50 protein-coding genes and 8 tRNA genes (2 of these 58 cut by a window edge) are annotated in these 56,641 nt (G+C 72.6%); 22 read left to right on the top strand and 36 right to left on the bottom strand.

From position 1 onward, the window contains the following. The 3 genes from ACLHRZ_RS16095 to ACLHRZ_RS16085 form a co-directional block, all read right to left on the bottom strand. Positions 1–1,221, bottom strand: the 5' portion of a protein-coding gene (locus ACLHRZ_RS16095) for a DEAD/DEAH box helicase (protein WP_490419101.1). It extends 921 nt beyond the left edge of the window; the window shows 1,221 of its 2,142 coding nt (coding positions 1–1,221); the start codon lies at positions 1,219–1,221; the stop codon falls past the left edge of the window. Positions 1,222–1,466: 245 nt separating this feature from the next. After that, positions 1,467–1,955: a hypothetical protein gene (locus tag ACLHRZ_RS16090; RefSeq protein ID WP_490419100.1), complete on the bottom strand. Its 489-nt coding sequence runs from the start codon at positions 1,953–1,955 to the stop codon at positions 1,467–1,469. A gap of 129 nt (positions 1,956–2,084) precedes the next feature. Beyond that, positions 2,085–2,435, bottom strand: coding sequence for a metallopeptidase family protein (locus tag ACLHRZ_RS16085; RefSeq protein ID WP_336410129.1), 351 nt, complete (start codon positions 2,433–2,435; stop codon positions 2,085–2,087). A 158-nt stretch (positions 2,436–2,593) separates the two neighbouring features. Here ACLHRZ_RS16085 and ACLHRZ_RS16080 point away from each other — a divergent pair. The 6 genes from ACLHRZ_RS16080 to ACLHRZ_RS16055 all read left to right on the top strand — a co-directional run bounded on the left by ACLHRZ_RS16080 (position 2,594) and on the right by ACLHRZ_RS16055 (position 7,548). Next, a tRNA-Glu gene (locus ACLHRZ_RS16080) sits at positions 2,594–2,666 on the top strand. A gap of 37 nt (positions 2,667–2,703) precedes the next feature. Beyond that, positions 2,704–2,778, top strand: a tRNA-Asp gene (locus tag ACLHRZ_RS16075). 23 nt (positions 2,779–2,801) lie between these two features. Next, positions 2,802–2,875 (top strand) — tRNA-Phe (locus ACLHRZ_RS16070). A gap of 100 nt (positions 2,876–2,975) precedes the next feature. Further along, the gene (hrpA, locus tag ACLHRZ_RS16065) at positions 2,976–6,968 is read left to right on the top strand and encodes an ATP-dependent RNA helicase HrpA (RefSeq protein ID WP_490419099.1); all 3,993 of its coding nucleotides are present in this window, start codon (positions 2,976–2,978) and stop codon (positions 6,966–6,968) included. 93 nt (positions 6,969–7,061) lie between these two features. Next, positions 7,062–7,136, top strand: a tRNA-Asp gene (locus tag ACLHRZ_RS16060). Positions 7,137–7,371: 235 nt separating this feature from the next. Beyond that, entirely contained in the window at positions 7,372–7,548 is a 177-nt protein-coding gene (locus ACLHRZ_RS16055) for a DUF6274 family protein (protein ID WP_490419098.1), read from the top strand. Positions 7,549–7,948: 400 nt separating this feature from the next. Here ACLHRZ_RS16055 and bldC read toward each other — a convergent pair whose 3' ends face one another. After that, positions 7,949–8,155, bottom strand: a complete 207-nt coding sequence (bldC, locus tag ACLHRZ_RS16050; protein ID WP_003949541.1) for a developmental transcriptional regulator BldC — start codon at positions 8,153–8,155, stop codon at positions 7,949–7,951. A gap of 484 nt (positions 8,156–8,639) precedes the next feature. Continuing rightward, on the bottom strand, positions 8,640–9,485 hold the full coding sequence (locus tag ACLHRZ_RS16045) for a DUF8083 family protein (protein WP_490419097.1): 846 nt from the start codon (positions 9,483–9,485) through the stop codon (positions 8,640–8,642). Between the two features lie 203 nt (positions 9,486–9,688). Here ACLHRZ_RS16045 and ACLHRZ_RS16040 point away from each other — a divergent pair, with 203 nt between their 5' ends. Then, positions 9,689–10,810: a Leu/Phe/Val dehydrogenase gene (locus ACLHRZ_RS16040; protein ID WP_490419096.1), complete on the top strand. Its 1,122-nt coding sequence runs from the start codon at positions 9,689–9,691 to the stop codon at positions 10,808–10,810. A 319-nt stretch (positions 10,811–11,129) separates the two neighbouring features. After that, entirely contained in the window at positions 11,130–11,390 is a 261-nt protein-coding gene (locus ACLHRZ_RS16035; protein ID WP_490419095.1) for a DUF3073 domain-containing protein, read from the top strand. A gap of 137 nt (positions 11,391–11,527) precedes the next feature. On the opposite strand, the gene purM is transcribed toward ACLHRZ_RS16035, so the two are convergent. The 6 genes from purM to purS form a co-directional block, all read right to left on the bottom strand. After that, a complete protein-coding gene (purM, locus tag ACLHRZ_RS16030) occupies positions 11,528–12,622 on the bottom strand; it encodes a phosphoribosylformylglycinamidine cyclo-ligase (protein ID WP_490419094.1) in 1,095 nt (364 codons plus the stop codon). A gap of 45 nt (positions 12,623–12,667) precedes the next feature. Further along, a complete protein-coding gene (gene purF / locus ACLHRZ_RS16025; RefSeq protein WP_490419093.1) occupies positions 12,668–14,185 on the bottom strand; it encodes an amidophosphoribosyltransferase in 1,518 nt (505 codons plus the stop codon). A gap of 112 nt (positions 14,186–14,297) precedes the next feature. Continuing rightward, the gene (locus ACLHRZ_RS16020; RefSeq protein WP_490419092.1) at positions 14,298–15,086 is read right to left on the bottom strand and encodes a maleylpyruvate isomerase family mycothiol-dependent enzyme; all 789 of its coding nucleotides are present in this window, start codon (positions 15,084–15,086) and stop codon (positions 14,298–14,300) included. A 120-nt stretch (positions 15,087–15,206) separates the two neighbouring features. Further along, a complete protein-coding gene (gene purL, locus ACLHRZ_RS16015) occupies positions 15,207–17,456 on the bottom strand; it encodes a phosphoribosylformylglycinamidine synthase subunit PurL (protein WP_490419091.1) in 2,250 nt (749 codons plus the stop codon). Beyond that, entirely contained in the window at positions 17,453–18,133 is a 681-nt protein-coding gene (gene purQ, locus ACLHRZ_RS16010; RefSeq protein ID WP_490419090.1) for a phosphoribosylformylglycinamidine synthase subunit PurQ, read from the bottom strand. Before purQ ends, purL begins: the two co-directional genes overlap by 4 nt. Next, positions 18,130–18,375 carry a phosphoribosylformylglycinamidine synthase subunit PurS gene (gene purS / locus ACLHRZ_RS16005; protein ID WP_006604673.1) on the bottom strand — a complete coding sequence of 82 codons (246 nt, stop codon included), beginning with the start codon at positions 18,373–18,375 and terminating at the stop codon, positions 18,130–18,132. The genes purQ and purS overlap by 4 nt, the downstream gene beginning before the upstream one ends. A 328-nt stretch (positions 18,376–18,703) precedes the next feature. Here purS and ACLHRZ_RS16000 point away from each other — a divergent pair, with 328 nt between their 5' ends. The 9 genes from ACLHRZ_RS16000 (at position 18,704) to ACLHRZ_RS15960 (ending at position 23,360) form a co-directional block, all read left to right on the top strand. Beyond that, complete coding sequence (locus tag ACLHRZ_RS16000; RefSeq protein WP_490419089.1) at positions 18,704–19,021, top strand: histone-like nucleoid-structuring protein Lsr2; 318 nt, start codon at positions 18,704–18,706, stop codon at positions 19,019–19,021. Positions 19,022–19,158: 137 nt separating this feature from the next. Beyond that, positions 19,159–19,230, top strand: a tRNA-Gly gene (locus ACLHRZ_RS15995). A 44-nt stretch (positions 19,231–19,274) separates the two neighbouring features. Then, positions 19,275–19,346: transfer RNA gene (locus ACLHRZ_RS15990), tRNA-Gly, on the top strand. A 78-nt stretch (positions 19,347–19,424) separates the two neighbouring features. Next, positions 19,425–19,497, top strand: a tRNA-Gly gene (locus tag ACLHRZ_RS15985). A 133-nt stretch (positions 19,498–19,630) separates the two neighbouring features. Then, on the top strand, positions 19,631–20,584 hold the full coding sequence (locus ACLHRZ_RS15980) for an ABC transporter ATP-binding protein (RefSeq protein ID WP_490419088.1): 954 nt from the start codon (positions 19,631–19,633) through the stop codon (positions 20,582–20,584). Then, a complete protein-coding gene (locus ACLHRZ_RS15975; protein WP_490419087.1) occupies positions 20,584–21,387 on the top strand; it encodes an ABC transporter permease in 804 nt (267 codons plus the stop codon). Before ACLHRZ_RS15980 ends, ACLHRZ_RS15975 begins: the two co-directional genes overlap by 1 nt. A gap of 36 nt (positions 21,388–21,423) precedes the next feature. Next, positions 21,424–22,638, top strand: coding sequence for a sensor histidine kinase (locus ACLHRZ_RS15970; RefSeq protein ID WP_490419086.1), 1,215 nt, complete (start codon positions 21,424–21,426; stop codon positions 22,636–22,638). Continuing rightward, positions 22,635–23,252 carry a response regulator transcription factor gene (locus ACLHRZ_RS15965; protein WP_490419085.1) on the top strand — a complete coding sequence of 206 codons (618 nt, stop codon included), beginning with the start codon at positions 22,635–22,637 and terminating at the stop codon, positions 23,250–23,252. Before ACLHRZ_RS15970 ends, ACLHRZ_RS15965 begins: the two co-directional genes overlap by 4 nt. 35 nt (positions 23,253–23,287) lie before the next feature. Beyond that, a tRNA-Gly gene (locus tag ACLHRZ_RS15960) sits at positions 23,288–23,360 on the top strand. 57 nt (positions 23,361–23,417) lie between these two features. Here the strand turns inward: ACLHRZ_RS15960 and ACLHRZ_RS15955 are convergent. From ACLHRZ_RS15955 to purD, 6 genes are all read right to left on the bottom strand, one after another. Further along, positions 23,418–24,773, bottom strand: a complete 1,356-nt coding sequence (locus ACLHRZ_RS15955; RefSeq protein ID WP_490419084.1) for a sensor histidine kinase — start codon at positions 24,771–24,773, stop codon at positions 23,418–23,420. A 9-nt stretch (positions 24,774–24,782) separates the two neighbouring features. Next, complete coding sequence (locus ACLHRZ_RS15950) at positions 24,783–25,496, bottom strand: response regulator transcription factor (protein WP_490419083.1); 714 nt, start codon at positions 25,494–25,496, stop codon at positions 24,783–24,785. Positions 25,497–25,694: 198 nt separating this feature from the next. Then, a complete protein-coding gene (locus ACLHRZ_RS15945) occupies positions 25,695–26,594 on the bottom strand; it encodes a phosphoribosylaminoimidazolesuccinocarboxamide synthase (RefSeq protein WP_490419082.1) in 900 nt (299 codons plus the stop codon). 71 nt (positions 26,595–26,665) lie between these two features. Next, the gene (locus ACLHRZ_RS15940) at positions 26,666–28,144 is read right to left on the bottom strand and encodes a N,N-dimethylformamidase beta subunit family domain-containing protein (RefSeq protein ID WP_490419081.1); all 1,479 of its coding nucleotides are present in this window, start codon (positions 28,142–28,144) and stop codon (positions 26,666–26,668) included. A gap of 175 nt (positions 28,145–28,319) precedes the next feature. Continuing rightward, complete coding sequence (locus ACLHRZ_RS15935) at positions 28,320–29,966, bottom strand: hypothetical protein (RefSeq protein ID WP_490419080.1); 1,647 nt, start codon at positions 29,964–29,966, stop codon at positions 28,320–28,322. 275 nt (positions 29,967–30,241) lie between these two features. Beyond that, complete coding sequence (gene purD, locus ACLHRZ_RS15930; protein ID WP_490419079.1) at positions 30,242–31,522, bottom strand: phosphoribosylamine--glycine ligase; 1,281 nt, start codon at positions 31,520–31,522, stop codon at positions 30,242–30,244. A 290-nt stretch (positions 31,523–31,812) separates the two neighbouring features. Here purD and ACLHRZ_RS15925 point away from each other — a divergent pair, with 290 nt between their 5' ends. Further along, positions 31,813–32,538: an SLATT domain-containing protein gene (locus ACLHRZ_RS15925; RefSeq protein WP_490419163.1), complete on the top strand. Its 726-nt coding sequence runs from the start codon at positions 31,813–31,815 to the stop codon at positions 32,536–32,538. A gap of 108 nt (positions 32,539–32,646) precedes the next feature. On the opposite strand, the gene ACLHRZ_RS15920 is transcribed toward ACLHRZ_RS15925, so the two are convergent. The 4 genes from ACLHRZ_RS15920 to ACLHRZ_RS15905 form a co-directional block, all read right to left on the bottom strand. After that, complete coding sequence (locus tag ACLHRZ_RS15920; RefSeq protein ID WP_490419078.1) at positions 32,647–33,297, bottom strand: putative DNA-mimic protein; 651 nt, start codon at positions 33,295–33,297, stop codon at positions 32,647–32,649. A gap of 49 nt (positions 33,298–33,346) precedes the next feature. Then, positions 33,347–35,851, bottom strand: coding sequence for a dolichyl-phosphate beta-glucosyltransferase (locus ACLHRZ_RS15915; protein WP_490419077.1), 2,505 nt, complete (start codon positions 35,849–35,851; stop codon positions 33,347–33,349). 57 nt (positions 35,852–35,908) lie between these two features. Beyond that, positions 35,909–36,604 carry a GntR family transcriptional regulator gene (locus ACLHRZ_RS15910; protein ID WP_490419076.1) on the bottom strand — a complete coding sequence of 232 codons (696 nt, stop codon included), beginning with the start codon at positions 36,602–36,604 and terminating at the stop codon, positions 35,909–35,911. 91 nt (positions 36,605–36,695) lie between these two features. Further along, positions 36,696–38,057 (bottom strand): aspartate aminotransferase family protein, encoded by a 1,362-nt coding sequence (locus ACLHRZ_RS15905; protein ID WP_490419075.1) that lies wholly within the window; start codon positions 38,055–38,057, stop codon positions 36,696–36,698. A gap of 303 nt (positions 38,058–38,360) precedes the next feature. On the opposite strand from ACLHRZ_RS15905, the gene ACLHRZ_RS15900 reads away from it, so the two are divergent. Together ACLHRZ_RS15900 and ACLHRZ_RS15895 are read left to right on the top strand one after the other, a co-directional pair. Continuing rightward, on the top strand, positions 38,361–38,564 hold the full coding sequence (locus tag ACLHRZ_RS15900; protein ID WP_490419074.1) for a cold-shock protein: 204 nt from the start codon (positions 38,361–38,363) through the stop codon (positions 38,562–38,564). Between the two features lie 106 nt (positions 38,565–38,670). After that, on the top strand, positions 38,671–40,284 hold the full coding sequence (locus ACLHRZ_RS15895) for a serine/threonine-protein kinase (protein WP_490419073.1): 1,614 nt from the start codon (positions 38,671–38,673) through the stop codon (positions 40,282–40,284). A gap of 58 nt (positions 40,285–40,342) precedes the next feature. Here the strand turns inward: ACLHRZ_RS15895 and ACLHRZ_RS15890 are convergent, their stop codons facing one another. After that, the gene (locus tag ACLHRZ_RS15890; protein ID WP_490419072.1) at positions 40,343–41,629 is read right to left on the bottom strand and encodes an adenylosuccinate synthase; all 1,287 of its coding nucleotides are present in this window, start codon (positions 41,627–41,629) and stop codon (positions 40,343–40,345) included. A gap of 178 nt (positions 41,630–41,807) precedes the next feature. Between ACLHRZ_RS15890 and ACLHRZ_RS15885 the strand changes: the two genes are divergently transcribed. Further along, complete coding sequence (locus tag ACLHRZ_RS15885) at positions 41,808–42,641, top strand: diacylglycerol kinase (RefSeq protein WP_490419071.1); 834 nt, start codon at positions 41,808–41,810, stop codon at positions 42,639–42,641. 117 nt (positions 42,642–42,758) lie between these two features. On the opposite strand, the gene ACLHRZ_RS15880 is transcribed toward ACLHRZ_RS15885, so the two are convergent. From ACLHRZ_RS15880 to ACLHRZ_RS15825, 12 genes are all read right to left on the bottom strand, one after another. Beyond that, positions 42,759–43,421 carry a response regulator gene (locus tag ACLHRZ_RS15880; protein ID WP_490419070.1) on the bottom strand — a complete coding sequence of 221 codons (663 nt, stop codon included), beginning with the start codon at positions 43,419–43,421 and terminating at the stop codon, positions 42,759–42,761. Next, positions 43,418–44,773 (bottom strand): sensor histidine kinase, encoded by a 1,356-nt coding sequence (locus ACLHRZ_RS15875; protein ID WP_490419069.1) that lies wholly within the window; start codon positions 44,771–44,773, stop codon positions 43,418–43,420. Before ACLHRZ_RS15875 ends, ACLHRZ_RS15880 begins: the two co-directional genes overlap by 4 nt. A 164-nt stretch (positions 44,774–44,937) precedes the next feature. Beyond that, positions 44,938–45,591 (bottom strand): alpha/beta hydrolase, encoded by a 654-nt coding sequence (locus ACLHRZ_RS15870; RefSeq protein ID WP_490419068.1) that lies wholly within the window; start codon positions 45,589–45,591, stop codon positions 44,938–44,940. Next, positions 45,588–46,787: a kynureninase gene (kynU, locus tag ACLHRZ_RS15865; protein ID WP_490419067.1), complete on the bottom strand. Its 1,200-nt coding sequence runs from the start codon at positions 46,785–46,787 to the stop codon at positions 45,588–45,590. The genes ACLHRZ_RS15870 and kynU overlap by 4 nt, the downstream gene beginning before the upstream one ends. Beyond that, positions 46,780–47,598, bottom strand: a complete 819-nt coding sequence (locus ACLHRZ_RS15860; protein WP_490419066.1) for a tryptophan 2,3-dioxygenase family protein — start codon at positions 47,596–47,598, stop codon at positions 46,780–46,782. The genes kynU and ACLHRZ_RS15860 overlap by 8 nt, the downstream gene beginning before the upstream one ends. Before the next feature lie 109 nt (positions 47,599–47,707). After that, the gene (locus tag ACLHRZ_RS15855; protein WP_336410165.1) at positions 47,708–48,121 is read right to left on the bottom strand and encodes a DUF3151 domain-containing protein; all 414 of its coding nucleotides are present in this window, start codon (positions 48,119–48,121) and stop codon (positions 47,708–47,710) included. Between the two features lie 132 nt (positions 48,122–48,253). Next, complete coding sequence (locus tag ACLHRZ_RS15850) at positions 48,254–49,738, bottom strand: DHA2 family efflux MFS transporter permease subunit (RefSeq protein ID WP_490419065.1); 1,485 nt, start codon at positions 49,736–49,738, stop codon at positions 48,254–48,256. A gap of 92 nt (positions 49,739–49,830) precedes the next feature. Further along, complete coding sequence (gene fbaA / locus ACLHRZ_RS15845; protein WP_490419064.1) at positions 49,831–50,853, bottom strand: class II fructose-bisphosphate aldolase; 1,023 nt, start codon at positions 50,851–50,853, stop codon at positions 49,831–49,833. A gap of 147 nt (positions 50,854–51,000) precedes the next feature. Continuing rightward, positions 51,001–51,546, bottom strand: a complete 546-nt coding sequence (gene pyrE, locus ACLHRZ_RS15840; protein ID WP_490419063.1) for an orotate phosphoribosyltransferase — start codon at positions 51,544–51,546, stop codon at positions 51,001–51,003. 4 nt (positions 51,547–51,550) lie between these two features. Continuing rightward, complete coding sequence (locus tag ACLHRZ_RS15835) at positions 51,551–52,351, bottom strand: aldose epimerase family protein (RefSeq protein WP_490419062.1); 801 nt, start codon at positions 52,349–52,351, stop codon at positions 51,551–51,553. Between the two features lie 79 nt (positions 52,352–52,430). Then, positions 52,431–53,222, bottom strand: a complete 792-nt coding sequence (locus ACLHRZ_RS15830) for an SRPBCC family protein (protein WP_490419061.1) — start codon at positions 53,220–53,222, stop codon at positions 52,431–52,433. 99 nt (positions 53,223–53,321) lie between these two features. Continuing rightward, positions 53,322–53,972 (bottom strand): NAD(P)-dependent oxidoreductase, encoded by a 651-nt coding sequence (locus ACLHRZ_RS15825; RefSeq protein ID WP_490419060.1) that lies wholly within the window; start codon positions 53,970–53,972, stop codon positions 53,322–53,324. 92 nt (positions 53,973–54,064) lie between these two features. On the opposite strand from ACLHRZ_RS15825, the gene ACLHRZ_RS15820 reads away from it, so the two are divergent. Beyond that, positions 54,065–55,036 carry a helix-turn-helix domain-containing protein gene (locus ACLHRZ_RS15820; protein ID WP_490419059.1) on the top strand — a complete coding sequence of 324 codons (972 nt, stop codon included), beginning with the start codon at positions 54,065–54,067 and terminating at the stop codon, positions 55,034–55,036. Here ACLHRZ_RS15820 and ACLHRZ_RS15815 read toward each other — a convergent pair. Together ACLHRZ_RS15815 and ACLHRZ_RS15810 are read right to left on the bottom strand one after the other, a co-directional pair. Then, positions 54,948–56,468 (bottom strand): polyamine aminopropyltransferase, encoded by a 1,521-nt coding sequence (locus ACLHRZ_RS15815; protein ID WP_490419058.1) that lies wholly within the window; start codon positions 56,466–56,468, stop codon positions 54,948–54,950. The two genes, ACLHRZ_RS15820 and ACLHRZ_RS15815, sit on opposite strands and share 89 nt — an antisense overlap. Positions 56,469–56,623: 155 nt before the next feature. Beyond that, positions 56,624–56,641: the end of a DUF2617 family protein gene (locus tag ACLHRZ_RS15810; RefSeq protein ID WP_490419057.1), read on the bottom strand. 501 nt of this gene lie beyond the right edge of the window; the window shows 18 of its 519 coding nt (coding positions 502–519); its start codon lies beyond the right edge, outside the window; it ends in the stop codon at positions 56,624–56,626.

Here is a 56,641-nt window from a genome sequence, read left to right as displayed (position 1 = left end):
GATGTGGCGCGAGGCGTCGACGCCCGCGTCCTCCATCAGGCGGAAGATCTGGCGGCGCTGGTGCGGCAGGGCCAGCGAGACGACCGTGCCGGACTGGCCGGCGCGGGCCGTGCGGCCGGAGCGGTGCAGGTAGTCCTTGTGGTCGCCGGCGGGGTCGACGTTGAGGACCAGGTCGATGCCGTCGACGTGGATGCCGCGGGCGGCGACGTCGGTGGCGACCAGGACGTTGACGCGGCCGCCCTTGAAGTCCTCCAGGACGCGGGTGCGCGCGCCCTGGGTCATGCCGCCGTGCAGCGCGTCCGCGCGCACACCGGCGTCGAGCAGCTGCTCGGCGACGCGGTCGGCGCCCATCTGGGTGCGGACGAAGATGATGGTGCGGCCCTTGCGGGCGGCGATGGCGGCGGTGACCGGCGCCTTGTCCTTCGGCTTCACGACGAGGACGTGGTGGGTCATGGTCGTGACGGCACCGGCCGACGGGTCGACCTCGTGCGTGATCGGGTCGACCAGGTAGCGCTTGACCAGGGTGTCGATCTCGTTCTCCAGCGTCGCGGAGAACAGCAGGCGCTGGCCGCCGGTCGGCACCTGGTCGAGGATCTCGGTGACCTCGGGCAGGAAGCCCATGTCGGCCATCTGGTCGGCCTCGTCGAGGACGGCGACCTGGACCTTGTCGAGCGAGGCGGCGCCGCGGTCGATGATGTCGCGCAGGCGGCCCGGGGTGGCGACAAGGATGTCGACGCCGCGCTCCAGGGCGTAGATCTGGTTGCCCATGGACGTACCGCCGCAGACGACCTTCATCTTCAGGCCGAGCACGTCGCCGTACGGCTGGAGGGCGTCGGCGACCTGCATCGCCAGCTCACGGGTCGGGGTGAGGATCAGGCCGCGCGGGCGCTTCTTCTCGGTGTGGCCGCCGGCCAGGGTGGACAGCAGCGGCAGGCCGAAGGAGAGGGTCTTGCCGGAGCCGGTGCGGCCACGGCCGAGGATGTCCTTGCCGGCCAGGGCGTCCGGGATGGTCGCGGCCTGGATCGGGAAGGGGGTCGTCACGCCGTTCTGCGCGAGCTTGCGGACGACCGCGTCGTCCAGGCCGAGATCGGCGAAGGTGACGGTCGGCTCGGCGGCCTCGGGGGCCTCGGTGACGTCGGTCGCCTCGGCGGCGGCCTCGAGCTCGTCGAGGACGGTCTCGTCCGTGGCGGGCATGACGGTCTGGTCAGTGGAAATGGACATGCGAAATGCGAAACCTTCCGGAGTTTCGGCACGCGCCCAAGCTCCGTGTCGGCTTTCGCAAACGACCGCCTCTATGCGGTCAGCCACGGCAAGGTAAGGAACGCGCCACACGGCGCGCTTCTGTCAGGCGCCGGGCAAATGGGATCAAACGATCTACCACCATACGCACCTCCGGCCGTCCGGCGCAAGCCGCCTGCTCATGGCCTGCGCCACAGTCCGGCCCGCACCGGCCCACCGGACACGCCCTACGACGCCGGCCCGGCCTGCGGGCCCGGCTGCGGGGACGGCGGGGCCGACGACTGCGGCGGCGGGGACACGGGCGAGGACGGCGGGCCGGCCGGCGGTGTGGGCGGCCGGTCCGGGGGCGGGGTCGGGCGGCCGGGAGCCGTCTGGCCTCCGGGCGACTTCGACGGCGCGGGCTTGCCCGGGCGCGCGGCGGGCGGCGACACGCCGGGGGTGGCGGACACCTCGGCCGACGGCGAGGCGGACCGGCCGCCCTTGGCCGAGGGGCTGCCGCTCGCGCTCCTGAGCGCCTTGGCGTCCGTACGGCCCGGCCGGTCGCCCGGCAGCCGCACCGCGCCGTCCACCTGCGGACCCGACTCGCGCTGCCTGCCCGTGCCCGAGGGCGCGGGGCGGCCCGGGTCGCTCACACTCATGCAGCCGCCGAGCGCCATGGCCGTGACGGCCACGGCCGCGATGCGGGTGAGTGCCGAGTGCGCTGAAGGTACGCGCATGGGGACCGCCTTCGGGTCGCAGGGGGACAGGCGACCTGCCCAACTGGCCCCGCCCCGCACAGGACACGCGCAGCCCGCCGCGGCGCGACCCGAACAAGCCGCCGCCCGGCGCCCCTCACCCGGGCCCCGTCACCCGTAGCCCAGCGCGTGCAGCCGCTCGTCGTCGATCCCGAAGTGGTGGGCGATCTCGTGAACGACCGTCACCTCCGCCTCGTGGACGACCTCTTCCCGCGTGGCGCACATCCGCAGGGTCGGGCCCCGGTAGATCGTGATGCGGTCCGGCAGCACGCCCGCGTACCACTCGCCGCGCTCGGTCAGCGGCGTCCCCTCGTAGAGCCCGAGGAGCTCGGGGTCCGCGGCGGGGGGCTCGTCCTCGACGAACACCGCGACGTTGTCCATGAGCCGCGTCAGCTCCTGCGGGATCCGGTCCAGGGCCTCGGCGACCAGTTCCTCGAAGTCCTCGCGCGTCATCTCCAGCACGCCCGCCATTGTCCGGCACGACGGCCTCCGGCGCCCGGACCCGGCGGCCCGCAGGCCGTCCCGGGAGGCCGAAGGCAAACCGTTTTGGCGTTAGGTCCCTGCATCCCATATGCTTCTCACGTCCCCGAGGCGCTGCGAAGCGACAAGGTGGGCCAACAGCCCTCATCGTCTAGTGGCCCAGGACGCCGCCCTTTCAAGGCGGTAGCACGGGTTCGAATCCCGTTGGGGGCACGCAAGATCCTGTGCGAGACTTGTCTCGCACACGCTTGGTCCTGTGGAGCAGTTTGGAGTGCTCGCCACCCTGTCAAGGTGGAGGCCGCGGGTTCAAATCCCGTCAGGACCGCTGCGATCCCTCGCGGATTGCGTGGCTGGGTAGCTCAGTTGGTACGAGCGTCCGCCTGAAAAGCGGAAGGTCGCCGGTTCGACCCCGGCCCCAGCCACAACGAGCCCCTCGTCTTCGGACGGGGGGCTCAGTGCTTTCCCGGGCACCTCTAAATGCGTTCGCCGCTTCGCGGCGGCTGGTGCGATCCTGGATCCCGTATGTCTACGCAGCCTGCCCTCGCCACCTTCGCCGACCTCTCCGGCCGCCTGCCCGAGCTGACGCTCCGCGATCAGCAGCGGCTGGGGCGCCGGCTCGACGGCGCGCGCCGTATCCGCAAGCCCGAGGCCCGTGCGGCCGTGCTGGCCGAGATCACCGAGGGGATCACGGAGGCCGAACTGCGCGTCGAGGGCCGCCGCGCGGCCGTCCCGGCCATCACGTATCCCGAGCAGCTGCCGGTCAGCCAGAAGAAGGACGAGATCCTGGCGGCCGTCCGCGACCACCAGGTCGTGATCGTCGCGGGCGAGACGGGCTCCGGCAAGACCACCCAGATCCCCAAGATCTGTCTGGAACTGGGCCGCGGCGTCAAGGGCCTCATCGGGCACACCCAGCCGCGCCGGATCGCGGCCCGCACGGTCGCCGAGCGGGTGGCCGAGGAGCTGCGCACGCCGCTGGGCGAGGCGGTCGGCTGGAAGGTCCGCTTCACGGACCAGGTCGGCGACGACACGCTCGTCAAGCTGATGACGGACGGCATCCTGCTCGCCGAGATCCAGACGGACCGCGAGCTGCACCAGTACGACACGATCATCATCGACGAGGCGCACGAGCGCAGCCTCAACATCGACTTCCTGCTGGGCTACCTCGCCCAGCTGCTGCCGCGCCGCCCCGACCTCAAGGTCGTCATCACCTCGGCCACCATCGACCCCGAGCGCTTCTCGCGGCACTTCGGCGACGCGCCGATCGTCGAGGTCAGCGGCCGTACGTATCCGGTGGAGGTGCGCTACCGGCCGCTGCTGGAGCAAGGTTCGGAGGACGCCGACCGCGACCAGATCACCGCGATCTGCGACGCCGTGGACGAGCTGCAGGCCGAGGGCGACGGCGACGTCCTGGTCTTCCTCTCCGGCGAGCGGGAGATCCGGGACACGGCGGACGCCCTGGAGAAGAGGAAGCTCCGCTTCACCGAGATCCTGCCGCTCTACGCCCGGCTCTCCCATGCCGAGCAGCACCGGGTCTTCCAGCGGCACACGGGGCGCAGGATCGTTCTCGCCACGAACGTCGCGGAGACGTCCCTCACCGTCCCCGGCATCCGCTACGTCATCGACCCCGGCTTCGCGCGCATCTCCCGCTACAGCCACCGCACGAAGGTCCAGCGCCTGCCGATCGAGCCGGTCAGCCAGGCCAGCGCCAACCAGCGCAAGGGCCGCTGCGGCCGGACGAGCGACGGCATCTGCATCCGGCTGTACTCCGAGGACGACTTCCTCTCCCGGCCGGAGTTCACCGACGCGGAGATCCTGCGGACGAACCTGGCGTCCGTCATCCTGCAGATGACCGCGGCCGGCCTGGGCGACATCGAGAAGTTCCCCTTCATCGACGCGCCGGACCGCCGCAACATCAAGGACGGCGTGGCCCTGCTGCAGGAGCTGGGCGCGGTCGACGCCGAGCAGAAGGATCCGAAGAAGCGGCTCACCCCGCTCGGGCGCAAGCTCGCGCAGCTTCCGGTGGACCCCCGGCTGGCCCGGATGGTCCTGGAGGCCGACCGCAACGGCTGTGTCCGCGAGGTCATGGTGATCGCGGCCGCGCTGTCCATCCAGGACCCGCGCGAGCGGCCCTCGGACAAGCAGCAGCAGGCCGATCAGCAGCACGCGCGCTTCAAGGACGAGACGAGCGACTTCCTCGCCTTCCTCAACCTCTGGCGCTACGTGCGCGAGCAGCAGAAGGCTCTGTCGTCCTCGGCCTTCCGCCGCATGTGCAAGTCGGAGTATCTGAACTACCTGCGGATACGCGAGTGGCAGGACATCTACTCGCAGCTGCGCACGGTCGCCAAGCAGATGGGGATCCATCTCGCCGAGGAGGACGCGGCGCCGGAGCGGATCCATCAGTCGCTGCTGGCGGGTCTGCTGTCGCATCTGGGCCTGAAGAACGCCGGGGGGGAGGGCGGGAAGGAAACAGCCAAGAACGAGTATCTGGGCGCCCGCAGCGCCAAGTTCGCGGTCTTCCCCGGTTCGGCGCTCTTCCGGAAGCCGCCGCGCTGGATCATGTCGGCGGAGCTGGTGGAGACCTCCCGCCTCTGGGCGCGCGTCAACGCCCGTATCGAGCCGGACTGGATCGAGCCGCTCGCCCAGCACCTCGTCAAGCGCACCTACAGCGAGCCGCACTGGGAGCAGAAGCAGGCCGCCGTGATGGCCTATGAGCGCGTGACGCTCTACGGCGTGCCGATCGTGACCGAGCGGAAGGTCAATTACGGGCGGATCGACGCGGAGACCAGCCGGGACCTGTTCATCCGCAATGCGCTCGTCGAGGGCGACTGGCGGACGCACCATCAGTTCTTCCACGACAACCGGAAACTCCTCGGCGAGGTCGAGGAGTTGGAGCACCGTGCGCGGCGCCGCGACATCCTCGTGGACGACGAGACGCTTTTCGACTTCTACGACCAGCGGCTGCCCGAACACGTCGTCTCCGGCGCCCACTTCGACTCCTGGTGGAAGAACAAGCGGCGCGAGGAGCCGGAGTTGCTCAATTTCGAGCACTCCATGCTCATCAACGAGAACGCCGAGGCGGTCACCAAGGCCGACTATCCGGACTCGTGGCGCCAGGGTGCCCTGAAGTTCCGGGTGACCTATCAGTTCGAGCCCGGCGCGGACGCGGACGGCGTGACCGTCCACATTCCGCTCCAGGTGCTCAACCAGGTCTCGGCCGAGGGCTTCGACTGGCAGATCCCCGGTCTGCGCGAGGGCCTGGTGACGGAGCTGATCCGCTCGCTGCCCAAGCCGATCCGGCGGAACTGCGTCCCGGCGCCGGACTTCGCCGCGCGGTTCCTCGACGGCGCCGTCCCGCTGCAGGGGCCGCTGACGGCCGCCCTGGCGCGCGATCTGCACCGGATGACGGGCGTGCGGATGGAGGCCGAGGACTTCGACCCGGCCAGGGTCCCGGACCACCTGAAGATCACGTTCCGGGTCGTGGACGAGCGGCGCCGGAAGATCGCCGAGGACAAGGACCTGGAGGCGCTGCGGCTCCTGCTCAAGCCGAAGACGCAGGCCGCGATCAACAAGGCCTTCGAGCAGGCGGCGTCCGGGAAGCGCACCGCAGCCGGTCCGGCCGGCGGCACGGCCGCCGCGGGCCCGGAGCAGCGGTCGGGGCTCACCCAGTGGACCGTCGGCACCCTGCCGCGCACCTTCGAGACCCGCCGCTCGGGCCAGCCCGTCAAGGCCTATCCGGCCCTGGTCGACGAGGGCTCTTCGGTGGCGGTGCGGCTCTTCGACACCGAGCCCGAGCAGCGCGAGGCGATGTGGCGCGGCAACCGCCGGCTGATCCTGCTCAACCTGCCGTCGAACCCGGCCAAGTTCACCCAGGACAGGCTCGGCAACCAGCAGAAGCTCGCCCTGTCCCGCAATCCGCACGGCTCCATCCCGGCGCTGTTCGAGGACTGCGTCGCGGCCTCCGCCGACAAGCTGATCGCGGCGCACGGCGGCCCCGCGTGGGACGAGGAGTCCTTCCGCAAGCTCTTCGACGCCGTGCGCGCCGACATCATGGACGCCACGCTGGACACCGTCCGCAAGGTCCAGGAGGTGCTGGCCGCCTGGCAGGCGTGCGAGCGCCGCCTGAAGGCGACGACGAGCCCGGTCCTGCTCACGTCCCTGACGGACGTCAAGGAACAGCTGGCCGCGCTCATCAAGCCCGGTTTCGTGACCGCCCACGGGGTCCGCCGGCTGCCCGACCTCATGCGCTACCTGGTGGCGGTCGACCGGCGGCTGACCCAGCTGCCCACCAACGCCGAGCGGGACCGCACCCGGATGGCCAAGGTCAAGGAGATGCAGGACGAGCACGCCTGGCTCCTGGAGCAGTTCCCCAAGGGCCGTCCGGTGCCGCAGGAGGCGCTCGACATCCGCTGGATGATCGAGGAACTGCGGGTGAGCTACTTCGCGCACGCCCTCGGCACCGCGCACCCCGTGTCCGACAAGCGGATCGTGAAGGCGATCGACGCCCTCGTGCCGTAGATCACCCCCGGGCCGCGTGATCGGGTTCGACCGCACCCCCTGACCTGCTGTAGAGTCATCCACGCAACGCCGCGAGAGCGGAAAGTGCAGCAAGGTCCTGTGGAGCAGTTTGGAGTGCTCGCCACCCTGTCAAGGTGGAGGCCGCGGGTTCAAATCCCGTCAGGACCGCATCGAGTCGGAGCCCGCTTCCCCCGCTGGGAGCGGGCTTCGTGCTGTTTGCCGGGGAGTCCAGGGCGGCCGCGCCCGCGGCGGAGCCGCCGTCGGACACAGCAAATCCCACCAGGACCGCACTGGTTGAAGGCCCGGATCCATCGGATCCGGGCCTTTTCACACGTGGGCTTGCAACTTGACCTTGACTGGGACACGTGCCAGGGGTACCCAGTCAGTGGGAGGTGCTGCCCCCATGCCCACGACCACCCGCACCGACGCCGCTCGGCACGAGACGCGGGCGTTGCTGCGCGCCCACCTCGCGGCCGCGTCGGGCTACCGCCATCTGACCAGACACTGCCCGGTCTGTCACCGCCTCCTACGGCTCGCCCAGGAGGCGGCCGACGCAGTGTCCGAGCAGAACGCTCCCTGACGGCCGGCATCACCGCCGGCACCGCGGCCAACGGCAGCCGCCCCCGCGGCAGTCGGGCCTCATTACCGCAGCAGCGCGACGCATTCAAGAAAACTGCACTGTGACGGGAGTCACGTAAAGAGTTCCCGCGGATGGGGAACTCACGCCCTCCGGGCGGCCGGTCAATTTAATATGTGCAATTGCACCGCCCCGGAGGGCCTGCGCAGCAGCACGGTGAAGACATAAAAAGATCGCGCTGGGCCCGGCGGAGCCCAGCGCGATCGACGACTCGCCCAAGTCGGTGGGCAGGGAACCTGTTGGGGCAGGCGCCCTCGTCGTTTTGCTGCTTGGTGAAGCGTGGTGCCTGAGTGGGCGGCGTCCGGGTTGGGGGCCCCGGTCAACACCCGGTCATTTCAGTTGTTCAGGCCTCACTGCGCTGCTGCGGAATGCCCGCCAGCAGGGCACGGACCTCCGCTTCGCGGTAGCGCCGGTGTCCTCCGAGCGTGCGGATGGACGTGAGCTTGCCTGCCTTGGCCCAGCGGGTGACCGTCTTGGGGTCCACGCGGAACATCGTGGCAACCTCAGCCGGGGTCAGCAGCGGCTCGGCATCAGGGGTGCGAGCGGTCATGAGCGGCCTCCTCGGGAGAACCGAACCATCACGTCGGTTCTTTCCTCTAAATTCTGCACCTTGACCCGCGTTGCCCGAAATGGCGGACGCGGGCCGAGTCGGTTATAGGACGAACGGCTTGTCCTCGGCACTACAACTACACCATCTGTCCAGCCACGTCGGCCAAACCGATGGAATTGCCCTCTCAGGTGTTCAACCTCGACGGAAGCCGACCGACCGTGCCATAGCGGACAGTCACGCCACCGTGACGATCAGTCACAGCGGGATCAGGGGTCACCAGACCCGCCAAGGAGTGCAATACCGATCTATCCGCCCTTAGTTGGACGGAAGGAGCCCTTCCCGGACTCCTTGTCCTATTTTGCCACGGCGATGGGTGATGGGCGCAAGACCTGACGAAAGTGCGTTAGGTCACGGTTGCCGCAATGGCCCGGATCGGGACCTAGGTCCTGGAGACACCCTGCCAGACCCGCCGCCCCGATCCCGTTCAGTTGGCGAACTGGCGGTCCCGTACGACCCGCCAACGCTCAGTCAGCCGCTCGTACGCCTCGCCCGCCCGCGCCCCGTCTCCCGCCCGCAGCGCCGCCAGGCCCTCCTCGGTGTCCGCCGCGGAGCGGTCCTCGGCGAGCCGTGCCTCCGGAACCATATGCACCAGCCCGCCGTAGTCCAGCTCGACCAGCGAACGCGGATGGAATTCCTCCAGCCACCGCCCCACATCTACCAGGCCGTCGATGAGCGGCCCCTCCTCTATGGCGTCCCGGAGGGTGCGCAGCCCCCGGGCGACCCGGCGCCTGGCCTGGACCATGGGGGTGCGGTAGCGGAGCGCGACCTCCTCGCCGCCCGGCTCGCCCTTGCCGTACTCCCGCTCCTCGCCGGAGAAGAGGACGAACCAGCGCAGCGGCACCTGCCACGTCGCGGTGCGGATCCACGGGCGGGCGTCCGGGTTCCGCTCCTGCCAGCGCTCGTAGTCCGCCTGCGCCTGGCGGCGGACCACCGGGGGCAGCGCCGCGTCCAGCACCGGCGCCGGCAGCCGCGCGGCGAGCTCCTCCAGCGCCAGCCAGCCGCGCAGCCGGGTGCGCCAGGGACAGACGCAGACGACGCCGTCCACGACCGCGACGAAGGCGTCCCCGCTCTCGTGCACCGGGACCGGGACGGGCGGGATGGGCAGCAAGTCGGCCAGCGAGCGACGCAGTTCGTCCTGGGCGGAGGGCAGGCCCGTCCGGCGGGCGTAGCGGGCCCAGTGCGAGCGCTCCGGTTCGGGGAACGCCGCCAGCGGCTCGTAGACCCGCAGGTATGCCGCGTACGGGACGGTCACCGACGATGCCAGGCCCACGCTCGCTCCCTCAAGCCGCTGGAGAAGGGGGAGTTGACGGGCGCCCTCCCCATACGGTCCAAATCGTCCCACGGCGCCGGACCACGGGAGGGTGATCCTCGGCACGGGACCCGTCCGCGGGCTTTCCAGGCCCTACCCTCGTCCCAACCGGCCCTCCGCCACCCCAAAGGAGGGCGACCGACGCGACATATGGAGTCACCACCGTGACTGACGTACGTCCTCTCTCCGGCGCCGCCGACGGCGTCCTGCACAGCCTGTTCACGTCCGACCAGGGCGGCCATGAGCAGGTCGTGCTCTGCCAGGACCGCGAGAGCGGCCTCAAGGCCGTCATCGCCCTCCACTCCACCGCCCTGGGCCCCGCTCTCGGGGGCACCCGCTTCTACCCGTACGCCTCCGAGGAGGAGGCCGTGCGGGACGCGCTGAACCTGTCCCGCGGCATGTCGTACAAGAACGCCATGGCAGGGCTCGGGCACGGCGGCGGCAAGGCCGTGATCATCGGCGATCCCGAACAGATCAAGACCGAACAGCTGCTGCTCGCCTACGGCCGCTTCGTGGCCTCGCTCGGGGGCCGTTACGTCACCGCCTGCGATGTCGGCACCTACGTCCGGGACATGGACGTCGTGGCCCGCACGAACCGCTGGACCACCGGCCGTTCCCCCGAGAACGGCGGCTGCGGCGACTCGTCCGTGCTGACCGCCTTCGGCGTCTTCCAGGGCATGCGGGCCGCTGCACAGACGCGGTGGGGCGAACCCACGCTGCAGGGCCGCCGGGTCGGCATCGCCGGCGTCGGCAAGGTCGGCCATCACTTGGTCGAGCACTTGATCACGGACGGCGCGGAGGTCGTGGTCACCGACGTCAGGGCGGACGCCGTCGCCCGCATCACCGCCCGCCACCCGCAGATCACGGCCGTCGCGGACGCCGACGCGCTGGTCCGCACGCCGCTCGACGTCTACGCCCCCTGCGCCCTGGGCGGGGCGCTCGACGACGCCACCGTGGCCGCCCTGACCGCCACCGTGGTCTGCGGCGCGGCCAACAACCAGCTCGCCCATCCGGGCGTCGAGAAGGACCTCGCCGACCGCGGGATCCTCTACGCGCCGGACTACGTGGTGAACGCGGGTGGCGTGATCCAGGTCGCGGACGAGCTGCACGGCTTCGACTTCGACCGTGCCAAGGCCAAGGCGACCGCGATTTTCGACACGACCCTGGCGATATTCGACCGGGCCACGGCCGACGGCATCCCGCCGGCCGCCGCGGCGGACCGTCTCGCCGAGCAGCGCATGGCCGAAGCGCGCGCCTCCGTTCCCCGCCAGGCCGGCGGCCGCTAGCCCGATCGGGTGAACGCTCCCCGCACAGGGGTCCCCACAGAAGGCCGCCGGGAGGCATGAAAGGAGAGATCCCTCTCACCTCTCGGCGGGTCGGCGTCCAGGACACGTTAAAATCGCAGCTGACCAGCGGGGACAGGGCGCCTCGCCGGTTGTGCTGCGTGGCACGTCATGCGGGCGACGTACCGTATGGCCGCGGAAGCAGGTACCGTTGAAGCCCTACAGGCCGGACACCTATCCCAGGGGTCCGCTCTGACTCATGAACGTGAACGCGTGTCAAGACTCTGGGGCCGTCGAGCCCCGTCAATGAGGGGGTCGAGCCATGGGGCGCGGCCGGGCCAAGGCCAAGCAGACAAAGGTCGCCCGCCAGCTGAAGTACAACAGCGGCGGGACCGACCTCTCGCGTCTGGCCAATGAGCTGGGCGCAACGCAGCCGTCGAAGCAGCCGCCGCCGAGCGAGCCGCTCGAGGACGAGCTGGACGACGACCCGTACGCGCAGTACGCGGCGCGCTACAACGACGAAGAGGACGAGGACGAGCACAGCGCGTCGTCCGATCAGTCCGCTTATCGTCGTCGCGCTTGACGCGCTGACATTCTCCACCGACCCGGTCCGGGGCCCTGCCTCGGACCGGGTTCTGTGCTGTCTTGCAGGTGCGGGCCGGATGTGGCTGGTCGCGCAGTTCCCCGCGCCCCTTTCGGGGCACGGGGCACGGAAACGGCTCAGCTCGCGTAGTCACCGGTCAGGGCCACTGCCTCTGCGGTGTCACCGCGCTCGGTGATCTCCCCCGCCACCCACGCGTCCATGTCGCGGTCCGCGAGGGTGGTCAGGGCCACGTCCACCGATTCCTGCGGGACGACGGCGATCATGCCGACGCCCATGTTCAGGGTCTTCTCCAGCTCCAGCCGCTCGACCCCGCCGAGCCTGCCGACCACGTCGAAGACCGCGTCCGGGGTCCAGGTCGACCGGTCGACGGTCGCGTGCAGGCCGTCCGGGATCACCCGGGCGAGGTTGTTGGCGAGCCCGCCGCCGGTGATGTGCGAGAAGGCGTGCACCTCGGCCGTCCGGGTGAGGGCCAGGCAGTCGAGCGAGTAGATCCGGGTCGGCTCCAGCAGTTCCTCGCCGAGGGTGCGGCCGAACTCCGGGACCTCCCGGTCCAGCTCCCAGCCGGCCCGGTCGAAGAGCACATGGCGGACCAGTGAGTACCCGTTCGAGTGAAGTCCGGACGAGGCCATCGCGATGACGGCGTCACCCTTGCGGATCCGGCCGGCACCCAGCAGCCGGTCCGCCTCGACCACGCCCGTGCCCGCGCCGGCCACGTCGAACTCGTCCGGCCCCAGCAGACCCGGGTGCTCGGCGGTCTCGCCGCCGACCAGGGCGCAGCCCGCGAGCACGCAGCCCTCGGCGATGCCCTTGACGATCGAGGCGACCCGGTCGGGGTGGACCTTGCCGACGCAGATGTAGTCGGTCATGAACAGCGGCTCGGCACCGCAGACGACCAGGTCGTCCACGACCATGCCGACCAGGTCGTGGCCGATGGTGTCGTAGACGCCCATGCGCCGGGCGATGTCGACCTTGGTGCCGACGCCGTCGGTGGCGGAGGCGAGCAGCGGGCGCTCGTACCGCTTGAGGACGGAGGCGTCGAAGAGGCCGGCGAAGCCGCCGAGGCCGCCGACGACCTCGGGGCGGGTGGCCTTCTTCACCCACTGCTTCATCAGTTCGACGGCGCGGTCGCCCGCCTCGATGTCGACGCCCGCGCTTGCGTAGCTGGCACCGGTGCCCGGCTGCGGAGCAGCCTCAAAAGGTTCAGCAGACATTGCTGGGAACTTTCGTGTCGTTCGTTACTGCGGGGCTACGGAGTGCTACGGACGGCGCAGCGCATCGGCGGCGTCGTGGCCGCCGGCCAGCTCGGTCTCCAGGAGGTGCTTGCCGAGCCGCTCGGGGTCGGGCAGCTCCATGGGGTACTCGCCGTCGAAGCAGGCGCGGCAGAGGTCGGGCTTGGCGATCTTCGTCGCCTCGACCATGCCGTCCAGGGAGATGTAGGCCAGCGAGTCCGCACCGAGCGACTTGCCGATCTCCTCCACGGTCATGCCGTTGGCGATCAGCTCCGCGCGGGTGGCGAAGTCGATGCCGAAGAAGCACGGCCACTTGATCGGCGGGGACGAGATCCGGATGTGGACCTCGGCCGCACCGGCCTCGCGGAGCATCCGGACCAGGGCGCGCTGGGTGTTGCCGCGGACGATCGAGTCGTCGACGACCACCAGGCGCTTGCCCCGGATGACCTCCTTGAGCGGGTTGAGCTTGAGGCGGATGCCGAGCTGGCGGATGGTCTGCGAGGGCTGGATGAAGGTCCGGCCGACGTAGCTGTTCTTCACCAGGCCCGAGCCGTACGGGATGCCGCTCGCCTCGGCGTAGCCCACGGCGGCCGGGGTGCCGGACTCCGGAGTCGCTATCACCAGGTCGGCGTCGGCCGGGGCCTCGGCGGCGAGCCGGCGGCCCATCTCCACACGGGAGAGGTAGACGTTCCGGCCGGCGATGTCGGTGTCGGGGCGGGCGAGGTAGACGTACTCGAAGACACAGCCCTTGGGGCGGGCCTCCGCGAAGCGGCTGCTGCGCACGCCGTTCTCGTCGACGGCGACGAGCTCGCCGGGCTCGACCTCGCGCACGAAGCTCGCGCCCACGATGTCCAGGGCGGCCGTCTCGGAGGCCACCACCCAGCCGCGCTCCAGGCGGCCGAGCACCAGCGGGCGGATGCCCTGCGGGTCACGCGCGGCGTACAGCGTGTGCTCGTCCATGAAGACGAGGGAGAAGGCGCCCCGGACGTCGGGCAGGACCTTGGAGGCGGCCTGCTCGACGGTCAGCGGCTTGCCGTCGTCGTCGGTCTGGCCCGCGAGCAGGGCCGTGACCAGGTCGGTGTCGTTGGTCGCGGCGACCTGGGTGGCCCGGCCGTTCTCCCGTGGGAGGGCGGCGACCATCTCGGCCAGCTCGGCCGTGTTGACCAGGTTGCCGTTGTGGCCGAGCGCGATCGAGCCGTTCGCCGTGGCCCGGAAGGTGGGCTGGGCGTTCTCCCACACCGAGGCTCCGGTGGTGGAGTAGCGGGCGTGACCGACCGCGATATGGCCCTGGAGGGAGCCGAGGGAGGTTTCGTCGAAGACCTGGGACACCAGTCCCATGTCCTTGAAAACGAGGATCTGGGAGCCGTTGCTCACCGCGATGCCCGCGGACTCCTGTCCACGGTGCTGCAGCGCATACAGCCCGAAATAGGTGAGTTTTGCGACCTCTTCCCCCGGAGCCCAGACACCGAAGACGCCGCATGCGTCCTGGGGGCCCTTTTCGCCGGGGAGCAGGTCGTGGTTGAGTCGTCCGTCACCACGAGGCACACCTTGAGTCTATGGCAGGGACGAGGTTCATCCGAACCGGGGACGGGCGGGATGTCTCACACCACGCTGAGCCACACGATGCGCACAGCGCATCACCGGCGGCGTCATCTCCTCAGCCGAGCAGGGGGAGTTGCTCGGAGATGTCGGCGCGCTCGCCACTCACAGTGACGGACGCGGCGGCCACCGCTTCCGGCCAGGCGACACGCCCTGCGGCGAGTCGGATCCAGGTCAGCGGATCGGTCTCCACGACGTTGGGCGGGGTGCCGCGGGTGTGCCGGGGGCCCTCGATGCACTGGATCACCGCGAAGGGCGGGACACGGACCTCCACGGAGCCGCCGGGGGCCCTGGCGGCCAGGGTGTCGGCGAGCAGGCGGGTGGTGGCGGCCAGGGCCTGGCGGTCGAAGGGGATCTCCGTGCCGAGGGCGGACGCCAGATCGTCGGTGTGGACGACGAGTTCGGCACAGCGGGTGACCAGGAAGTCGTCCAGGCGCATGGCGCCGGAACGGACCGCCAGGAGGCGGTCCGGGGGCGCGACGGCGGTCAGTTCGGCGAACCGGGCCGCGATGCCGTCGAGGAGGTCGAGCGGCTTCGTGTCCGCGGCCGTTCTCCGGGCCACTTCGTCGGCGTGCACCGCCAGGGCGGCCGTTGCCGCGGGCCACTCCACCGGGGTCATCTCCCGGGCCGGCGCGGCGGGGGCCTCCAGCGTGCGGTTGACGACGCCGACGGTGAGGGGGATGTGCGTGACCAGCTCGCGCACCGTCCACCCTTCGAGGCGGGTGGGCAGGCCGAGTTGACCCTCGCCGAGGCCGGCGACGGCGGTCCGCACGTGCTGCAGCTGTGCGGTGATGGCTGCCGCCAGCTTGGCGGCGTCGTACCTGCGGGCACGCGGAGTCGGAGGCATGGCCTCAGCGTAGGGCCGACCTCCGACAATCCCCGGCAACCGTGCCGGAGGGGCGGGTTGCCGGGGGTCGGGGGTGCCGTGCACAGTTCGGCACCCCCAACCCCCTTGCGCCGCAGGCGGCTACGCCAGCAGCGCCGGAATCGTGGCCTCGTGCGCCTCGCGCAGCTCGGCCAGCGGGATGCCGAACTGCCCCTGGACGTCCAGGGAGTCGCCGTCCACCACGCCGATCCGCACGGCCGGAAGGCCCCGCGCCCCGCACATGTCCGTGAAGCGGAGCTCCTCGCTGCGGGGGACCGAGACGACGGCGCGGCCCGCCGACTCGGAGAAGAGGAGGACGAACGGGTCCAGGTCGTCCGGGACGATCAGGCGGGCACCCCGTCCGCCGCGCAGGCAGGACTCCGTCACGGCCTGGATCAGGCCGCCGTCCGAGAGGTCGTGCGCCGCGTCGATCATGCCGTCGCGCGAGGCCGAGATGAGGATCTCGGCGAGCAGCTTCTCGCGTGCCAGGTCCACCTTCGGCGGCAGCCCGCCCAGGTGGCCGTGGACCACCTGCGACCAGGCGGAGCCGCCCAGTTCCTCGCGGGTGTCGCCCAGCAGGTAGAGCAGCTGGCCCTCCTCGCGGAAGGCCATCGGCGTACGGCGGTTGACGTCGTCGATGACGCCGAGCACCGCGACCACGGGGGTCGGGTGGATGGCCGTGTCGCCCGTCTGGTTGTACAGCGAGACGTTGCCGCCGGTCACCGGCGTGCCCAGCTCCAGGCAGCCGTCCGCCAGGCCGCGCGTGGCCTCGGCGAACTGCCACATCACCGCCGGGTCCTCGGGCGAGCCGAAGTTGAGGCAGTTGGAGATGGCCAGCGGCCGGGCGCCGGTCGCGGCGACGTTGCGGTACGACTCCGCGAGCGCGAGCTGCGCACCCGCGTACGGGTCGAGCTTGGCGTAGCGGCCGTTGCCGTCCGTGGCGACGGCGACGCCGAGGTTCGTCTCCTCGTCGATGCGGACCATGCCGGAGTCCTCCGGCTGTGCCAGCACCGTGTTGCCCTGCACGAAGCGGTCGTACTGGTCGGTCACCCAGGACTTGGACGCCTGGTTCGGCGAGGAGACGACCTGGACGACCTGCCGGCGCAGGTCCTCCGGGGTCGCCGGCCGCGGCAGCTTCGCCGCGTCGTCCGCCTGGAGCGCGTCCTGCCAGCCGGGGCGGGCGTACGGGCGCTCGTAGACCGGGCCCTCGTGGGCGACGGTGCGCGGCGGGACGTCGACGATCTGCTCGCCGTGCCAGAAGATCTCCAGCCGCTCGCCGGCGGTGACTTCACCGATGACGGTGGCGATGACGTCCCACTTCTCGCAGATCTCCAGGAAGCGGTCGACCTTGCCGGGCTCGACGATCGCGCACATGCGTTCCTGCGACTCGCTCATGAGGATCTCCTCGGGCGAGAGGGTCGCGTCGCGCAGCGGCACGTGGTCCAGTTCGACGCGCATGCCGCCCGAACCGGCGCTGGCCAGCTCGCTGGTGGCGCAGGACAGGCCCGCGCCGCCGAGGTCCTGGATGCCCTCGACCAGGTGCTCGCGGAAGAGCTCCAGGGTGCACTCGATGAGGAGCTTCTCCTGGAAGGGGTCGCCGACCTGGACCGCCGGACGCTTTGCCGGGCCCGTGGAGTCGAAGGTCTCCGAGGCGAGGACCGAGACGCCGCCGATGCCGTCGCCGCCCGTGCGGGCGCCGTAGAGGATGACCTTGTTGCCCGTGCCGGAGGCCTTCGCGAGGTGGATGTCCTCGTGCTTCATCACGCCCACGCACAGGGCGTTGACCAGGGGGTTGCCCTGGTAGCAGGAGTCGAAGACGACCTCGCCGCCGATGTTGGGCAGGCCCAGGCAGTTGCCGTAGCCGCCGATGCCCGCGACGACGCCGGGCAGCACCCGCTTGGTGTCGGGGTGGTCGGCGGCGCCGAAGCGCAGCGGGTCCATCACGGCGACCGGGCGGGCGCCCATGGCGAGGATGTCGCGGACGATGCCGCCCACGCCGGTGGCCGCGCCCTGGTAGGGCTCGATGTAGGAGGGGTGGTTGTGCGACTCGACCTTGAAGGTGACCGCGTAGCCCTGGCCGACGTCGACGACGCCGGCGTTCTCGCCGATGCCGACGAGGAGGGCATCGTTCTCGGGGGCCTTCTCGCCGAACTGGCGCAGGTGGACCTTGCTCGACTTGTACGAGCAGTGCTCGGACCACATCACGGAGTACATCGCGAGCTCGGCGCCGGTGGGCCGGCGGCCGAGGATGGCGCGGATGCGCTCGTACTCGTCCTGCTTGAGGCCGAGTTCGGCCCAGGGCTGGGCGGTGTCCGGGGTTTCGGCCGCGTGCTTGACCGTGTCCAGGCTCATGCGGTGACCAGCTTCTTGAGGAGCGAGGTGAAGAATCCGAGGCCGTCCGTGCGGCCGGTGCCGATCAGCGGCTCCACGGCGTGCTCGGGGTGCGGCATCAGGCCGACGACGTTGCCGGCGGCGTTGGTGATGCCGGCGATGTCGCGGAGCGAACCGTTCGGGTTGCCGTCGAGGTACCGGAAGGCCACCCGGCCCTCGGCCTCCAGCTCGTCGAGGGTGCGCTCGTCGGCGACGTAGCGGCCGTCGATGTTCTTCAGCGGGACGGAGATCTCCTGGCCCGCTTCGTAGTCGGCGGTCCAGGCCGTCCCCGCGTTCTCCACCCGCAGCTTCTGGTCGCGGCAGATGAAGTGCAGGTGGTTGTTGCGCAGCATCGCGCCGGGCAGCAGATGCGTCTCGGTGAGCACCTGGAAGCCGTTGCAGATGCCGAGGACGGGCATGCCCGCCTTCGCCCGGTCGATGACCGTCTCCATCACGGGCGAGAAGCGCGAGATGGCGCCCGCCCGCAGATAGTCGCCGTAGGAGAAGCCGCCCGGCAGGACCACGGCGTCGACCTGCTTGAGGTCCTTGTCGCGGTGCCACAGCGGCACGGGCTCCAGGCCGGCGATCCGGACCGCGCGCTGGGTGTCGCGGTCGTCGAGGGTGCCGGGGAAGGTGACGACTCCTACGCGTGCCGTCACGAGTCGACCCGCACGGTGAAGTCCTCGATCACGGTGTTCGCGAGAAACGTTTCCGCCATCTCGTGGATGCGGGCGAGGGCGGCGTCGTCGACCGGACCCTCCACCTCGAGTTCAAAGCGCTTGCCCTGACGGACGTCGGCGATCCCCTCGAAGCCCAGGCGTGGCAGTGCGCGCTGCACCGCCTGCCCCTGCGGGTCGAGGATCTCCGGCTTGAGCATGACGTCGACTACGACGCGTGCCACTGGCACTCCCGGTGTGTGGTGCGTGAGCTGAAGCGGTGAGGCCCACAGTACCGCCCCAAAAAATCTACGCGCATAGATATGCTGGAACCGTACGGCGTGTTTTCGCGTCACCACCGACGACGCCGGGAAAAAATTCCGGAAAGAAGCCCGTCGGCCACCCGGTTCCCATTGCACCGCCCGGCCCGGACGGAATTAACTGGGCTTCACCCCGCAATGGCCTTTGCTGTACAAATGAATATGTATTGGCCGAGAACACGTCGGCAAACCATAGAAACCCCAGCATCGCCGCAGGTCAACGCGGCGATACCGGCCGAAAGGACCGATTTCCGTGGCGCAGCGCGTAGTGGTCACCCTCTCCGACGACATCGAAGGCGGGGAAGCCGCGGAGACCGTCGCCTTCGGGCTCGACGGCAAGTCGTACGAGATCGACCTGAACACAGCCAATGCGAAGAAACTGCGAAAGCTGCTGGCGCCTTACGTGGCGGTCGGCCGCAAGAAGTCGCGGTCGGGGCGTGTCTACCGGCGCACGTCCATCGCCCCGGACCCGGCCGCGGTGCGCGCCTGGGCCCGCTCGCACGGCATGGACGTACCGCCCCGCGGGCGCATCCCCAAGAAGGTCTACGAGGCGTTCAACGCGGGGGCCTGACCGCCCCCGACCCCGCGTGCCCGCCCGGCCGGACCCCCGGCCGGGCACCGATTTGCCAAGCACCCCCGGTGATCAGCTAGAGTTTGGATCACGCCGAGGGGCAAGTCCGGGAAACCGGGCGGCACTTCGGAGGTCATGCGGGTGTAGCTCAGTAGTAGAGCGCCCCCTTTCCAAGGGGGAGGCGCAGTGTGCGATTCCTGTCACCCGCTCTGACCGTTCACCGGCCGCATCCGCGGCCGTGTCGGACGGACATGCGGGTGTAGCTCAGTAGTAGAGCGCCCTCTTTCCAAGAGGGAGGCGCAGTGTGCGATTCCTGTCACCCGCTCTCACCGCTTACCGACCACTCCCCGGAGTCCGGTACAGTGGTGTCCGCGCCGCCCGGTGAAAGCCGAGCCGGTTGCATGCGGACGTAGCTCAGTTGGTAGAGCACCACCTTGCCAAGGTGGATGTCGCGAGTTCGAGTCTCGTCGTCCGCTCAGAGAACGAAGGCCCCGGTCATGACGACCGGGGCCTTCGTCGTGTGTGCCGCCGGCGCCGATGACATTCGTCATCCCGATTCGTGACAGCTCGCACTGTCGTCCGCCCGGATCCACCGGGAGGCTTGAGGGCATGAACCACGGGGACAGTGTGATCACGGCCTCAGGGCTGCGGCGGCGCTACGGTCCGGCCGGCGCCAAGGGATACGAGGCGGTACGGGACGTCTCCTTCGACGTCCGGCGCGGGGAGCTCTTCGCGCTGCTGGGGACGAACGGTGCGGGCAAGACCTCCACCGTCGAACTGCTGGAGGGCCTCGCCCGGCCGACGGGCGGCTCGGCGCGGGTGCTCGGCCACGATCCGTACGCCGAGCGCAGGGCCGTACGGCCACGGATCGGGATGATGCTGCAGGACGGCGGCTTCCCGGCCGAGCTGACGGCCGCCGAGACGGTGACGATGTGGGCGGGCTGCACGAGCGGCGCCCGGCCCGTCGACGAGGCGCTCGGCCTCGTCCGGCTCGGCGGGCGGCGCGACGTGCGCGTCAAGCAGCTCTCGGGCGGCGAGCGGCGGCGCCTCGACCTCGCGCTGGCCCTGCTCGGGCGGCCCGAGGTGCTCTTCCTCGACGAGCCCACCACCGGGCTGGACCCGGAGGCCCGGCACACCACCTGGGAGCTGGTCCGGCAGCTGCGCGCGGAGGGCACCACGATCCTGCTCACCACGCACTACCTGGAGGAGGCCGAGGCCCTCGCCGACCAGCTGGCGATCATGCACCGGGGGCACATCGTGGCCTCCGGGACGCCGGGCGAGGTGATCGGCGCGTACCCCGCGCGGATCCGCTTCGCGATGCCGGACGGCTGGTTCGTCGGCGACCTGCCGCCGCTGGCCGAGCTGGGGGTGCTCCGGCACGAGGAGACGGACGGACGGGTGGAGCTGCAGACCAAGGAGCTGCAGCGGACGCTGACCGGGCTGCTGCTGTGGGCCCGGGACAAGGACGTCGAGCTGGAGGGGCTCGACGCGCGGACCGCCTCGCTGGAAGAGGCGTTCCTGGCGATAGCGGGTACGGCGGCGGAATCCGGGAGGGACGCGTGATGGCGGCGGGCACGACGGGTACGGGGGTATCGACGAGCACGACGACCGTCGTGGGACGGGCGCTGGCGCTCGGCCGGGCGGAGCTGAAGCTGCTGGCGCGCAACCGGGTGGGGCTCTACACGGCCCTGATGATGCCGTTCATCATGATCTACGCGCTGCGGTCGGCGACGAAGAACGCGAACCTGAGCGGCACGGGGATGTCCCTGACCGAGGTGACCATGACGGGCGCCTTCGGCTACGTCCTGCTCTTCGTCGTCCACACCAGCCTCATCACCGTCTACACCGCGCGCCGCCAGGAGCTCGTGCTCAAGCGGCTGCGGACGGGCGAGGCGGGGGACGCGGAGATCCTCGCGGGCACGGCGCTGCCCGCCGCTGCCATCGCCCTCGCGCAGTGCGTCCTGTTGGTGGTGATCGGTTCGGTGTGGCTGCACATGCGGGCGCCGGCCCGGCCCGAACTGCTGGTCGCGGGCATGCTGTTGGGGATCGTCCTGCTCGCGGCGCTGGCCGCCCTGTTCACCCGGTTCACCAAGACCTCGGAGAGCTCGCAGCTCACGGCGCTGCCGTTCGTCATGGTCTCGCTGATCTTCTCCGGGATCTTCTGGCCGCTGGAGTCCATGCCGGGCGGGCTGGCGAAGTTCTGCGAGGTGCTGCCCATGACGCCGGTCCTCCAACTGGTGCGCATCGGCTGGCTCGGCGGGGCGAGCACGGGCGAGGCGCTGGGGCACCTCGGGGCCGCGTTGGCCTGGACCGTGGTGGCCGTGTTTGCTGTACGCCGGTGGTTCCGCTGGGAACCGCGGCACTGAGCGAGGCAGCAGGGGGGACGGCTCGTGGTCGGGTGGGTGCGGACGTTTCGCAGCCGGAACAAGGTCGGACAGATCGACCTGTACATGCGCTGGGCGCTGAACGTCCTCCCGTGGTTCTCCTTCGTGGTCCAGGCGGCCGCCATCGTGGCCGGCGCGGACGGCAGCACGGCGGGCCGGATCGCCCTGGCGCTGGCGGCCGGGACCGCGGCACAGTGCTGGATCGGCATGGGCCTGCTGCAACGGGCCCTCGACCGCTACCTCGGCAAACCGGCCGAGCTGCGGCGGCGGATGGCCTGCTCGATGGTGCTGCTGGCGGTGACGACGGGCCTCATCATCGCGCTGCCCTCCCCGGCGGAGCCGGGCGTGCACCCCGGGCTCATGATGACGATGTCCACCGCCACACCGCCCCTCGGCGCCTACTGCCTGCTCGTCCGCAAGCGCGTCTACGCAGCGGTGACCACGGCGGGCTCGGTCCTGACGGCGCTGTTGTTCACCGCGACCGGGGCGAAGGCGCCGGAGACCGTGGGCGACGCGGTCTTCCTGCTGTTCATCTGCGGATGGATCATGCTGGTGGTGCGGATGTCCGGCTGGATGCTCGCCATCGTCTGGGAGGTCGACGCCGCCCGCGAGGTCCAGTCGCGGCTCGCCGTGGCCGAGGAACGGCTGCGGTTCTCACGGGACATGCACGACGTGATGGGCCGCAACCTGGCGGTGATCGCGCTCAAGAGCGAGCTCGCGGTGCAGCTCGCGCGCCGCGGTTCGTCCGCCGCGGTGGACCAGATGGCCGAGGTGCAGCGCATCGCGCAGGAGTCCCAGCGCGAGGTCCGCGAGGTCGTGCGCGGCTACCGGGAGGCCGACCTGCACACGGAACTCGTGGGCGCGCGCGGCGTGCTGAGCGCCGCCGGGATCGAGTGCCGCATCGACGACTCGGGCAGCGACCGGCTGCCGGTCCCCGTGCAGTCGGCCCTGGCGTGGGTGGTGCGCGAGGCGACCACCAACGTGCTGCGGCACGCGGAGGCGACCCGCTGCGCGGTGCGGCTGCGCGTGGTGGACGCGGGGGCGCGGACGGTGCTGGTGATAGAGAACGACGGCGTCCGCGAGGCGGGCCCGGCGCCGGCCGGCCGGGGCGGCTCGGGGCTCGCAGGGCTCCGGGAGCGGCTGGCCGTACTGGGGGGCACGCTGGTGGCCGGGCCCGGGGACCGGGGTACGTTCCGGGTGACGGCGGAGATCGGGGAGGGGGCGGCCGCATGACCGGGGAGCCGCTGCGGGTGCTGCTCGCCGACGACGAGCACCTGATCCGCGGCGCCCTCGCCGCCCTGCTCGGGCTGGAGGACGATCTGCAGGTCGTCGCCGAGGCCGCCTCCGGTCCGGAGGCGCTCGCGATGGCGCGGACGCACCGGCCCGATGTGGCGGTGCTGGATCTTCAGATGCCGGGTGCCGACGGTGTGACGGTGGCCACATCCCTGCGCACCGAACTGCCTTCGTGCCGCACCATGATCGTGACGAGTCACGGCCGCCCCGGGCATCTCAAGCGGGCCCTGGAGGCGGGGGTGCGCGCGTTCGTCCCGAAGACCGTCTCGGCGCAGCGGCTCGCCGAGATCATCCGCACCGTGCACGCCGGAAACCGCTACGTGGACCCCGAATTGGCGGCCGATGCGATCAGCGCGGGCGACTCCCCGCTGACCGCGCGCGAGGCCGAACTGCTCGAACTGGCGGAAGACGGGGCCCCCGTCGCGGAGATCGCGGAGCGGGCCTCGCTGACGCCGGGGACGGTCCGCAACTACCTCTCCTCGGCCGCCGCGAAGCTGGGTGCGGAGAACCGTCACGCAGCAGCGCGCACCGCGCGGGCTCAGGGTTGGCTATAGTGGTCCTCGCACCGCACGCAAGAGCGGAGCGAAATGCGGACGTAGCTCAGTTGGTAGAGCGCAACCTTGCCAAGGTTGAGGTCGCGAGTTCGAGCCTCGTCGTCCGCTCTGGAACGAAGGCCCCGGTCATGACGACCGGGGCCTTCGTCGTTCTCCCGCGCTTCCTCAGACTGCGGGGAAGTGCAGGCGGAAGCGCGCTCCCCCGCCCTCGGCCCGTTCCGCCGTGAGCTCCGCCCCGTGGGCCCGGGCGATCTGCCGGGCCATGGCCAGGCCCAGGCCGGAGCCGGGCAGGGCGCGGGCCTGGCGGGAACGGTAGAAGCGGTCGAAGACGTACGGGAGATCCTCGGCGGAGATGCCGGGGCCGTGGTCGCGCACGGTGAGGTCGACGGCGCCGTCGGTCCGGACCAGGCGCACTTCGACCGGGGCCTCGGCCGGGCTGAATTTGGCGGCGTTGTCGAGCAGGTTGGACAGCAGCCGGGCCAGCCGGGCCGGGACGCCGGGGACGGTGACCTCGGTCACGTCCACGGTGAAGACCGTGTGCGGCCAGTGGCCGCGGGCCTGGGCCACGCAGCGCTCGGCGAGGAGGTCGAGGCGCACCTGCTCCACCAGTTGCTGCGGCTCCTCGTCGCGGGCCAGCTCGATCAGGTCGTTGACCATGCCCGTCACCTCGCGCATCTGCCGTCCCAGGGCCTCGGCGGCGCGGTCGCGCTGGGCGGCGGAGAGACGGTCGGCGCGGGCCAGGAGTTCGGCGTTGGTGCGCAGCGCGGTGAGCGGGGTGCGCAGTTCGTGGGAGGCGTCGGCGACGAGCCGGCGCTGGGCGGCGACCGCCTCCTCCAGTTCGCCGAGCATGGTGTTGAAGCTGGTCGCGAGGCGGGTGATCTCGTCCTGGCGGCGCGCCTCGTACGGGGGCAGCTCGATCCGGTGGGCGGGGTCGCGGGTGACGGCGATGCGCTCGGCGGTGGCCGTGAGCCGGGTGACGGGGCGCAGGGACGTCCGGGACGCGGCGTAGCCGAGGCCGGCCGCGAGCAGGACGCCGGCGCCGCCGACCGCGCCGAGCAGCAGGCCCGCCTGCCGGACGCCCTGGTCGACGGTGTCGGAGCGGACGGCCACCTGGAGGGCGAGGTGCCCCGGGAACTGCAGCGTGTACATGCGCAGGGCACGGCCGTTGTGGCTGATGTTGCTGTAGTACGGGCCCAGGGTGCCGGCCGCGACGCGGCGGGTGGCGCCGGTGACGGGCAGCACCAGGCCGCTCTGGCCGGGGGCCGACGGGTCGGCGGGCACCAGTTGGGCACAGGCGGGGGCGGCCAGCCAGGAGCACTCGCCGTAGAGCGTGCCGGGGCCGTTGTGGTTGCGGTTCTGCTGGGTGATCAGGGATGCCTGCTGCTTGAGCTGGAGGTCCAGCTGGCGGCCGAGTTCGTAGCGGATGACGACGTACGCGGCGGCCAGCACGCCGAGCGCGACCAGGGCGACGGCAGCGGAGGTGACCAGGGCCAGGCGGCCGCGGAGACGGAGGCGCTTCACGGCTTCACCTCACCGGTCGCCCGGCTCGCTGAGGCGGTAGCCGATGCCGTGCACGGTGTGGATCAGGCGGGGCGCACCGCCCGTCTCCAGCTTGCGGCGCAGGTAACCGATGTAGACCGCGAGGGAGTTGGACTCCGGGCCGAAGTCGGTGCCCCAGACCCGCTCCTGGATCACCTCGCGGGGCAGCACCTGTCCCGGGTGCCGCAGGAACACCTCCAGGAGGGCGAACTCGGTGCGGGTGAAGTCCAGTTCGGTGCCGCCGCGCACACCGGTGCGGGTGACGGGGTCGACGCGGAGGTCCGCGAAGGCGAGGTCGGTGCCCTCGGCTTCGGGGGCGGCCTGCCCGGCCGGGGCCGCGCGGCGGAGGAGGGCGCGGAGGCGGGCCAGGAGCTCGTCCAGGGCGAAGGGTTTGACGAGGTAGTCGTCGGCCCCCGCGTCCAGGCCCGCGACGCGGTCGGAGACGGCGTCGCGGGCGGTGAGGACGAGCACGGGGGTGCGGTCGCCGAGGGAGCGGAGGCGGCGGCATACGGCGAGGCCGTCGAGGACGGGCATGGCGAGGTCGAGGACGATGGCCGCCGGGGCCCTTTCGGCGATGGCCGAAAGGGCCTCCAGGCCGTCTGCCGCGGAGCGGACGTCGTAGCCCTCGACGGTGAGGCCGTCGACGACCGCTGCGCGGACGTCCGGGTCGTCGTCGACGACCAGGACGGACGTCGGGGTCGTCATGCGGGCCTCCGTGATCGCGCGGGCACCGCCCACTCTGGCACGCCGTGTCTGAGAGCGCTCTTATCCAGTGCGGGCCGGTGGGGGCTGATCGCGCAGTTCCCCGCGCCCCTTACGGGGCGCGGACACCACAGGGTCAAAGGGGGGCGCCCCCCTTGAATCCGCCGCAACGGTGCTCCGCGGCCCCCGCTCCCAGGGCCGTCAGGCCCACTGGCTGCCCGTGAGGCGTTCGTACGCCTCCGCGTACTTGGCATGCGTGCGCTCCACGACCTCCGCCGGGAGCTCGGGCGGAGGGAGTTCGCCGTGGCGGTCCCAGCCGGACTGCGGGGACGTCAGCCAGTCGCGGACGAACTGCTTGTCGTAGGAGGGCTGCGCCCTCCCCGGCTGCCATTCCTCCGCGGGCCAGAAGCGGGAGGAGTCGGGGGTGAGGACCTCGTCCGCGAGGACCAGGTCCCGTCCCCCGAAGCCGAATTCGAACTTGGTGTCCGCGACGATGATGCCGCGGTCCCGCGCGATGTCCCGGGCGCGCCCGTAGACCGCCAGGGTCAGCTGCCGCAGCTGTGCCGCCGTCTCGGCGCCCACCCGGCGGGCGACCTCCTCGTACGGGACGTTCTCGTCGTGCTCGCCGACCTCCGCCTTGGTTGCGGGCGTGAAGATGGGGGACGGGAGTTCGGAGCCGTCCTCCAGGCCCTCGGGGAGGGCCAGGCCGCAGACGGTGCGGGTCTGTTCGTATTCCGCGAGGCCGGAGCCGGTCAGGTAGCCGCGGGCCACGCACTCGACCGGGAGCATGTCCAGGGAGCGGCAGACGAGAGTGCGGCCGGCCCAGTCCGCGGGGGCGCCGGCCGGGACGTCGGTGGAGATGACGTGGTTCGGGACGAGGTCCGTGAGGCGGTCGAACCACCAGAGGGACAGCTGCGTGAGGATGCGGCCCTTGCCGGGGATCTCGGTGGGCAGCACCCAGTCGTACGCGGACATGCGGTCGCTGGCGACCATCACCAGATTGCCGTGCTCGTCGCGGTAGAGGTCACGGACCTTGCCCGTGTGCAGGTGCACGAGCCCCGGCACCTCGGCCGGTTCGGGCTTCTCGACGAATCCGGACACGCAATCCTCCTGGTGGTTTGTCCAAGCCCCTCGATTCTGCCGCATGGGTCCGGACGGCGGCGGGGCGGGGATCAGCAGCGTTTGCAGATGCGGTCGAGGAGGTTGGCCGTGGCCCGCTGGACGCGGGCGTCCGTGTGGCCGGGCCGGTCCAGGGCGGGGGACCAGGCGAAGGTGCCCGCGGCGAAGACCAGGGCGCCGCTCGGGGCCCGGTACAGCGAGGTCTCCTGGTGGCGGACGGCGCCTTCGCCGTCCCGGTAGGGCGAGTGCGCGAGGAGGATGCGGCGGGTGTGCTCGGGCAGGGCCGTCCGGGGGTAGTAGCGGTCGGCCTCGCCCGCGACGAGGCCGGGCAGTTCGTCGCCCTCGCCCGCGCCCGTGGCCTCCCACAGCCAGTGGTCGGCGTTGCGGACGACCAGGGGGGCGGGCTCCGGGACCCGGCCCGCGTACTGGATGCCGAGCAGCTGCTGTTCGGGAGGAGAAACGTCCCTCCAGAGGGCCGGCCGCCCGGGGCCGCGGCGTTTTCGGCAGCTGAGCAGGTGGTCGGGGCCGGCCGGCGAGGGCGCGAGCTCGACCTGCCAGTACATGGTGTTGGCGGAGAGGAAGACCAGCGACGTGCCGGCGTCCCGCGCGTCCTCCACGGCCTGCCGCATGGGCACCGACCAGTACTCGTCGTGGCCGGGGAAGACCATGCCCCGGTAGCGGGAGGGGTCGATGCGGCCCGCGTGCAGGTCGCGGGTGTCGGCGTAGGCGAGGCCGTAGCCGTAGCGCTCGGCCCAGCGGATGAAGTCGTAGGCGTGGCCCACGTGCAGCGGCAGGCCGGCGCCCGCGAAGGGGCGGTCGAAGGAGACCGTGGTGGCCGCGCCCTCCTCGCCCAGCAGCCGGCCGTCCGCGTCCCACGCGTGGTAGAGGCTGGCGCCCGTGCGGCCGTCCTCCGGGTAGAGGTTGTAGGCCTGCCAGGTGATGTCGGGCAGGACGAGCAGCAGGTCGGCGGGGGTGGCGTCGCGGATGAGGAAGGGGATGTGGCTGCGGTAGCCGTCGGCAGTGGTCAGCACGGCCACATGGGCGCCGGTGCTCCAGTAGCCGGGGATCTGCAGCCGCCAGGAGAGCCACCAGTGGTGGCAGGAGACCGTGCGCTCCACGGTGAGCGGCGACGGCTGGACGATGCCGGAGAGCCGGGGGCTGCTGCTGATCTTCGCGGCGCCGTCGCCCCCGTAGTGGCCGATGCGGTAGACGTCCACGCCGAACTGCTGCGGGGGGTCGACCGTGATGCGGAAGTCCACGGCCTCGCCGGGGGCGACCGTGCTCGCGGTGGCGAAGCCCTTGATCTGGCGGTGGACGTCGTCGGCCGTGCGGGGGCCGGGGCGGCGGGGCGCGGGCACCCCCGCGCCGCCGCGGGCCGGGACCGGGTCCACGTACCAGGGGATGATCTGGCCGGTGTCGGCGAAGTAGTACTCGTCGCCGCGGAGCCAGGGCAGCGGGCCCTGGCCGAAGGGATCCGAGACGGCGTGCGCGAGTGCGCCGGACTCCCAGCGGCGGATCTGGTCCGTACTCATCTGCGCTCCCTCCCCTGTGCCCCCGTGGCGCCGGTTCCGTCCCGCCTCAGCCGTCCCAGCAGAGCACATGGACGGTCCGGCTCGTCACTGGTCGTCGCGAAATTCCCCGAAAGTGATGGTCCGAGCCCATACGCAGCGTCACATCGTCACATCAGCCAGGCCTGTTCGCCAGGGGTCAGACCAGCCGTACCGGCTTCTCCGACCGCACACCGACCTCTCCGAGCCAGGCGCGCAGCGGCTCGCCGTCCCCCTCCTCGACCAGACTCAGGACCGTACGGGCCAGATCCGCGCGGCGGGCGCCGCCCACCAGCAGGGCCGGGCCGTCCAGCCAGTCCAGGCCGGGGACGGCGCCCGCGGTGTCCACCGCGGCGCAGCACACCATGGCCGTCACGTGGTCGGTGAGCAGCTCGCGGCCGCTGCGCGGCGGCTGCAGCGGGAACAGCGGGGCCAGGCCGTCGCACCGGGGGTCGCCCGCGGGGACGGCCGCGCCGGGGTACTCCGGGCGCTCCTCCACGGCGGCCTCGCGGGCCACCTCGGCGCTCAGCCGCACTCCCAGCTCCTCCCCCAGGCCGCTGCCCGCGGGGCCGCTGAGGCGCTCCAGGACGCGGGCCACGGTGGGCGCCGCCGGGGTGGCGTCCGGGCCGGCCAGGGCGCCGGCGGCACCGCAGGCCGCCAGGTCGTCGAGGACGCGGTGCAGCCGGGCGGCCTCCAGCCGCCACTTGCGGTCCACGACCTCCTCCGGGTACTGGCTCCAGGCGACCGGGGACCAGCCGGGGCCGGGCTCCTGCGGGCCGCCGTGGAAGAGCCGGGCGGCCAGCAGCGAGGCGGCCTCGTCGATGACGCCGGGCTCCTCCAGCAGATCGCACGCCGGCCGCTCGCCCAGCCGGGAGGCGAAGCCCTCCGCCAGCCGGTCGCGGCGGGAGAGCTCGGTGAGCGCGGAGACCACGCCCGCGTCCAGCCGGGAGGGCCAGCGGCCCATCCGCCAGGCGGGCAGGGCGACCCGGTTCAGCAGCCGGTCCCAGCCGGCGTAGGCGAGGCCCACCTGCTCCTGGGCGACGATCCGCAGCCCGTAGTCCACGGTCTGGGCGCGCTCGGAGGCGGCTGCGGCCACGCCGCGCTCCATCTCGGCGGCGTGGCCGCGGCAGGACCGCAGCAGCAGCCGGGCGGCCCAGCCCACGAAGGCGAGGACGGGCCGCCCGGCCGCGACCGCCACGGCGGCGTCCAGCCCGCGGACGAAACGGCGCGCGGCCGCTATGTCGGGGTGGGCGGAGGGGCCGGTGCCCGCCACCACGGGCGCGAGCAGGGCGCGCAGCTCGGCGACGCGCATCCACCACAGGAACGGGGAGCCGATCACCAGCACCGGGGCCGCGCAGGCCCGCCCGCGGGCCGGCAGCACACCGCGCGCGGAGGCGTGCGCGGGATGCGTGCGGTCCTCCAGCCAGCTGTCGCAGTCGGGGGTGAGCGCTATCGCGGAGGGCGCCGGGACGTCCAGCCGGTCGGCGAGGTCGCGGACCAGGCGGTAGAGGTCGGGGGCGGTCTCCTCGGGGATCGGGACGGTGGGGCTGAGGGCCGGTCTCGCCCGGGCGACCACGGCGGCCACGGCGGCCGCCAGCAGCAACGCGACGACGGCCAGGGCGGCCACCGCCCCGCGGACGGTCTCCCAGCCGGGGCCGTCCGGGATGTGGCCGGTGAGCCGGCCGGTGAGCAGCACGACCGCCGCCGCCGCGGGCAGCAGGGCGACGGCCAGCGCGGCGCTGCGCACGCGCAGCACGGCGAGGGCTCGGGTGCGCGCGGCGTGCGCGCCGGTTTCGGGAACTGCCACGGGACCTGATCACCCCCAGTTGCCGGTAGTGCTCCGCCGAGGTGTGCGGCGCGGGCCCGGCGGGGCCCGTGCCGCAGTCCTTTGCCTGTCTCCCCCACTGTGGCACCGGCCTCCGACATCGCAATGCCGGTGGGCCAGTTGGGCCGCCCCGTCAGTCGGACGGCAGGCGGCCTCCGCCGACCCTAGATTGCAGGCACGGCATCCGTCAGCCGGTTGGGGGATCGGTCACCCGATCGAATGGCTTTGGCTAGAGCTTGTCCGGCGCCGGGTCCCGTTCAGCCCCGCGCGGCCTGCTCCGCGATGTCCGTGCGGTGGTGCGAGCCCTCCAGCCGGATCCGGGACACCGCCGCGTACGCCCGCTCCCGGGCCGCGGCCAGGCCGGCGCCGGTCGCGGTCACGGACAGCACCCGGCCGCCCGCGCTGACGACGCGTCCCTCGGCGTCCCGGGCGGTGCCCGCGTGGAGCACATAGGCCTCGTCCGCCCCGGCGGACTCCGGCAGCCCCTCGATCACATCGCCCGTGCGCGGGGTGCCCGGGTAGTTGTGCGAGGCGATCACGACGGTGACGGCCGCGCCGTCGCTCCAGCGCAGCGGGGGCACCTCGGCCAGGCCGCCCGTCGCGGCGGCCAGCAGCAGCCCGGCCAGCGGCGTCTTCAGGCGGGCCAGCACGACCTGGGTCTCCGGGTCGCCGAAGCGCGCGTTGAACTCGATCACCCGCACCCCGCGCGAGGTGAGCGCCAGGCCCGCGTAGAGCAGCCCCGAGAAGGGCGTGCCCCGGCGGCGCAGCTCGTCCACGGTGGGCTGCAGCACGCTCTCCAGCACCTCGTCGACGAGCTTCGGCGACGCCCACGGCAGCGGCGAATAGGCGCCCATGCCACCGGTGTTGGGGCCCTCGTCGCCGTCGAGGGCGCGCTTGAAGTCCTGCGCGGGCTGCAGCGGGACGACCGTCTCGCCGTCCGTGAGCGCGAAGAGGGAGACCTCGGGCCCGTCCAGGAACTCCTCGATCACCACGCTCCCCCGTGGCCCGGACGGCACGGGAGGTACCCCCATGCAGGCCAGCGCGTGCTCGCGGGCGGCCTCCAGGTCGGCCGTGACCACGACGCCCTTGCCCGCCGCGAGGCCGTCGTCCTTGACGACGTACGGGGCGCCGAAGGCGTCCAGGGCCTCGTCGGCCTCCTCCGGGGTGGTGCACACGTAGCTGCGGGCCGTGGGGACGTTCGCGGCCGCCATGACGTCCTTGGCGAAGGCCTTCGAGCCCTCCAGCCGCGCCGCCTCTGCCGACGGGCCGAAGACGGGGAAGCCGCGCTCCCGGAGCGCGTCGGCCACGCCCGCCACCAGGGGGGCCTCCGGGCCGACCACCACGAGGTCCGCGCCCAGCGCCGCGGCGAGCTCCGCCACGGCGGCGCCGTCGAGGGCGTCCACCGGGTGCAGCTCGGCGACGTCGGCGATCCCGGCGTTGCCGGGGGCGCAGTGCAGCGCGCTGACGTCGGGATCGAGGGAGAGAGCGCGGCACAGGGCGTGTTCGCGGGCGCCGCCGCCGATGACGAGGACCTTCACAGGAGCCACCCTACGGCCTGCCCTGTCGGTCACTACGACGCGGGCCCCGGGCCGGGCTCGTAGGAACCTCCGTCGGATCCTCCGCCGGGTCCTGCGTCACCTCTCCGGCCCACTCTTTCGAGTGAGGGTGCGAGCGCCCTATACCCGATTCCCCTGCACTTACGGACGGAAAAGGCCGGATCTTGCCTCCAACGCCAACCGTTCGGCGGTAGGAAGGAGGCTGCGCACTGCCATGACGCCATGACGGCAAGACGACAAATCAAGGGAGAGCAGGGGTGAGCCAGCCTGAGATGCAGCCCGAGGGGCCCCCGCGGGAGCAGGGAGGCCAGGGAGGGCAGCACCGGGGCGACCTGCGCGGCCGGACCTTCCCCCAGGGGGACTGGGGCGAGCCCGCCGTGCGGCTCGACGAGCTCTACCGGTGGGTGGAGAGCGGCGCACTGTATCTGGCCGACTGGTATCTCGCCGACCGCGCCTGGAAACGCCGCTGGGCGCGCGCGCTGCGGCTCGCGGCGGCCGTGTGCGCCGTGATCGGGGCCGCGCTGCCGGTGCTGGAGCTGACGAAGGCGCTGCGCGGGGGCACGGCCTGGGCGTTCCTCTTCCTGCTGGGCGCCGTGGCGTGTGTGGCGTGCGACCGCTACTTCGGGCTGACGACGGGCTGGATGCGGGCCGTCGCGACGGCGCAGGCGGTGCAACGGCGCCTGGAGGCGCTGCAGTTCGACTGGGCGTCGGAGTGCGTGCGGGAGGTCCTCGGGCCGACGGAGGGCACGGCCAGCGAGGCCGCCGAGCGGTGCCTGACGGTGCTGCGGCGCTTCTCGGAGGACGTGTCCGAGCTGGTGCGGGCCGAGACGGCGGACTGGATGGTGGAGTTCCGGGCCGGGCCTGCGCCTCTGCTGACGCAGTCGCTCGTCGCGTGGTCGCCTCGCGGCGAGGGCGGGGGGGCCGTCGGGCGGTTCCCGTTGCCGCCGGGGACGCGGCCGAACATGCCGCGGCAGCGGCCGCCGGAGTCGCCGCGGTAGGCGTGTCCCCTGCGGGGCGCCCGGTGGGCGTTCGACTGCGGGTCGGTTGGGGGTTGCTCGCGCAGTTCCCCGCGCCCCTTACGGGGCGCGACTTTACGGGGCGCCCCCTCAGCTGAAGACGATCATTGATCCCTGGCCCAGGCTCCTCGTCGCCGCCGCGTGCAGTCCCAGCCATACGTGCCGTTCCCTCGCGAACGGGCTGTCGTCGTCCGGGGCGGGGGCCGCGCGTTCGTCCAGGCGGGTCGGGCGGCCGGGGCCCGCCGGGGCGGGCGGGGGGTTGTCGGGGTCGATGCCCAGCGCCGGTGCCACCGTGCGGAGTTCGCGCAGCAGGCCGTGGCTGGAGCCCAGCGGGCCGCCGCCTTCGAGGAGTTCGTCGGTGGACAGCGGGTGCGCGAAGTCCACGGGGACATACGCCCCCGCGTGGTCGTAGTGCCAGACCAGGTGCGACTGCTGGGCCGTGGTCTCGAAGATCTCCAGCAACTGTTCGTAGTCGCCGCCCAGTTCATCCACCGGAGTGACCTCCAGACCGCACAGGTTGAGCAGATGGGCGCGGCGCAGGAAGTGCAGGGCGTCGTAGTCGAAGCCCGCGACCGGTGCCACGTCCCCCGACAGGCCCGGCATGTAGCCGAAGACCGGGACGGGCGGCAGGCCCGCCTCGCCAAGGGCCTTGTCGTACGCGGCGATCTCCTCCGCGAAGGGGTTGTCGGGGCTGTGGCAGAGCACGTCGACGAGGGGCACTAGCCAGAGGTCACAGGCCACGCGAGCTCGCTCTCGTAGGTGGTCGGGCGTCGGGCCAGAGTAGTGCCGCTCAGCCGGTTGTCATACCGCCCCGGGGGTCATCCTCGGCCATCGCGTGGACGTCCCACACCCACGTGTCACCCGTCCACTGCGGTTGCCGTCCCGTCAGCCGGGTGACCGTCTCGCGCAGCGGCAGTTCACGGTCCTGGTGCGCGAGGACGAGGACGTCCGCGCGCCAGAAGGCGAGGTCCTTGCGGAAGGCGCTGCGCTCCTGGTCGCCGATGACCGGCGCCCTGCCCGTCTCCTTCACCTTGCTCAGCAGGTCGGCCGTGGGGCGCCGCTCGGGCCCGTAGATGCCGATGTGCTCCGGGCCCCACGGGCCCATGAAGTAGCCGCCGGGGATGGGGAATCCGAGGCCGGCCTGCACCTGCCAGCCCAGTGCGGTGGTGTCGTCCGGGCTCGGCACGGGGACGGGCACCAGGGTGTGGCCGGGGCGTACGTACTGGCGCCAGGTGCCGTCCGCGACGAACGCGGGCGCCGGGTCGTGGCCCGCCGTCGGGTACGGGGTGGGGACGAGCGGGACGAGGGCCGCGGCGAGGCCCGCCCAGCCGAGCATCCGGTGCGAGGTCTCGCGCTCGCTGCGCCGGCGCCGGGCGGCGAGCCGGTCGCAGCCGAGGGCGAGCAGGATGCCGAGGGCGGGCACGCAGACCATGGCGACGCGGGACTCGATGACCGACTCGTAGAACGGCAGCTTCGCCATCAGGCGCCAGGGGCCCGGCAGCGTCTTGTCGGTGCCCAGCAGCGGGATGTTCTGGCCGAGCGAGAGGACGGCGGCGGCGAGGGCGGTGAAGCCCAGGGCGCGGACGCGCGGCTGGTCGCGCAGGCGGACGACGACCGCGACGGCGACGACGATCAGCGGCCAGCCGAAGAAGGCGTTCTCCTCGGTCCGGTTGAGCGACAGGGAGGAGGCGGCCTTCGGGTCGCCGGCCAGCGAGCGGGTGGGGAACTCCAGCAGGGCCATGGGGTTGTTGCCCACCTGCCCGTGCAGCACGCTGTGGTAGCTCTGCGCGCCGTGGAACTGCCAGAGCAGCGGGTAGGCCACGATCGGCACGCAGACCAGGGCGGCGACGCCGAGCCCGCGCAGCAGCGGCAGGGCCACGGCCCGGGCGACGTCCGGGGAGGCCACGGCGTAGCCGAGGGCGAAGAGGGCGCAGCCGGTCATGGCCAGCAGCAGGGCCTCCTCGCCGAGGAAGATCTGGTAGGCGAGGAAGAGGCCGAGGACGGCGCCGTCGCGTCCGGTGCGGCGGCCCTCGCAGAGCCGCAGCATCCGGTCGACGATGAGCGGCATCATGAACAGCACCGCGAAGTTGGGGTGCGCGGTGCCGTGGGAGACCATCGGCGGGGCGAAGGCGCAGAAGGCGCCGCCCAGGGCGGCCGCCCAGCGGGAGCGGACGAACCGCTTGGCCATCAGCCAGTACCAGGACAGCGCGGTGGCGGCCAGGCCGCCGGTGAGCACGACGGCCCAGGTGACCTGGGCCCCGAAGGCGAGCGTGACCGGGGTGAGGGGCACGGAGAGGCCCAGCATGGCGGTGTTCGCCATGAGGTTCACGCCGAGCGGGAAGTTCTGCAGGTCGCTGAAGAGCGGGTCGCGGAAGTGGGCGACGTTGTCGGCCGTGACCGCGAAGAACCACTCCCACTGCCGCTGGTCGGAGCCCGAGTCGGTGAGGTATCCGCCGCCCTCGGCGTCCCCCCACAGGCCGCGGTAGAGGAAGAACGCGAAGCCGAGGTAGAGGAGTCCGACGAGCAGGGTGGACGGGCGGAGGGAGCGGGCCCGCAGGCGTATGAGGTCGGCGAGGACGGCGGGGTAGGCCAGCGGCCGGACCTTGGAGCCGGGTTGGTGGGCCCAGCGCACGGGCACTTCGGCGACCTCCCAGTCCTGCTGGTGGAAGTGGTGCAGTATCTCCACGTCGTAACTCCAGCCGTCCAGGCGGGAGTCGGCGAAGGCGGCGCGCACCTTGTCGCCGTCGAAGAGCTTGAACCCGCACTGGGTGTCCCGTATGCCGGGCACGGCCGCCGCGCGTATCAGCCCGGAGCCGAGCCGGCCGAGGGCGACGCGCAGCGGGTTCTGGCGCACGGAGATCCGGGAGCCGGGCAGGGCGCGGGAGCCCACGGCGGCCGCGGCGCCCTCGTCCAGGCGGCGCTGCAGCAGGGCCAGTTCCTCGATGGGCGTGGCCAGGTCGGCGTCGGTGACCAGGACCCGGCGGCCGCGCGAGGCGAGCACCCCGGTGCGCACGGCGTGGCCCTTGCCGCGGTTGGCGGGGGTGCACAGCAGCCGGATGCGGGGCTCCTCGGCGGCGGCGGCCTCGATGACGGCGGCGGTGCCGTCGGACGAGCCGTCGTCGACGACGATCAGCTCCCAGGCGGCCGCGTCGGGATCAGGGGAGGCGTCGAGGTGGGCGCGGATGGCGTCGAGGCTGGGGGCGAGCCGCTGTTCCTCGTTGTAGGCGGGGACCACCACCGTCAGGCCGACGGTCGCTCCTCCGGGCGTCATGGCCGCCGGCGTCGCGGGCGTCATGGGCACTGTCACTCGGCATCACATTCGGCATCTCGACGACCATGGGCGCATTCGACCCTATTCGATCGGAGTTCGGCCCAAGCTCGTCGCGAGCGATCTGATCAGGTCGAGCGAGTGGTCGTTGTACGCGGCGACGAGCTGCTGCGCCCGGTCCCCGTCCCGGCAGGCCACCGCCTCCACCAGCTCGGCGTGGCCGTGCCACAGGCGCCCGCGCAGGTCGCCGATGCGGCGCAGCAGGGGCACGGTGAAGGCCCAGCTCTGGATGCGCACCCGGTCGAGAAAGTCCGATATGTACGGATTGCCCACAAGGCCGGCCAACTCCCGCCAGAAGCGCAGGTCGTAGCCGATGAGGATGTCCAGATCCCCCGCGACCGCCGCGCGCCCGGCCTCGTCGGCCCGCCGCCGCACCGAGGCCAGCGCCTCCGGGGTGGCCGCCTGCAGGGCCCGCTCCGCGGACCGGCGGAAGACGCCCTCGACGATCAGCGTGCGGGCCTCGATCATGTCGAGGAAGTCGGCGTACGAGAACTCCCGCACCCGGTAGCCCTTGTGCAGCTCCACGTCGAGCAGCCCCTGCGCGCACAGGTCGAGCAGCGCCTCGCGGACCGGGGTCGCCGAGACGCCGTAGCTCTCGGCGATCTCCTTGACGGTGAACTGCCGCCCCGCCGGGAGGCGCCCCGCGATCACCTCGTCGCGCAGGGCGTCGGCGATCTGCGAGCGCAGCGTCGTGCGCTTGACAGCGTCGCTGCCGGGCATGGTCGTGCGTCTCCCCTTCCGTGGCCGCGCGCTGGCCCGCGCGACGGAATGCGACGCTACACGCCGGGGGGCCGGCGGGGGCAGTCCGGGGTCAGACCGTGCGCTCGTCCGCGACGGCCAGCGCCTCGTCCAGGGCGGCCAGGCCCTCCTTCGCCTCGGCCTCGGTGACGGTGCACGGCGGGACCACGTGGGTGCGGTTCATGTTGACGAACGGCCACAGCCCGGCCTTCTTGCAGGCGGCGGCGAACGCGGCCATCGGGGCGTTGGCCTCGCCCGCCGCGTTGTACGGCACCAGCGGCTCGCGGGTGGCGCGGTCGCGGACGAGCTCGACGGCCCAGAACACGCCGAGCCCGCGGACCTCGCCCACCGAGGGGTGCCGCTCCGCGAGCGCGCGCAGCCCCGGGCCGAGCACGGTCCCGCCGATGTGCGCCGCGTTCTCCACGATGCCCTCCTCGGCCATCGCGTTGATCGTCGCGACGGCGGAGGCGCAGGCCAGCGGGTGCCCGGAGTAGGTGAGCCCGCCGGGGTACGGGCGCTTGTCGAAGGTCGCGGCGATCTCCGCGGAGATGGCCACGCCGCCGAGCGGCACATAGCCGGAGTTGACGCCCTTGGCGAAGGTCAGCAGGTCGGGCGTGACGCCGAAGTGGTCGGCGGCGAACCAGCGGCCGGTCCGGCCGAAGCCGGCCATGACCTCGTCCAGGACGAACACGATCCCGTACCGGTCGCACAGCTCCCGGACGCCCGCGAGGTAGCCGGGCGGAGGAACCATGATCCCGGCGGTGCCGGGGACGGTCTCCAGGACGATCGCGGCGATCGTCTGCGGCCCCTCGAAGGCGATCGTGTCGTCGAGGTGCTGCAGCGCGCGCTCGCACTCCTGCTGCTCGTTCTCCGCGTGGAAGGGCGAGCGGTAGAGGAACGGCGCCCAGAAGTGCACCACTCCGGCGGCGCCGCTGTCGGACGGCCAACGGCGCGGGTCCCCGGTCAGGTTGATCGCCGCGGCGGTCGCACCGTGGTACGAGCGGTAGGCGCTGAGCACCTTGGGACGGCCGGTGTGCAGCCGCGCCATGCGCACGGCGTTCTCCACCGCCTCCGCCCCGCCGTTGGTGAAGAAGATCTTGTCGAGGTCGCCGGGCGTCCGTTCGGCGATCAGCCGGGCCGCCTCGGAGCGCACGTCCACCGCGAAGCCCGGCGCGATCGTGCACAGCCGGCCGGCCTGCTCCTGGACCGCGGCCACGACCTTGGGGTGCTGGTGACCGATGTTGGTGTTGACCAGCTGGGAGGAGAAGTCGAGATAGCGGTTGCCGTCGTAGTCCCAGAAGTACGAGCCCTGGGCGCCGGCGACGGCGAGCGGGTCGATGAGGCCCTGCGCGGACCAGGAGTGGAAGACGTGGGCGCGGTCCGCCGCCTTGACGGCTGCGCCGGCCTCGGGGGTGCTGTGCGGGTGCAGGCTCATGGTCCGAGCCTAGGGAGTGCGGGCGGGGACGGGGCACCGGCACTGTGTACGGCTCGGGGCCGGTGCCGGGGACACCCTGCCGGGTCCCTGCGGGAAGCGGGTGCGCTGCGCGGAGTTGCGGTGAATTCGGCCCCGCCGGACAACCTCGGGAAGGCCGGGCGCCGCTCCGGCGGACACAAGGGGGGCGGCCCCCTGGAAATCCCGATTCGCCACCCTTTTGCGTGCTACGGTCCCTCGCGTTTCCCTTCCGGAATCCCCGTGGAACACGGAATTCCGTCTCAACCCTCTCTCGAGGAGATCGTCTTGGCCACCGGCACCGTGAAGTGGTTCAACTCCGAAAAGGGCTTCGGCTTCATCCAGCAGGACGGCGGCGGCCCGGACGTCTTCGCCCACTACTCGAACATCTCCGCCCAGGGATACCGCGAACTCAGCGAGGGCCAGAAGGTCACCTTCGACATCGCGCAGAGCCACAAGGGCCCCCAGGCGGAGAACATCATCCCGGGCTGAACCGCCCCCGGCAGGGCCGGGATCCCGCACTTTCGCCGTGCGGGGTCCCGGCCCTTTGCCGTGCCGCTATTCTCCGCGGAGAAACAGGGGGGAAGGAGTACCCGGCATGGAATCCCTGACGCCGGAGGACCCGCGCACGCTCGGCGCCTACCGACTGCTCGCCCGGCTCGGCTCGGGCGGCATGGGCCGCGTCTATCTGGCCCGCTCCGACCGCGGCCGGACGGTCGCGGTCAAACTGGTCCACCCGGAGCTGGCGACGCAGGAGGAGTTCCGCAGCCGCTTCCGGCAGGAGGTCCGGTCCGCCCTGCGGGTCGGCGGGGAGTGGACCGCGCCCGTCCTCGACGCCGACACCGAGGCCGCCGTCCCCTGGGTCGCGACCGGTTACATCGCGGGCCCCTCGCTGCGCCAGGTGGTCGGCCAGGACTTCGGGCCGCTGCCCGAACGTTCCGTCCGCATCCTCGGCGCAGGCCTGGCCCGCGCACTGCAGGCCGTCCACGCCGCGGGAATCGTCCACCGGGACCTCAAGCCGTCCAACGTGCTGATCACGCTGGACGGTCCGCGCGTCATCGACTTCGGCATCGCCCGCGCCCTGGAGACCGTGACCGACGGCGGCCTCACCCGCACCGGGGCGGCCGTCGGCTCGCCCGGGTTCATGTCCCCGGAGCAGGTGCGCGGCACCCAGGTGACGCCGGCCAGCGACGTCTTCTGCCTCGGCTCGGTGCTGGCCTACGCGGCCACCGGCCGGATGCCCTTCGGCACCGCGGACAGCGGCGTCCACGCGCTGATGTACCGCATCGCGGAGGAGGAGCCGGACCTCGCCGCGGTCCCGGAGGCCCTGCGCCCGCTGGTCGCGGCGTTCCTCGCCAAGGACCCCGCCGCGCGGCCCACGCCCGAGGAGGCCCTGGAGCGCACGGGCGCGGCCGGCCTGCTGGCGAACCTGGGGTCGGGCGAGCCCTGGCTGCCCGGCGGCCTGGTCGCCCGACTCGGGCGGCACGCGGTGCAGCTGCTGGACGTGGAGGAGCCCACGGCGTCCATATCCGCGGAACCGCCCACCCAGGTGGTGCCCCCGGCGGACCCGCCGACCGTCACCGCCCCGCCCGCCCCCGGGTACGGATACGGGTACCCGCCACCGGCTCCCCCGCCCCGCTCGAAGACGCCCTACCTGCTGGCCGCGATCGTGGTCGCCGGGCTGCTCGCGGGCGGCGGCACCGTCTACCTGCTCCGGCACCAGCAGACCGGGAGCGGCACCGGACCGGCGACGTCGTCATCGTCCACCGCTCCCCCGGTCCCGGCACCCGCCACGACGCCCGCCGCCGCACCCACGCCCACACCGTCGCCCTCGGCCCCCGGCCACGGCAACGGGGCGCAGGCGTACGCCGGGACCTGGCAGTCGGGCTTCGACTCCGGCGGCGGCCGCAACACCCGCGTCCTCACCGTCCGGCCGGGAGCCGGCGGCTCCGGCACGGCCGAGATCCGGGGCGGCGGCCACCTCGACGACGGCACCGCCTACACCTGCGCCTGGACCGCCTCCGTCGCCGGCGGCGACGGCGGCGCCCCGCTGCGCCTCGGCCCGTCCACCGTCGTCCAGGCGCAGCCGGCCTCGGCCTGTCAGCCGGGCTCGCCCTCCGACCTGGTGCTGCTCCCGGACGGCCGGATGCGGCGCGACTTCACCGACTCGGGCACCAAGGACGCGTCGCTGGTCTACAGCAGAACGGGGTGACGCAACGCGAAGCGCCCCGACCGCCGGGCGGTCGGGGCGCTTCGTCGTGGAACACGCCTTACGAGAGGAAGGAGTTGATCTCGATCGTCTCGTCACGGCCCGGGCCGACGCCGATCGCGGAGATCGGGGCACCCGACATCTCCTCCAGCGCCTTCACGTACGCCTGGGCGTTCTTCGGCAGTTCGGAGAACGTCTTGGCCTTGGAGATGTCCTCGGTCCAGCCCGGCAGCATCTCGTAGATCGGCTTCGCGTGGTGGAAGTCGCTCTGGCTGTAGGGCAGTTCCTCGACGCGCTTGCCGTCGATCTCGTACGCGACGCAGACCGGGATCTGCTCCCAGCCGGTGAGCACGTCGAGCTTGGTGAGGAAGAAGTCCGTCAGGCCGTTGACGCGGGTCGCGTAGCGGGCGATGACGGCGTCGAACCAGCCGCAGCGGCGGTCGCGGCCGGTGGTCACACCGCGCTCGCCGCCGATGGTGCGCAGCGCCTCGCCGTCCTTGTCGAACAGCTCCGTCGGGAACGGGCCGGCGCCGACGCGGGTGGTGTACGCCTTGAGGATGCCGATCACACGGTTGATCTTCGTGGGGCCCACGCCCGCACCCGTGCAGGCGCCGCCCGCGGTCGGGTTGGAGGAGGTCACGAAGGGGTACGTGCCGTGGTCGACGTCCAGCAGCGTGCCCTGGCCGCCCTCGAAGAGGACGACCTTGCCGTCGTCGATGGCGTTGTTGAGGATCAGCGTGGTGTCGGCCACGAACGGCTTGATCTGCTCCGCGTAGCCCAGCAGCTCGTCGACGATCTTCGCCGTGTCGATCGCGCGGCGGTTGTACAGCTTCGCCAGGATCTGGTTCTTGAAGTCGAGGGCCGCCTCGACCTTCTGGGTCAGGATCGACTCGTCGTAGAGGTCCTGGACCCGGATGCCCACGCGGTTGATCTTGTCCGCGTAGGTGGGGCCGATACCGCGGCCGGTGGTGCCGATCTTCCGCTTGCCGAGGAAGCGCTCCGTCACCTTGTCGACCGTCGTGTGGTACGGCGTGATCAGGTGCGCGTTACCGCTGACCAGCAGCTTCGACGTGTCGACGCCGCGCTCGTTCAGCCCGCTCAGCTCGGAGAGCAGGACCGCCGGGTCGACGACCACACCGTTGCCGATCACCGGGGTGCACCCCGGCGAGAGGATCCCGGAAGGGAGGAGGTGGAGCGCGTATTTCTGGTCACCGACGACGACCGTGTGGCCGGCGTTGTTGCCACCTTGGTAGCGCACCACGTAGTCCACGGAGCCACCGAGCAGGTCGGTGGCCTTTCCCTTGCCCTCGTCACCCCACTGAGCACCGAGCAGCACAAGTGCGGGCACAGGCGTACACCCCTTCCGGGCGGGGCATGTCCAACGTGCACGGGTGGCCTCACGCCCGCCTTGGTCAGGGCGTACGCCACCGCTAGAGCCGTCGAACCGGTGCCCCGGATAGACGAAGCCCCTGGCGCAACAGCGACAGGGGCTCTTGCACCGAGAGGTTACCTGAGGAAGGACGAACGTGTCGGCTGCAGACCCGTCCGGACAGCGGCTGCTCGTCGTCGTCGACCCCGTCGCCCGCCGTGTGGACGGCGAGTCCGTACGGATCGCGAGGGACGTGCTGTGCGCCGGATCGGTGGCGAAAATCTGTCTCCCGGAGGGCCCCGACGAGGTGGCACGGGCCGTCGGGCGGCGCGGCCGGCGGCGGACGGTGGTGATCGGCGACGACCGCGCGCTGCTCCGGGTCGTCGCCCTGCTGCACCGGCAGCGGGAGCTGGCCGCGGCACCGCTGGCATGGGTCCCCGTCGGCTCGCTGCCGTCCGTGTCGGTCGCACGGGCGCTCGGCGTCCCGCTGGGGGCCGTGGCGGCCGCACGGGCCGTCCTGGACGGCGTGGAGCGGCGGCTCGGCCTGCTGGCCGACGACAGCGACGGCGTCGTCCTGGGGGGCCTCTGGGTGCCCGCGGGCGATGCCGGGCGCCGCTACGCGGCGGTGCGGGGGGCGCCGGCCGTGTCGGCGCGCAGCGCCCTCGCCCTGCTGGCCCGCACCGGTCCCCGCCGGGGGCCGCGCCCCGGGGCACGGCTCCGCGTCGAGGCGGACGGGGTCCTGCTGGCCGACATGGACCGCCCGGTCGGGCGTGTTGCGGTGTCCGCTCCCGCGGGGGGCTCCGCCGGGCTGGCGGAGGTCGAGGTGCACGCCCGTGCGGGTCACCACCCGGTGCGGGCGCGGGCCCGGACGATCACGGTGTCCGGGCCGGACTTCCGCTACCGGGCGGACAACCGCGTCCGAGGCCCGGTCCGGGTCCGCACATGGACGGCACTGGCGGAGGGGTGGCGGCTGACGGTGCCGGGCGCTTGACCGGGGGCGCCCCGTAAGGGGTGGTGCGGGCCGGTGGGCACAACCCGCAGGGTTGGACCGGGGGTGCGCCCCGAAGGGGCGCGGGGAACTGCGCGACCAGCCACGACGCACCCGCACTCACCCCCCGGGCGTCACCAGCCCCGTCTCGTACGCAAAAACGGCCGCCTGCGTCCGGTCCCGCAACCCCAGCTTCACCAGGATCCGGCTCACATGCGTCTTCACGGTCGACTCCGCCACGACGAGATGCTCCGCGATCTCGGAGTTCGAGCGCCCCTGGGCGACCAGGACCAGAACCTCCGTCTCGCGCTCCGTGAGATCCCCGATGCGCTCCTGCGTCGGCGCCGTCTTCGGAGCGCCCAGCCGGGAGAACTCCTGGATCAGCCGCTTCGTCACCGTCGGCGCGAGCAGCGCCTCCCCGTCCGCCACCACCCGCACGCCGTCCGCCAGCTGCCGGGCCGACGCGTCCTTGAGCAGGAAGCCGCTCGCCCCGGCGCGCAGCGCCTGGTAGACGTACTCGTCCAGGTCGAAGGTCGTCAGCACCAGCACCTTGGCGTCGCCGTCCGCCGCGACGATCTCGCGGGTGGCGTCCAGCCCGTTCATGCCGGGCATGCGGATGTCCATCAGCACGATGTCCGGCCGCAGCTCGGCCACCTTCTCGACCGCCTGCCGTCCGTCGACGGCCTCCCCGATCACCTCGATGTCGGGCTGTGCGTTCAGCAGCACGGAGAAACCCTCGCGGACCATCATCTGGTCGTCGACGATCAGTACCCGGATGGTCATGCCGCACTCTCCCCCTGCGCCGCGACCGGGATGAAGGCGGCGACCTCGTAGCCGCCGTCCTCCGTCGCCTCCGCCGTCATCTCGCCGCCGAGCATGCCGACCCGCTCGCGCATGCCCAGCACTCCGTGCCCGGCGCCCGGCGAGGGCTTGGCCAGGCGGTCCTCCCCCATTGCCTGAACGGCATGGGAGGTACCCCCATGCCCGTTGACGATGCGCAGGCCGAGCCCGCCGAGGACGTACGAGACCTCCACGCGCGCCTCGGCGCCCGGCGCATGGCGCAGGACGTTGCTGAGCGCCTCCTGCACGATCCTGTACGCCGACAGCTCCACGCCCTGCGGCAGCGGCCGCACCGCGCCCGTGGTGACGAGCTCGGCCTCCAGCCCGGCCGAGCGCACGTTGGCCAGCAGCAGGCCGAGGTCGGCCAGCGTGGGCTGCGGCGCCTCGGGCGCGGCGTCCGGGTCCTCCTCGGACCGAACGACGCCGAGCACCCGGCGCAGCTCGGTGAGGGCCGCCACGGCGTTCTCCCGGATGGTCTGGAACGCGGCCGCCAGCTCGGGCGGGGTGTCCTGGACCCGGTACGGCGCGGCCTCGGCCTGGATGGCGACCACGGACATGTGGTGGGCCACCACGTCGTGCAGCTCCCGGGCGATGGTGGTGCGCTCCTCCAGCAGCGTCCGCCGCGACCGCTCGACCTCCGTGACGGCCGCCTGGGCCTCGACCTGCTGCTTGCCCTCGCGCAGGCCGCGCACGGCGACCACGGCGAAGAGCACGAAGCCGGTGAAGGCCATCATCTGGAACGTCCCCCCGCCCAGGGCCGACCCGTACGGCCGGATCACGCCGAGGAGGACCGTCAGCACCCCGGTCAGCAGCCACATCCCGACCGCGACGCGCGGCCGGGTGCGCAGCGCCACCAGGATCATCACGGCGAGGTGCGGCAGGAAGCCGCCCGGCGACCACGGCGAGATGCCGTAGCCGGCCGGCAGCACCATGCCGGTGAAGAACATCACGCCGAACGACAGCCACCACGCGCCGACCGGCCGGACCAGGGTCGTCATGATCGGCACACCGATGCACAGCGCGAGGAAGAGGCCCACAAGCCCCGAGCCGGTGTAGTCGAGGGTGGCCAGCATGATCATGAGGGCGAAGCCCACGACGACGGTGTGCGGCAGCCACCGCGTGTACCGGGCGGCCCGGCGCGGCAGCGCCCGCACCAGCCGGTGGTCGGCGGGGAGCGGCGGCAGCGGCCGGAAGGCGAAGGCGTCGGTGAAAAGGTCCTCCCGGAGGCGCTGGAGGAGGCTCTTCGCCACGCGCAGCTCCTCGCTACGGGGGCTGGAGTGGAATGTGTCGGTCACACGTTCCACGCTAAGCGGGCGGGCCTGCGGCCGGCGTCCGTACGAGTGGGGATTTCCGGGGGTCCGCCTCAAGTACTACACGCGCCCGTAAGGGGCGCGGGGAGCTCTGCGGGCACGCTGTGGCTGATCGAGCAGAACCCCGCGCCCCTGTCGGGGCGTCGCCCTTACGGGGCGCCCGTCACCGCTGCCAGCACCACCCCGCACGCCTCCGTCCCCGGCGTGACGGGTGCGAAGTGATCGACCCCGTCCAGCTCCCGGAGCACCGCGCCCGGCACGGCGCGCGCGTACCTCCGTGACAGTTCGAGCGGAACGTCCTCGTCGGCCGTGCCGTGCACCAGCGTCACCGCGCACCCCAGCGCCGGCAGCCGCACCGGATCGGCCTCGGGGCGGTAGCGGCCGCCCAGCAGTTCGTCCACGGCCCCGTCGCTCAGCGCGAGCGCCCGGGCCCGGGCCAGGTCCGCCACCGGCGCGACGGCGACCACGTGGTCCACCCCCGGCACCCGTGCCGCCGCCCACAGCGCGAGGTGGCCGCCCGCGGAGTGCCCGACCAGGACGTGACGGGCCCCCGGAGCGGGCCCCGCCACCTGCGCGACGTCGTCGAACGTCGCCGGCCAGCCCCCGCCTCCGCCCACCCGGCGGTACTCCGCGAGCGCCACCCGCGCGCCGAGCCCGGCGAGCGCCCGCGCCAGCGGCAGCAGGTACGTGCGGTCGTAGCGCTCGCGCCAGTAGCCGCCGTGCAGCAGCGTCACCCGGACCGGCGCGTCCGCGGGCCCGTGGAGGTCCACCACCTGGCTGGGGTGCGGCCCGTACGCGATCACGCGCCCACCACCTCGCCCAGCACCCGCGCCGCGCGTTCCGTGTCGGCGAAGCCGACGTAGAGCGGTGCGAAGCCGAAGCGCAGGACGTCGGGCGGGCGGAAGTCGCCCACCACGCCCCGCCGGACGAGCTCCGCCATGAGCACCCGCCCGTCCCCCGAAGCCGTCCGCAGGGACACCTGGCTGCCCCGCTCCCCGTGTGCCGCCGGCGTCACGGGCGTCACCGCGCCCGGCGCGTACGCCGCCACGCAGCGCAGGAAGAAGTCCGTGAGGGCCAGGCTCTTCGCCCGGACCGCGGACAGGTCCACGCCGTCCCAGACGTCCAGCGCCGCGTCGAGCGCCAGCAGCGAGAGGATCTCGGGCGTCCCGACCCGGCCCCGGACCGCGCCGTCCGCGGGGCGGTAGGCGGGGGACATGCCGAAGGGGTCGGCGTGGGAGTTCCAGCCGGGCAGCGGCGAGTCGAAGCGGGGCTGGAGGTCGCGGCGCACGTAGAGGAAGGCGGGCGCCCCGGGGCCGCCGTTGAGGTACTTGTACGTGCAGCCGACCGCGAAGTCCACGCTGTGCACGTCGAGTTCGACGGGCAGTGCGCCCGCGCTGTGGCACAGGTCCCAGACCACGCGGGCCCCGGCCAGCCGGACCGCGGCCGTCGTGCCGGGCAGGTCGTGCAACCGCCCGGTGCGGTAGTCGACATGGTTGACCAGTGCGACGGCCGTGTGCGGCCCGGCGGCGCCCGCCAGTTCCGCGGCGGGCACGGCCCGGATCCGGCAGCCCGTCATCCGGGCCGCGGACTCCGCGATGTACCCGTCCGTCGGGAACGTCGCCGCGTCGACGAGCACCTCGTCACGCCCGCGGCCGCCCCCGGCGACGGACCGCACCGCCGCCACAACCGCCTTGAAGACGTTGACGCTTGTCGAGTCGCCGGCCACCACCTGTCCGGGCGCGGCCCCGACCAGCCGGCCGATCCGGTCGCCGACCCGCTCGGGCGCGGTCCACCAGGCGGACTCCGTCCAGGAGCGGATGCGCAGCCGCCCCCACTCCCGTCCGACGACGTCCGCCAGGCGTGCGGGGACGGCGCGGGGCAGGGCGCCGAGCGAGTTGCCGTCGAGGTAGACGGTGTCGTCCAGCACGAACTCGGCGCGCTTGGCGCGCAGTTCGTCGGCGGCGTCGAGGGCGGCCGCCTCGCCCGCCAGTTCAGACACGGCTGCGTGCCGTCCACAGCTCGGGGAAGACGCTCTTCGCGGCCCGCTTCTCCAGCCAGGCCACCCCCGGCGAGCCGCCGGTGCCCACCTTCGCCCCCATCGCTCTTCTCGTGGCGACGAGATGGTCGTTGCGCCAGCGCCAGACCAGTTCCGCGACCTCCGTCAGCGCCTCGCCGAGGCGGCACTCGTCGCTGTTCTGGTCACCGGCGTAGATGCGCTGCCAGACCCGCTCCACCGCGAGGTCGCCCGCGTACCGTTCGGAGACGTCCCGGCCGAGCACGGACACGGGTATCGCGTGCCCCCGGCGGGCGAGGTGCCGCAGCACCTCGTCGTAGAGGCTCGGCATGTGCAACGCCCGCTCCAGCTCGGCGTGGACGTGCGGGGCGCCGCGGTGCGGGAGGAGCAGGGAGGCCGACTTGTCGCCGAGCAGGAACTCCATGCGCCGGTGCATCGCCGACTGGAATCCGGAGGCCTCGCCCAGCGCGGAGCGGTAGGAGTTGAACTGGGCCGGCGTCAGGTGCGCCACCGGTTCCCAGGAGGCGTTGAGGGAGGCGAGTTCGTAGGTGGAGCGCTTGAGCGCCGCCATCGCCACGGGAAGGTCGTCGTGGCGCAGCGCGCGCGAGGCCGTCTCCCACTCGTGCACGAGGACGGTGAACCACAGCTCCATGACCTGGGTGGTCACGAGGAAGACCATTTCCCCGGGGTCGTCGGAGAGGGGTTCCTGGAGCCGGCTGAGCACGGAGGCCCGTACGTAGTCCTCGTACGGGGTGGTGCCGGCGAAGTCGAGGTTGGGGGTGTGGTTCTGAGTCACGACGCCCTCCACTGGCGGGGGTTCACCGGGTGGTCACGCCGGGATCATCCGTGCCGGTGAAGCCCTGCGGCAAGGGGCCGTACGCGGCCCCTTGCCGGGGGAGGGCGGCTCAGCCGAGGGTGTTGGCGGCCGTCGGGGAGCTGTCCCGCAGGAACGTCGAGCAGCGCTCGTACTCCTCCTGCTCGCCGATCGCCTGCGCGGCCCGCGCGAGGGCGTGCAGGGCGCGCAGGAAGCCGCGGTTGGGCTCGTGCTCGAACGGCACCGGCCCGTGGCCCTTCCAGCCGCTGCGGCGCAGCGCGTCGAGGCCGCGGTGGTAGCCGGTGCGGGCGTACGCGTACGACTCGACGGTGCGGCCGGCCTCGAACGCGTCGTCGGCGAGCTGTGCCCAGGCGAGCGAGGACGCCGGGTACTTGGCGGCGACCTCGGCGGGCGCGGCCCCGGAGGCGAGCAGCTCACGCGGCTCGGGGTCGTCGGGCAGATGGGTCGGGGGCGGTCCCCCGAGCAGATTCTCGTGAATGGCCATGGCTTCCAGTCTGCCGCACCCCGGGCCCCGTGGGCTGCGCCCCGTAGGGCTGCGCCCCGTAAGGGGCGCGGGACTGTGCCGGATATGCGGCTCCGCCGCGTGGGCGCGACAGGCCACACACGACCCGCAGCTTCAGACGTCCCCAGGATCCAACGGCGGCGAGGCCACACCACAGTGATACGTGCACTCCGGATGGCACGGTGCCGTCTCCTCCGCAACCGCCGGAGGCACCCGCACCGTGGCGAAGGCCAGCACGGCGGCCACCACCAACGACCCCGCACAAAAGACCATGGCGGTGTCGAACGCCCCCGAGAACGCCACGGGGTCCCGATACGTATCCGCCCCCATCCCCGCGGCCAGCGGCAAGGCGGCAACCGCAATGAGCCCAGCGGCACGCGCCGCCGCATTGTTGATGCCGCTGGCCAGCCCGGCCCGCCCCACGTCCACCGAGGCCAGCACGGTGGACGTCAGCGGAGCGACCAGCACCACCATGCCCAGCCCGAGCACGACCAGCGCCGGCAGCACGTCCCGCCAGTACACGGCCCCCGCCCCGGCCCGCGTCATCAGCAGCATCCCCGCCGCGCACAGCAGCGGCCCCACCGTCAGCGGGATGCGCGGGCCGATGTCCTGCGCGAACTTCCCGGACCGGGCGGACAGCAGCAGCATCAGCACGGTCGTGGGCAGCAGGGCCGTACCCGCCTCCAGGGCGGACCAGCCGGCGACCACCTGGAGCTGGAGCACGGCGAGGAAGAAGAAGCCGCTGAAGGCCGCGTAGACGAACACGGTGACGCCGTTGACGGCCGAGAACATCCGCACCGAGAAGATCCCGGGCGGCAGCATCGGCTCGGCCCGCCGCGACTCCACGTACACGAACGCGGCGCCCAGCAGCAGCCCGGCGACCGCGGGGACGACGACCTGCGGCGACGCGCCCTTCTCCGGCGCCGCGATCAGCGCGTACGTCACCCCGCCCAGCGCGAGCGCCCCCAGCACCGCGCCGAGCACGTCGAACCGGCCGCGGGCCCCGGGGGCCCGCGTCTCGGGCACGTACCGCAGCGCGACCGGCACGCACACGGCCGCCACCGGCAGGTTGATCAGGAACACCCAGCGCCAGCCCGGCCCGTCCACCAGCCAGCCGCCGACGAACGGTCCGACCGCCGCGGCCACCCCGCCCAGCCCGGACCAGGCGCCCACGGCGGCGGCCCGGTCGTCCTCGTGGAAGACCGCCTGGATCAGCGCCAGCGACCCCGGCGTGAGCAGCGCCCCGCCGATGCCCTGCAGGGCCCGGGCCCCGATCAGCACCCCGGCGTTCGGAGCGATTCCGCAGAGCAGCGACGCGAGCGCGAACCACACCACGCCGACGACGAACACCCGCCGCCGCCCGAACCGGTCGCCGAGCGCCCCGCCCAGCAGGATCAGCCCGGCGAGGGTGAGCATGTAGGCGTTGACGGTCCACTGCAGCACGGCGAGGCCCGCGTGCAGGTCCCGGCCGATGTGCGGCAGCGCCACGTTGACCACGGTGCTGTCGAGCATGGCCATGCCGGAGCCGAGCACGGTGGTCAGCAGGACGGCGCGCCCCACGCGGGTGCCGAGCCGGACGGCGGGGAGCGGATCGGTCATGCCCGGATCATCCCGCGCCCGGGCCCGGGCGGCCATGCGAAGGGGCCCGGTACGCCGTCGGCGTACCGGGCCCCTTCCGGAACCGCTGTGGGCTACTTCAGCTTGGTGCCGGTGGAGCGCAGGTCGGCGCACGCCTTGGTGACGCGCTCGGCCATGCCCGCCTCGGCCAGCTTGCCCCAGGTGCGCGGGTCGTAGGCCTTCTTGTTGCCGACCTCGCCGTCGACCTTCAGGACGCCGTCGTAGTTGGCGAACATGTGGGCCGCGACCGGGCGGGTGAAGGCGTACTGGGTGTCGGTGTCGAGGTTCATCTTCACGACGCCGTTCTCCAGCGCGGTGCGGATCTCCTGCTCGGTGGAGCCGGAGCCGCCGTGGAAGACGAAGTCGAACGGGTCCTGCTTGCCGAAGCGCTCGGCGACGCCCTGCTGCAGGTTCTTCAGCAGCTCGGGGCGGAGGACGACGTTGCCCGGCTTGTAGACGCCGTGGACGTTGCCGAAGGAGGCGGCCAGCAGGTAGCGGCCCTTCTCGCCCAGGCCCAGGGCCTCGGCGGTGCGGATGGCGTCCTCGACGGAGGTGTAGAGCTCGTCGTTGATCTCGTGGCTGACGCCGTCCTCCTCGCCGCCGGTCGGGGTGATCTCGACCTCGAGGATGATCTTGGCGGCGGCGGCCTTGGCGAGCAGCTCCCGGCCGATGGCCAGGTTGTCGGCCAGGGTCTCGGCCGAGCCGTCCCACATGTGCGACTGGAAGAGCGGGTTCTCGCCCTTGGCGACGCGCTCCGCGGAGATGTCGATCAGCGGGCGGACGTAGCCGTCCAGCTTGTCCTTGGGGCAGTGGTCGGTGTGCAGCGCGATGTTCACCGGGTACTTCTTGGCGACGACGTGCGCGAACTCGGCGAGCGCCACGGCGCCCGAGACCATGTCCTTGCTGTACTGGCCACCCAGGAACTCGGCACCGCCGGTGGACATCTGGATGATGCCGTCGCTCTCCGCCTCGGCGAAACCGCGCAGGGCGGCGTGCAGAGTCTGCGTCGAGGTCACGTTGATGGCCGGGTAGGCGAACTTGCCTGCCTTCGCCCGGTCGAGCATCTCGTTGTAGACCTCGGGGGTTGCGATGGGCATCTGTCCGCTCCTTGGGGGTGTTGCGGGTAAGGGGGCGACGGTCATCGTCGCCCCCATCTTCCCAGACTCCTCGGATTACTCCACATGAGGCCCCCCGCGCTCATTTGAGAGGGGGGAGGTTTCACGTGAAACATCGGGGGTGAAATGTCAGGCGAGGTCCAGATCGCCCAGCGTGTAACCGGTGATGTAGCGCAGTCCGGCGCCCCCGATCGCGGACTCGGCCCCGCGGTCGACGATCGTCGCCACGGCCACGACCTCGGCACCGGCCTCGCGGGCCGCCTCGACGGCGGTCAGCGGGGAGCCGCCGGTGGTCGAGGTGTCCTCGACCACCAGGACGCGGCGGCCCTTGATGTCCGGACCCTCGATGCGGCGCTGCATGCCGTGCGTCTTCTGGGCCTTGCGCACGACGAACGCGTCCAGCCTGCGGCCGCGGGCGGCGGCGGCGTGCAGCATCGCGGAGGCGACCGGGTCGGCGCCGAGCGTGAGACCGCCCACCGCGTCGAACTCCAGATCGGCGGTGGCGTCCAGCATCACCTGGCCGACCAGGGGCGCGGCCTCGGCGTCCAGGGTGATCCGGCGCAGGTCGATGTAGTAGTCGGCCTCCTTGCCGGAGGAGAGGGTCACCTTGCCGTGGACGACGGCCTTGTCCTTGATCTGCTGCAGCAGGGCGTCACGCGCGTTGGTCATGGCCATGAGCTTAGGCCAGGCTCCGCCAGGTCCACGTGGTGGAGACCTCGAGGGGGTCGATGGGCGTGACCAGGCGCGGCAGGGTGTTGAGCCCGTTCGGCGGCCCGCTCTGCGGCTCCACGCAGACCGCCTCGGACTGCTCGTCGTAGACCACGACCCACTCGGCGCGGCTGGTGACCTTCAGCTCCAGGGCGCCGGGCCAGGTGAGGGTGACGTCGACGCCGTCCGGCATCCCGAAGCAGTCGTCCCAGGGGCCGGGGAGCGGGTCGATGCGCTCGCCGGTGGGCAGGTGGTCCGCGCCGCGCTCCTCCTGCCAGGACGGCCGGAAGTCGAGCTCCACGTCCTTGCCGGTGCCGAGGTTGCGCCGGAACCAGGGGTGCCAGCCGGCCTGCGCCGGGAACGAGTCGGAGGCGGCCTCGACGCCCATGGTGAGGGTCAGGGAATCCTCGCCCAGTTCGACCAGTTGAGTGACGCGGCCGGGGTACGGCCAGGGGTCCGTCAGGTCGAAGGTGAACGCGGCGGACGTCCCGTCCGCACGCGCGGTGGTCCAGGCGGTGTCCCGCCCGGTGCCGTGGATGGCGTGCGGCGGGGAGTTGACCGGCATCTGGTGAAGGTCGCCGCCGTTGCGGAACCGCCCTTCGGCGATCCGGCCGCACCAGGGGACCATGGGGAAGGCGCCGTACTTCGCTCCTTGGCGGAGCAGTTCGATGCCGTCGACGGTGATGCTGCTGATCCGGCATCCGTTGCCGGGGTCGACGACGACCTCGGCGTTGCCGTGTGCGAGTCGCACGGTCTGCTCGTTGCTTGTCACAACTCCGACGATACGGCCGATGTCGGCATCGGTTGCGGCGAGTTCGGCACCCCGCGGCGCCGGGCACCGCCCCGTGCCGTCAGCGCCTCCGGCGCAGCACCCGGCCCACCGCCACCGCCGACGCGAGGGCGACGGCAGCGGCGGGGACGGCCCAGCGGAGGGCTGCCGTGCCTGTGGTGGTCTCGGGCGCCGGGACCGGCGCATAGCGGCCGCGCGGCGGTGCGTGGTCGACCTCCTCCGCGCTGCGGCCGATCATCGTGCGGCGCGCGTGCGCCGCCTCGGCCGGCGGCTCCTCGCCCTCCAGCGCCTCCTCGATGACGGCCTCCAGGGTCGCGCCCTCCAGTTCCTCGGCGTCGATCTCCTCGTCCACGTCCGCCGCCGGGTCCAGCGAGGGCGGCGGGACCTCCGCCTCGAACACCTTGCCGCCGGTATCGCCGTCCTCCCGGAGCTCCTCCGCCAGCGCGGCGGCGAAGCGGTCGAGCAGCCGGCGCCCCGCGGACTCCGCGGTCTTCGGGTCGAAGCCGGTCAGCCGCCCGGCGCCGCCGACGGTGCCGGTGCACGTCAACCGCGTACCGCCGGGCGTCTCCTCGGGCACCGCGCTCAGCGCGAGCGTCACCGTTCCGGAGCCCCGCGCCTCCGTGCCCTCGCCCGACAGCTCGTAGGCGCCGTCGTGCTCGGTGAGCCGCAGCGCGCCCCGGTAGGTGATGGTGGAACCGCCGATGCGCAGCCGCAGCCGCCCGGCGAGAGGCGTTCCGGAGGCGTCCGCCGCGTCCTGTTGCAGGCCCGGGATGCAGCGGGCCACGCGCGCGGGGTCGGAGAGGGCCCGCCGGACCGCACCGACGGGAAACGGAACGAACACCTCGTGCTCCATAACCAGCGAGCCTACCCACCGGACCCGGCAGCGGTGCCTTCCCGGTCGAATCCTGTCGAACTTTCCGTCAGAAACCGACCAACCTCCGGCCCCGTAGTCTCACGCTCCGACCGTGAAGCGCTCACCGATGTGGTTCGCCTCCTCGATCTCGTCGACGAGGGCCACCGCGTAGTCCTCGGCGGAGATCCGGCTGGTGCCGTCGGCGTCGACGATCAGGTCGTCGAGGGCGGTGCGGTAGGTGCCGGTGCGCTCGCCGGGCGCGATCTGCGCGGCGGGGCTGAGGTTGGTCCAGCGGACGTCGTCGACGGTCCGGTAGAAGTCCAGCGCGTCACCGTGCGCGTGCATGATCTGCAGCAGGAACTCGGGCAGCCCCTCGGCGTCCCACACCTGCTTGCCGTCGGGCGTGCGCAGCGACCCGGCACCGCCGACGGCGATCAGCCGCGGGGCCTTCTCGCCGAGCGGACGCAGGCCCGCCACCAGGGACTTGGCGGCCGGCGCGATGGTGGCGACGTGCCCGGGGCCGTCGCCGCCGCCGACGGCGCTGACGACGACGTCCTGGCCCTCGGCGACGGCCGTCACCGAGGCGGGGTCGAGGACGTCGCCGGTGGCGACCGTGAGATTCGGGTGCTGCTCGGTGAGCTTCTTGGGGTCACGGACCACGGCCGTGACGTGGTGGCCACGGTCCAGGGCCTCGCGCAGCACACGGCTGCCGATCGTGCCGGTGGCGCCGAAGAGTGCGATCTTGGCCATGGGGGGGTTCTCCTCACGGGGGACGGGAGTTGTACGTGAGAACCACGCTACGAGCGGGGCAACGCCCCGGCCAGGTAAGCTCGCGCCCCGTCATGGTGAAAAAGCGACACGAACCGCCGGAGATCCTGGATCTCGTCTACCGGGCCCCGCCGGGCACCCCGGCCGGCGTCGAGGTCCTCACGCTCGCCGACCTGCGCACCCGGGCGCCGGAGGGCATGCTGCCCGCACCCCAGCGGCTGGACTTCCACCAGATCATCGCCGTCGACTCCGGGACCACCGTGCACACCGTGGACTTCACGGGCCACCGCCTGGCCGCGGGCTCGGTGCTGTGGGTACGTCCGGGTCAGGTGCAGCAGCACGGCGACGTATCGGCCATCGAGGGCACGGTGATCCTCGTACAGCCGGGCTTCCTGCCGCCCGGCACGGCGGTCGCGGCGGTCGCCGACGACCCGTTCCGCCCGGTGCTGCTGCGCCCGGCGGGCGAGGACCGCGAGGCGGTCTTCTGCGCGGTGCGGCACCTCGCGGCCGACTTCCGCACCGGGGCCGGGCTGCCCGGCGACGTCCACCGCGAGATCCTGCGGCACCTGCTGTCCGCCCTGGTGCTGCGGCTGGACCGGATCGGCGCGGCGGAGCGGAGTGCCGCGCCCGCCGACGCGTTCGTCCGCTTCCGGGCGGCCGTCGAGCGCGACTTCACGCGCAGCCACCGCGTCGCCGACTACGCGCAGGCGCTCGGCTACTCCCCCCGCACCCTCGCCCGGGCGACGCTGGCCGCGGTCGGGGTGGGGGCCAAGGAGTTCGTCGACCGGCGCGTGATGCTGGAGGCCAAGCGGCTGCTCGCGCACAGCGGGCTGCCCGCCGTGCGGATCGCCGAGCGGCTGGGCTTCGACGACGCCGCCAACTTCGCCAAGTTCTTCCAGCACCGCGAGGGCGTCGCCCCCGGCGCCTTCCGCGCGGCACTGCGCAGCCCCGCGCCCGTCATTCCCCGTAGCGCGGGTGCATCAGGGTCGACGGCGGCAGCCCCGCCTCCTTCCTGTGCACCTCGGCGGTCCCGTCCGCCACGGTGAACCGGTCCAGCCGCGGCTGGACGGGGAGGCAGGAGCCGAGCACGAAGCCCCAGTCCTCGCTGCGGCCGCCGTGCGGGGAACCGGCGACGACCCGGTAGGGCACGGTCCGCAGGCCCACGGACTGCACGGTGGCGTCCACGGTCCAGAAGGTGTGCGGGCGCGCCGCGGGGGCGCCCCCGTGGACCGCGAGCCGCCCGTCGGACGCGAGGGCGCGCGCCACGAGCCCGTAGAACTCCTGGGAGTACAGCTTGGCGTTGGGCGTGACGTCGGGATCCGGCAGGTCGGAGACGACCACGTCGTACGGCAGGTCGGTGTCGCGCCGGGCCCGCAGCCAGTCGAAGGCGTCGGCGGCCTCGACCCGGACCCGCGGGTCGCGGTACGCGCCCTGGTTGAGCGCGACGAGGCCGGGATCGGTGCGGGCCAGCCGGAGTTCGGCCGTGTCGGGCTCGACGACCGTCACGTCCGTCACGTCCGGGTAGCGCAGCACCTCGCGCACGGCGAGCCCGTCGCCGCCGCCGAGGACCAGGACGCGGCGGCGCGGCCCTTCCATCGCGGGGTGGACGAGGGCCTCCTGGTAGCGGGAGGCGTCGCCGCCGCCGGCCCGCAGCCGCCCGTCCAGGAAGAGCGCGGGCTGCCCGCCGGGCCCGCCGCCGGTGAGCACCACGTCCTGGACGCCGGTGTGCACGGCGACCCGGACGTCGGCGCCGTACACGGCCTGCAGGGCGGCCTTCTCGAACGGGCCGGTGAGCACCGAGCCGGCCGCCAGCAGCAGCAGGACCAGGACGTTGGCGGCGACGAGCGACCAGCGCGCCCGCACGGTGAGGTCGCCGCGGAAGAGCCACAGCACCAGCGCCCCGCCGGCCACCGCGTTGACCGCGCCGGTGAGCAGCGCGCCCGACAACTGGCCGAGGACGGGCAGCAGCAGGAAGGGGAAGGCGAGCCCGCCGACGAGCGCGCCCACGTAGTCCGCGGCGAACAGGTCGGCGACCGCACCGCCCGCGTCCTGGCGGCGGATCCGCTGGATGAGCGTCATCAGCAGCGGCACCTCGGCGCCGATCAGCACCCCGATGGCCAGCGAGAAGCCCACCAGGGCGGGTTTCGCCTGCCCGTACCAGGCGAAGCAGGCGTGCAGGGCCATCGCCGAGAGGCCGCCCGTCAGGGCGAGCACCGCCTCCACGGCGCCGAAGCCGAAGGCCGCGCGCCCGCGCAGCCGTTTGGCGAGCAGGGAGCCGATGCCCATGGCGAAGACCATCACCGACAGCACGACGGAGGCCTGGGTGACGGTGTCGCCGGTCAAGTACGAGGCCAGGGCGACCAGTTCCAGCTCGTACACCAGCCCGCAGGCCGCGCAGACGAAGACCGTGGACAGGACGAGGAAACGGCCGAGCCCGGCCGGTACGGGCAGCCGCGCTGGTACCGGGCGGTAGATCATGCGGGAACGCTACGTCACGGGCGGGCGCCTCCCTGTCACCCACACGGGTTCAATCGCAGGATGCGGGTTTCCCCGGGAACCACACCCAGGGGGCAACGGCGCCACACTCAGGGGGCATTGAGGGGCAAAGCACCGGCAGCGGCCCTTCGCGTCCGTCACAGCGGGGCGGGCAG

It is taken from the genome of Streptomyces sp. AM25 (genome assembly GCF_058146165.1).
Note: the sequence above shows the minus strand (reverse complement) of the source record. Positions and strands in the feature narration are given on the sequence as shown.

What these genes read in the sequence shown, in the direction of transcription:
- purM (WP_490419094.1), bottom strand. Translation starts at nt 12,622, where the DNA reads ATGTCTGCTGAACCTTTTGAGGCTGCTCCGCAGCCGGGCACCGGTGCC.
- ACLHRZ_RS16055 (WP_490419098.1), top strand. Translation starts at nt 7,372, where the DNA reads ATGCCCACGACCACCCGCACCGACGCCGCTCGGCACGAGACGCGGGCG.
- ACLHRZ_RS15905 (WP_490419075.1), bottom strand. Translation starts at nt 38,057, where the DNA reads ATGAGCCTGCACCCGCACAGCACCCCCGAGGCCGGCGCAGCCGTCAAG.
- ACLHRZ_RS15940 (WP_490419081.1), bottom strand. Translation starts at nt 28,144, where the DNA reads ATGAGTACGGACCAGATCCGCCGCTGGGAGTCCGGCGCACTCGCGCAC.
- fbaA (WP_490419064.1), bottom strand. Translation starts at nt 50,853, where the DNA reads ATGCCCATCGCAACCCCCGAGGTCTACAACGAGATGCTCGACCGGGCG.
- ACLHRZ_RS15925 (WP_490419163.1), top strand. Translation starts at nt 31,813, where the DNA reads ATGCAGCCCGAGGGGCCCCCGCGGGAGCAGGGAGGCCAGGGAGGGCAG.
- ACLHRZ_RS15815 (WP_490419058.1), bottom strand. Translation starts at nt 56,468, where the DNA reads ATGATCTACCGCCCGGTACCAGCGCGGCTGCCCGTACCGGCCGGGCTC.
- ACLHRZ_RS16020 (WP_490419092.1), bottom strand. Translation starts at nt 15,086, where the DNA reads ATGCCTCCGACTCCGCGTGCCCGCAGGTACGACGCCGCCAAGCTGGCG.
- ACLHRZ_RS15830 (WP_490419061.1), bottom strand. Translation starts at nt 53,222, where the DNA reads ATGGAGCACGAGGTGTTCGTTCCGTTTCCCGTCGGTGCGGTCCGGCGG.
- ACLHRZ_RS15855 (WP_336410165.1), bottom strand. Translation starts at nt 48,121, where the DNA reads ATGGCCATTCACGAGAATCTGCTCGGGGGACCGCCCCCGACCCATCTG.
- ACLHRZ_RS15895 (WP_490419073.1), top strand. Translation starts at nt 38,671, where the DNA reads ATGGAATCCCTGACGCCGGAGGACCCGCGCACGCTCGGCGCCTACCGA.
- ACLHRZ_RS15910 (WP_490419076.1), bottom strand. Translation starts at nt 36,604, where the DNA reads ATGCCCGGCAGCGACGCTGTCAAGCGCACGACGCTGCGCTCGCAGATC.
- ACLHRZ_RS15950 (WP_490419083.1), bottom strand. Translation starts at nt 25,496, where the DNA reads ATGACGACCCCGACGTCCGTCCTGGTCGTCGACGACGACCCGGACGTC.
- bldC (WP_003949541.1), bottom strand. Translation starts at nt 8,155, where the DNA reads ATGACCGCTCGCACCCCTGATGCCGAGCCGCTGCTGACCCCGGCTGAG.
- ACLHRZ_RS15880 (WP_490419070.1), bottom strand. Translation starts at nt 43,421, where the DNA reads ATGACCATCCGGGTACTGATCGTCGACGACCAGATGATGGTCCGCGAG.
- ACLHRZ_RS15980 (WP_490419088.1), top strand. Translation starts at nt 19,631, where the DNA reads ATGAACCACGGGGACAGTGTGATCACGGCCTCAGGGCTGCGGCGGCGC.
- ACLHRZ_RS15820 (WP_490419059.1), top strand. Translation starts at nt 54,065, where the DNA reads ATGGTGAAAAAGCGACACGAACCGCCGGAGATCCTGGATCTCGTCTAC.
- ACLHRZ_RS16035 (WP_490419095.1), top strand. Translation starts at nt 11,130, where the DNA reads ATGGGGCGCGGCCGGGCCAAGGCCAAGCAGACAAAGGTCGCCCGCCAG.
- pyrE (WP_490419063.1), bottom strand. Translation starts at nt 51,546, where the DNA reads ATGGCCATGACCAACGCGCGTGACGCCCTGCTGCAGCAGATCAAGGAC.
- ACLHRZ_RS15975 (WP_490419087.1), top strand. Translation starts at nt 20,584, where the DNA reads ATGGCGGCGGGCACGACGGGTACGGGGGTATCGACGAGCACGACGACC.
- ACLHRZ_RS15965 (WP_490419085.1), top strand. Translation starts at nt 22,635, where the DNA reads ATGACCGGGGAGCCGCTGCGGGTGCTGCTCGCCGACGACGAGCACCTG.
- ACLHRZ_RS15850 (WP_490419065.1), bottom strand. Translation starts at nt 49,738, where the DNA reads ATGACCGATCCGCTCCCCGCCGTCCGGCTCGGCACCCGCGTGGGGCGC.
- purL (WP_490419091.1), bottom strand. Translation starts at nt 17,456, where the DNA reads ATGAGCCTGGACACGGTCAAGCACGCGGCCGAAACCCCGGACACCGCC.
- ACLHRZ_RS16090 (WP_490419100.1), bottom strand. Translation starts at nt 1,955, where the DNA reads ATGCGCGTACCTTCAGCGCACTCGGCACTCACCCGCATCGCGGCCGTG.
- ACLHRZ_RS15915 (WP_490419077.1), bottom strand. Translation starts at nt 35,851, where the DNA reads ATGACGCCCGCGACGCCGGCGGCCATGACGCCCGGAGGAGCGACCGTC.
- hrpA (WP_490419099.1), top strand. Translation starts at nt 2,976, where the DNA reads ATGTCTACGCAGCCTGCCCTCGCCACCTTCGCCGACCTCTCCGGCCGC.
- ACLHRZ_RS15825 (WP_490419060.1), bottom strand. Translation starts at nt 53,972, where the DNA reads ATGGCCAAGATCGCACTCTTCGGCGCCACCGGCACGATCGGCAGCCGT.